The sequence below is a fragment of the Rahnella sp. PD12R genome (assembly GCF_019200965.1).
Taxonomy (GTDB): domain Bacteria; phylum Pseudomonadota; class Gammaproteobacteria; order Enterobacterales; family Enterobacteriaceae; genus Rahnella; species Rahnella laticis.
In genome coordinates this window covers 230,687-288,357 of sequence record NZ_JAHTMS010000006.1, presented here as the reverse complement: position 1 = coordinate 288,357, position 57,671 = coordinate 230,687, and the positions used below count along the sequence as shown (strand labels likewise).

The 57,671-nt window shown below is 52.5% G+C and carries 48 protein-coding genes and 1 other annotated feature (2 of these 49 running past the window's edge); of the genes, 14 read left to right on the top strand and 34 right to left on the bottom strand.

Annotated features, from left to right (window positions below; all coding sequences use genetic code 11):
* From carB to dapB, 3 genes are all read right to left on the bottom strand, one after another.
* Nucleotides 1–1,106, bottom strand: partial view of a carbamoyl-phosphate synthase large subunit gene (gene carB, locus KWG64_RS14220; RefSeq protein WP_195813698.1) — the beginning only. 2,119 nt of this gene lie to the left of the window's left edge; the window shows 1,106 of its 3,225 coding nt (coding positions 1–1,106); it begins with the start codon at nucleotides 1,104–1,106; its stop codon lies beyond the left edge, outside the window.
* Nucleotides 1,107–1,124: 18 nt separating this feature from the next.
* Nucleotides 1,125–2,297 carry a glutamine-hydrolyzing carbamoyl-phosphate synthase small subunit gene (carA, locus tag KWG64_RS14215; RefSeq protein ID WP_101075126.1) on the bottom strand — a complete coding sequence of 391 codons (1,173 nt, stop codon included), beginning with the start codon at nucleotides 2,295–2,297 and terminating at the stop codon, nucleotides 1,125–1,127.
* A 476-nt stretch (nucleotides 2,298–2,773) separates the two neighbouring features.
* Nucleotides 2,774–3,595 (bottom strand): 4-hydroxy-tetrahydrodipicolinate reductase, encoded by an 822-nt coding sequence (gene dapB, locus KWG64_RS14210; RefSeq protein WP_218522240.1) that lies wholly within the window; start codon nucleotides 3,593–3,595, stop codon nucleotides 2,774–2,776.
* A 689-nt stretch (nucleotides 3,596–4,284) separates the two neighbouring features.
* Here dapB and KWG64_RS14205 point away from each other — a divergent pair.
* A complete protein-coding gene (locus tag KWG64_RS14205; protein WP_218522239.1) occupies nucleotides 4,285–5,430 on the top strand; it encodes a porin in 1,146 nt (381 codons plus the stop codon).
* 159 nt (nucleotides 5,431–5,589) lie between these two features.
* A complete protein-coding gene (locus KWG64_RS14200) occupies nucleotides 5,590–6,465 on the top strand; it encodes an SMP-30/gluconolactonase/LRE family protein (RefSeq protein WP_218522238.1) in 876 nt (291 codons plus the stop codon).
* A 65-nt stretch (nucleotides 6,466–6,530) separates the two neighbouring features.
* Here KWG64_RS14200 and ispH read toward each other — a convergent pair whose 3' ends face one another.
* The 5 genes from ispH to ribF all read right to left on the bottom strand — a co-directional run bounded on the left by ispH (nucleotide 6,531) and on the right by ribF (nucleotide 12,279).
* Nucleotides 6,531–7,484, bottom strand: a complete 954-nt coding sequence (gene ispH / locus KWG64_RS14195) for a 4-hydroxy-3-methylbut-2-enyl diphosphate reductase (protein ID WP_152325174.1) — start codon at nucleotides 7,482–7,484, stop codon at nucleotides 6,531–6,533.
* Nucleotides 7,465–7,935, bottom strand: coding sequence for an FKBP-type peptidyl-prolyl cis-trans isomerase (gene fkpB / locus KWG64_RS14190; RefSeq protein WP_165059691.1), 471 nt, complete (start codon nucleotides 7,933–7,935; stop codon nucleotides 7,465–7,467). Before fkpB ends, ispH begins: the two co-directional genes overlap by 20 nt.
* Nucleotides 7,936–7,940: 5 nt before the next feature.
* Nucleotides 7,941–8,447, bottom strand: a complete 507-nt coding sequence (gene lspA, locus KWG64_RS14185; RefSeq protein WP_101075118.1) for a signal peptidase II — start codon at nucleotides 8,445–8,447, stop codon at nucleotides 7,941–7,943.
* On the bottom strand, nucleotides 8,447–11,278 hold the full coding sequence (gene ileS, locus KWG64_RS14180) for an isoleucine--tRNA ligase (RefSeq protein WP_218522237.1): 2,832 nt from the start codon (nucleotides 11,276–11,278) through the stop codon (nucleotides 8,447–8,449). Before ileS ends, lspA begins: the two co-directional genes overlap by 1 nt.
* Nucleotides 11,279–11,340: 62 nt before the next feature.
* The gene (gene ribF, locus KWG64_RS14175) at nucleotides 11,341–12,279 is read right to left on the bottom strand and encodes a bifunctional riboflavin kinase/FAD synthetase (RefSeq protein WP_165058962.1); all 939 of its coding nucleotides are present in this window, start codon (nucleotides 12,277–12,279) and stop codon (nucleotides 11,341–11,343) included.
* A gap of 439 nt (nucleotides 12,280–12,718) precedes the next feature.
* On the opposite strand from ribF, the gene rpsT reads away from it, so the two are divergent.
* Nucleotides 12,719–12,982, top strand: coding sequence for a 30S ribosomal protein S20 (gene rpsT / locus KWG64_RS14170; RefSeq protein WP_104923385.1), 264 nt, complete (start codon nucleotides 12,719–12,721; stop codon nucleotides 12,980–12,982).
* Nucleotides 12,983–13,063: 81 nt separating this feature from the next.
* Here rpsT and nhaR read toward each other — a convergent pair whose 3' ends face one another.
* From nhaR to dnaK, 4 genes are all read right to left on the bottom strand, one after another.
* A complete protein-coding gene (gene nhaR / locus KWG64_RS14165) occupies nucleotides 13,064–13,951 on the bottom strand; it encodes a transcriptional activator NhaR (protein WP_195813694.1) in 888 nt (295 codons plus the stop codon).
* Nucleotides 13,952–14,017: 66 nt separating this feature from the next.
* A complete protein-coding gene (gene nhaA, locus KWG64_RS14160) occupies nucleotides 14,018–15,196 on the bottom strand; it encodes a Na+/H+ antiporter NhaA (RefSeq protein ID WP_218522236.1) in 1,179 nt (392 codons plus the stop codon).
* Nucleotides 15,197–15,433: 237 nt separating this feature from the next.
* A complete protein-coding gene (gene dnaJ / locus KWG64_RS14155) occupies nucleotides 15,434–16,567 on the bottom strand; it encodes a molecular chaperone DnaJ (protein WP_165058956.1) in 1,134 nt (377 codons plus the stop codon).
* 100 nt (nucleotides 16,568–16,667) lie between these two features.
* Nucleotides 16,668–18,569 carry a molecular chaperone DnaK gene (gene dnaK, locus KWG64_RS14150; RefSeq protein WP_195813692.1) on the bottom strand — a complete coding sequence of 634 codons (1,902 nt, stop codon included), beginning with the start codon at nucleotides 18,567–18,569 and terminating at the stop codon, nucleotides 16,668–16,670.
* Between the two features lie 319 nt (nucleotides 18,570–18,888).
* On the opposite strand from dnaK, the gene satP reads away from it, so the two are divergent.
* A complete protein-coding gene (gene satP / locus KWG64_RS14145; RefSeq protein ID WP_104923390.1) occupies nucleotides 18,889–19,488 on the top strand; it encodes an acetate uptake transporter in 600 nt (199 codons plus the stop codon).
* A 73-nt stretch (nucleotides 19,489–19,561) separates the two neighbouring features.
* On the opposite strand, the gene KWG64_RS14140 is transcribed toward satP, so the two are convergent.
* From KWG64_RS14140 to tal, 3 genes are all read right to left on the bottom strand, one after another.
* Nucleotides 19,562–20,884 (bottom strand): MFS transporter, encoded by a 1,323-nt coding sequence (locus KWG64_RS14140; RefSeq protein WP_218522235.1) that lies wholly within the window; start codon nucleotides 20,882–20,884, stop codon nucleotides 19,562–19,564.
* Nucleotides 20,885–21,013: 129 nt separating this feature from the next.
* Nucleotides 21,014–21,601, bottom strand: coding sequence for a molybdopterin adenylyltransferase (mog, locus tag KWG64_RS14135; RefSeq protein ID WP_218522234.1), 588 nt, complete (start codon nucleotides 21,599–21,601; stop codon nucleotides 21,014–21,016).
* Nucleotides 21,602–21,725: 124 nt separating this feature from the next.
* A complete protein-coding gene (gene tal, locus KWG64_RS14130; protein ID WP_152325183.1) occupies nucleotides 21,726–22,679 on the bottom strand; it encodes a transaldolase in 954 nt (317 codons plus the stop codon).
* Between the two features lie 275 nt (nucleotides 22,680–22,954).
* Between tal and KWG64_RS14125 the strand changes: the two genes are divergently transcribed.
* Both KWG64_RS14125 and yaaA read left to right on the top strand, forming a co-directional pair.
* Nucleotides 22,955–24,382, top strand: a complete 1,428-nt coding sequence (locus KWG64_RS14125; RefSeq protein ID WP_218522233.1) for a sodium:alanine symporter family protein — start codon at nucleotides 22,955–22,957, stop codon at nucleotides 24,380–24,382.
* 111 nt (nucleotides 24,383–24,493) lie between these two features.
* Nucleotides 24,494–25,267: a peroxide stress protein YaaA gene (gene yaaA, locus KWG64_RS14120; protein WP_218522232.1), complete on the top strand. Its 774-nt coding sequence runs from the start codon at nucleotides 24,494–24,496 to the stop codon at nucleotides 25,265–25,267.
* Nucleotides 25,268–25,336: 69 nt separating this feature from the next.
* Here the strand turns inward: yaaA and thrC are convergent, their stop codons facing one another.
* The 5 genes from thrC to KWG64_RS14095 all read right to left on the bottom strand — a co-directional run bounded on the left by thrC (nucleotide 25,337) and on the right by KWG64_RS14095 (nucleotide 31,102).
* The gene (gene thrC, locus KWG64_RS14115; RefSeq protein ID WP_195813688.1) at nucleotides 25,337–26,626 is read right to left on the bottom strand and encodes a threonine synthase; all 1,290 of its coding nucleotides are present in this window, start codon (nucleotides 26,624–26,626) and stop codon (nucleotides 25,337–25,339) included.
* Between the two features lie 24 nt (nucleotides 26,627–26,650).
* Nucleotides 26,651–27,580 carry a homoserine kinase gene (gene thrB, locus KWG64_RS14110; RefSeq protein ID WP_218522231.1) on the bottom strand — a complete coding sequence of 310 codons (930 nt, stop codon included), beginning with the start codon at nucleotides 27,578–27,580 and terminating at the stop codon, nucleotides 26,651–26,653.
* Nucleotide 27,581: 1 nt separating this feature from the next.
* Nucleotides 27,582–30,041 (bottom strand): bifunctional aspartate kinase/homoserine dehydrogenase I, encoded by a 2,460-nt coding sequence (thrA, locus tag KWG64_RS14105; protein ID WP_218522230.1) that lies wholly within the window; start codon nucleotides 30,039–30,041, stop codon nucleotides 27,582–27,584.
* A gap of 34 nt (nucleotides 30,042–30,075) precedes the next feature.
* Nucleotides 30,076–30,192: a sequence feature (Thr leader region), on the bottom strand.
* Complete coding sequence (gene thrL, locus KWG64_RS14100) at nucleotides 30,131–30,199, bottom strand: thr operon leader peptide (protein WP_071823645.1); 69 nt, start codon at nucleotides 30,197–30,199, stop codon at nucleotides 30,131–30,133. Its footprint overlaps the feature before it by 62 nt.
* A 216-nt stretch (nucleotides 30,200–30,415) precedes the next feature.
* Entirely contained in the window at nucleotides 30,416–31,102 is a 687-nt protein-coding gene (locus tag KWG64_RS14095; protein ID WP_195823869.1) for a tRNA/rRNA methyltransferase, read from the bottom strand.
* Between the two features lie 665 nt (nucleotides 31,103–31,767).
* Here KWG64_RS14095 and arcA point away from each other — a divergent pair.
* A complete protein-coding gene (arcA, locus tag KWG64_RS14090; RefSeq protein ID WP_013577079.1) occupies nucleotides 31,768–32,484 on the top strand; it encodes a two-component system response regulator ArcA in 717 nt (238 codons plus the stop codon).
* 102 nt (nucleotides 32,485–32,586) lie between these two features.
* Here the strand turns inward: arcA and creA are convergent, their stop codons facing one another.
* Nucleotides 32,587–33,069, bottom strand: coding sequence for a protein CreA (creA, locus tag KWG64_RS14085; protein WP_195813972.1), 483 nt, complete (start codon nucleotides 33,067–33,069; stop codon nucleotides 32,587–32,589).
* A gap of 206 nt (nucleotides 33,070–33,275) precedes the next feature.
* Between creA and robA the strand changes: the two genes are divergently transcribed.
* Complete coding sequence (gene robA / locus KWG64_RS14080) at nucleotides 33,276–34,139, top strand: MDR efflux pump AcrAB transcriptional activator RobA (RefSeq protein WP_195813685.1); 864 nt, start codon at nucleotides 33,276–33,278, stop codon at nucleotides 34,137–34,139.
* 12 nt (nucleotides 34,140–34,151) lie between these two features.
* Here robA and gpmB read toward each other — a convergent pair whose 3' ends face one another.
* Entirely contained in the window at nucleotides 34,152–34,799 is a 648-nt protein-coding gene (gene gpmB / locus KWG64_RS14075) for a 2,3-diphosphoglycerate-dependent phosphoglycerate mutase GpmB (RefSeq protein WP_218522229.1), read from the bottom strand.
* Between the two features lie 51 nt (nucleotides 34,800–34,850).
* Here gpmB and yjjX point away from each other — a divergent pair, with 51 nt between their 5' ends.
* Nucleotides 34,851–35,384, top strand: coding sequence for an inosine/xanthosine triphosphatase (gene yjjX / locus KWG64_RS14070; protein WP_195813683.1), 534 nt, complete (start codon nucleotides 34,851–34,853; stop codon nucleotides 35,382–35,384).
* Nucleotides 35,385–35,420: 36 nt separating this feature from the next.
* Here yjjX and trpR read toward each other — a convergent pair whose 3' ends face one another.
* Together trpR and sltY are read right to left on the bottom strand one after the other, a co-directional pair.
* Nucleotides 35,421–35,756, bottom strand: a complete 336-nt coding sequence (gene trpR, locus KWG64_RS14065; protein WP_104923402.1) for a trp operon repressor — start codon at nucleotides 35,754–35,756, stop codon at nucleotides 35,421–35,423.
* Between the two features lie 56 nt (nucleotides 35,757–35,812).
* Nucleotides 35,813–37,732: a murein transglycosylase gene (gene sltY / locus KWG64_RS14060; protein WP_195824004.1), complete on the bottom strand. Its 1,920-nt coding sequence runs from the start codon at nucleotides 37,730–37,732 to the stop codon at nucleotides 35,813–35,815.
* Between the two features lie 648 nt (nucleotides 37,733–38,380).
* Here sltY and KWG64_RS14055 point away from each other — a divergent pair.
* From KWG64_RS14055 to ettA, 3 genes are all read left to right on the top strand, one after another.
* A complete protein-coding gene (locus KWG64_RS14055) occupies nucleotides 38,381–41,119 on the top strand; it encodes a cation-transporting P-type ATPase (protein WP_218522228.1) in 2,739 nt (912 codons plus the stop codon).
* 340 nt (nucleotides 41,120–41,459) lie between these two features.
* Entirely contained in the window at nucleotides 41,460–42,158 is a 699-nt protein-coding gene (gene rcsA / locus KWG64_RS14050; RefSeq protein ID WP_218522227.1) for a transcriptional regulator RcsA, read from the top strand.
* A gap of 218 nt (nucleotides 42,159–42,376) precedes the next feature.
* Nucleotides 42,377–44,044, top strand: coding sequence for an energy-dependent translational throttle protein EttA (ettA, locus tag KWG64_RS14045; protein WP_152325195.1), 1,668 nt, complete (start codon nucleotides 42,377–42,379; stop codon nucleotides 44,042–44,044).
* Nucleotides 44,045–44,104: 60 nt separating this feature from the next.
* Here ettA and KWG64_RS14040 read toward each other — a convergent pair whose 3' ends face one another.
* Nucleotides 44,105–45,016, bottom strand: a complete 912-nt coding sequence (locus tag KWG64_RS14040) for a LysR family transcriptional regulator (protein WP_218522226.1) — start codon at nucleotides 45,014–45,016, stop codon at nucleotides 44,105–44,107.
* A gap of 99 nt (nucleotides 45,017–45,115) precedes the next feature.
* Between KWG64_RS14040 and KWG64_RS14035 the strand changes: the two genes are divergently transcribed.
* Nucleotides 45,116–46,117, top strand: a complete 1,002-nt coding sequence (locus tag KWG64_RS14035; RefSeq protein WP_218522225.1) for a zinc-binding alcohol dehydrogenase family protein — start codon at nucleotides 45,116–45,118, stop codon at nucleotides 46,115–46,117.
* Between the two features lie 64 nt (nucleotides 46,118–46,181).
* Here the strand turns inward: KWG64_RS14035 and KWG64_RS14030 are convergent, their stop codons facing one another.
* From KWG64_RS14030 to serB, 5 genes are all read right to left on the bottom strand, one after another.
* A complete protein-coding gene (locus KWG64_RS14030; protein ID WP_218522224.1) occupies nucleotides 46,182–47,039 on the bottom strand; it encodes a DUF2950 domain-containing protein in 858 nt (285 codons plus the stop codon).
* A 17-nt stretch (nucleotides 47,040–47,056) separates the two neighbouring features.
* Nucleotides 47,057–48,661, bottom strand: a complete 1,605-nt coding sequence (locus tag KWG64_RS14025; RefSeq protein ID WP_218522223.1) for a DUF3300 domain-containing protein — start codon at nucleotides 48,659–48,661, stop codon at nucleotides 47,057–47,059.
* A 388-nt stretch (nucleotides 48,662–49,049) separates the two neighbouring features.
* Nucleotides 49,050–50,309 (bottom strand): multifunctional transcriptional regulator/nicotinamide-nucleotide adenylyltransferase/ribosylnicotinamide kinase NadR, encoded by a 1,260-nt coding sequence (gene nadR, locus KWG64_RS14020; protein WP_218522222.1) that lies wholly within the window; start codon nucleotides 50,307–50,309, stop codon nucleotides 49,050–49,052.
* An 85-nt stretch (nucleotides 50,310–50,394) separates the two neighbouring features.
* Complete coding sequence (gene radA / locus KWG64_RS14015) at nucleotides 50,395–51,777, bottom strand: DNA repair protein RadA (protein ID WP_152325201.1); 1,383 nt, start codon at nucleotides 51,775–51,777, stop codon at nucleotides 50,395–50,397.
* Between the two features lie 20 nt (nucleotides 51,778–51,797).
* Nucleotides 51,798–52,763, bottom strand: coding sequence for a phosphoserine phosphatase (gene serB, locus KWG64_RS14010; RefSeq protein ID WP_195813675.1), 966 nt, complete (start codon nucleotides 52,761–52,763; stop codon nucleotides 51,798–51,800).
* Between the two features lie 248 nt (nucleotides 52,764–53,011).
* Here serB and KWG64_RS14005 point away from each other — a divergent pair, with 248 nt between their 5' ends.
* Complete coding sequence (locus KWG64_RS14005) at nucleotides 53,012–53,800, top strand: YtjB family periplasmic protein (protein WP_218522221.1); 789 nt, start codon at nucleotides 53,012–53,014, stop codon at nucleotides 53,798–53,800.
* 1 nt (nucleotide 53,801) lies between these two features.
* Here the strand turns inward: KWG64_RS14005 and yjjJ are convergent, their stop codons facing one another.
* The 4 genes from yjjJ to deoA all read right to left on the bottom strand — a co-directional run.
* On the bottom strand, nucleotides 53,802–55,148 hold the full coding sequence (gene yjjJ, locus KWG64_RS14000) for a type II toxin-antitoxin system HipA family toxin YjjJ (protein ID WP_218522220.1): 1,347 nt from the start codon (nucleotides 55,146–55,148) through the stop codon (nucleotides 53,802–53,804).
* A gap of 174 nt (nucleotides 55,149–55,322) precedes the next feature.
* A complete protein-coding gene (gene deoD / locus KWG64_RS13995) occupies nucleotides 55,323–56,042 on the bottom strand; it encodes a purine-nucleoside phosphorylase (RefSeq protein ID WP_101075083.1) in 720 nt (239 codons plus the stop codon).
* 164 nt (nucleotides 56,043–56,206) lie between these two features.
* Nucleotides 56,207–57,430 (bottom strand): phosphopentomutase, encoded by a 1,224-nt coding sequence (deoB, locus tag KWG64_RS13990; RefSeq protein ID WP_218522219.1) that lies wholly within the window; start codon nucleotides 57,428–57,430, stop codon nucleotides 56,207–56,209.
* Nucleotides 57,431–57,518: 88 nt separating this feature from the next.
* A protein-coding gene (gene deoA, locus KWG64_RS13985; protein ID WP_195813671.1) for a thymidine phosphorylase crosses the window boundary here: on the bottom strand, nucleotides 57,519–57,671 show its final stretch. 1,176 nt of this gene lie beyond the right edge of the window; the window shows 153 of its 1,329 coding nt (coding positions 1,177–1,329); the start codon falls outside the window, past its right edge; its stop codon occupies nucleotides 57,519–57,521.

The window sequence follows — 57,671 nt, the reverse complement described above, 5'->3', positions numbered from 1 at the left end:
CCGGCAAATTTCTCGAAGTTAAAACGTGGGATTTTCGTCACAACGTAGTCGATGGACGGTTCGAACGACGCAGGCGTTTTGCCGCCGGTGATGTCGTTCATCAGTTCATCGAGGGTGTAACCCACCGCCAGTTTCGCGGCGACTTTTGCAATCGGGAAGCCGGTCGCTTTAGACGCCAGTGCTGATGAACGGGAAACGCGCGGGTTCATTTCGATGACAATCAGACGACCATTTTTCGGGTTCACCGAGAACTGGACGTTTGAACCACCGGTTTCTACGCCGATTTCACGCAGTACCGCCATCGAGGCGTTACGCATGATTTGGTATTCTTTGTCGGTTAGGGTCTGCGCAGGCGCAACGGTTATGGAGTCACCGGTGTGGATGCCCATCGCATCGAAGTTTTCGATTGAGCAGACGATGATGCAGTTGTCGTTTTTATCACGTACCACTTCCATCTCGTACTCTTTCCAGCCAATCAGCGACTCATCAATCAGCAGCTCTTTGGTTGGGGAAAGATCCAGACCGCGTTCGCAAATCTCTTCAAACTCTTCACGGTTGTACGCGATACCGCCACCGGTGCCGCCCATGGTGAATGAAGGACGAATGATGCACGGGAAACCGACGTCAGCCGCGATCACCAGCGCTTCTTCCATGGTATGCGCAATGCCTGAACGTGCGGTATCAAGGCCGATTTTCTTCATCGCGATATCGAAACGGCGACGGTCTTCGGCTTTATCAATGGCGTCTGCGGTCGCGCCAATCATGGTCACGCCGAATTCTGCCAGCACGCCCTGACGTTCCAGTTCCAGTGCACAGTTCAGTGCAGTCTGACCACCCATGGTAGGCAGCACAGCGTCCGGACGTTCTTTCTCAATAATCTTGCGCACAACTTCCCAGTGAATCGGCTCGATGTAAGTCGCATCGGCCATTTCCGGGTCAGTCATAATCGTTGCCGGGTTGGAGTTCACCAGAATGACGCGGTAACCCTCTTCACGCAGCGCTTTACACGCCTGTGCGCCGGAGTAGTCAAACTCACACGCCTGGCCGATGACAATCGGGCCTGCGCCCAGAATCAGGATGCTTTTTATGTCTGTACGTTTTGGCATTTTTTATTCGCTCCTGATTTATTTGCTTATAAGAGTGGCGTTGTTGTTATGAGAAGCGCGGTAAGCGTTAATCAGTTCGATGAAATGGTCGAACAATGGCGCCGCATCGTGCGGCCCCGGGCTGGCTTCAGGGTGTCCCTGGAAGCTGAACGCCGCTTTATCGGTGCGGTGAATGCCCTGAACGGTGTGGTCAAACAGCGATTTGTGCGTCACGCGCAGGTTCGCTGGCAGATTATTTTCATCTACCGCAAAGCCGTGGTTCTGCGCCGTAATCATCACGACGTTGTTATCGATATCTTTAACCGGGTGGTTACCGCCGTGGTGGCCGAGTTTCATCTTCAGCGTTTTCGCGCCGCTGGCCAGCGCCAGCAACTGATGGCCGAGGCAGATGCCGAACACCGGAATATCGGTTTCGAGGAAAGTTTTAATCGCGGCGATGGCGTAATCGCAAGGTTCCGGGTCACCCGGGCCGTTGGACAGGAAGATGCCGTCCGGATTGAGTTTCAGCACGTCGGCCGCCGGAGTTTGCGCCGGAACCACCGTCAGGCGGCAACCGCGATCCACCAGCATGCGCAGGATGTTGCGTTTCGCGCCGTAGTCATAGGCCACAACGTGGAACGGTAATTCTTCATTTTTCTTAGCTTCAGGCAACTCACCTTCGAGCGTCCAGCTGCCTTGCTGCCAGCTGTAGGATTCCGCTGTGGTGACTTCTTTTGCCAGATCCATCCCTTTCAGTCCCGGGAATGCTTTGGCTTTTTGCAGCGCCAGCTGAGCATCCGGTGAATCGCCCGCGATGATGCAGCCATTTTGCGCACCTTTTTCGCGAAGCAGGCGAGTCAGTTTACGGGTATCAATATCGGCGATGGCCACGATGTTATGGCGCTTAAGGTAATCAGAGAGGTTTTCTTCACTGCGGTAGTTGCTGGCAATCAGAGGTAAATCGCGAATGACCAGACCTTGAGCGTGTACTGCGGAGGATTCTTCATCAGCGGCATTGGTGCCGACATTACCGATATGGGGATAAGTGAGAGTGACAATTTGGCGGGAATAGGAAGGATCAGTGAGGATTTCTTGATAACCGGTCATCGACGTATTGAAGACCACTTCCCCCACTGCCGACCCTTCTGCCCCGATGGCCCGACCGTGGAATTGGGTTCCGTCTTCCAGAACCAATAGCGCTGACTTTATCAAAGCATCCTCCAAGAATAATAAATCACAATATTTGCATATTAATTCAGATAACGAGATCTAAATCAATGCAAAAATCGCTCCCAAAGCCAATTTTTGGCAAACGGCGGCATTTTAGAGAGGGCGATGGGGTTTGTCTACTAAAAGCACCAATATTTCTTTGTTTTTCGCACAACTCAGCGAAAAGCCCATGCTACCGCCATAAAAACCCAGCTCAAGTCAGTATAGTAACCGTTTGCGGAAGGGGATGTCTGAAAAAGGGGGATGTAAACGAGATTATTACAAAACGGAGGAGTCGTGCTGTTTAAAATGCATACAGAAGGAGGTGCATTAAGCAGGAAAATTTATAGAAATGGCAATCAGGAAGAAAATCACAGTCAAAATAGATATTTGTAATAAAAAAGAGAAGGGCAATCAAGGAACTGCCCTTTTATCAAAACATTATGACCAAAACAACCACATCACATCTAAATCAAATTCTATAAATCATCCAATCCAAGCACATCCCGCATGTCGTAAAGGCCATTTTTATGCGAGGAAAGCCACTTTCCTGCACGAACTGCGCCATTTGCGAATGTCATGCGGCTGGAAGCCTTGTGCGTAATCTCTACGCGCTCACCGATATCTGCAAACATCGCAGTGTGTTCACCGACAATATCCCCGGCGCGGATGGTCGCAAAACCAATGCTTTTCGGATCACGTTCCCCGGTATGTCCTTCGCGGGCATACACTGCGCAGTCTTTCAGATCACGGCCCAGCGCATCAGCAATCGCCTCGCCCATCGCCAGCGCGGTGCCGGAAGGTGCATCCACTTTGTGGCGGTGATGCGCTTCCACAATTTCGATATCCGTATAATCGCCCATAACCTTCGCGGCTTTTTCCAGTAACTTGAGCACGACGTTGACGCCCACGCTAAAGTTAGCGGCAAAAACCACAGGGATGCTCTCTGAAGCCTGTTTAATTGCGGCCTTACCGGCGTCATCGAAGCCCGTAGTGCCAATAATCATACCTTTATGGTGTTTCTGGCAAAAAGCCAGGTGCGCCAGCGTGCCTTCCGGGCGGGTGAAGTCGATCAGAATATCGAAGTCATTCGTCACCGCATCGAGGTCATCATTCACCCGGATACCGGATGTACCGGTTCCCGCCAGTTCGCCCGCATCGGCTCCGACCAGGGAAGAACCCGGACGTTCCAGCGCCGCGCCCAATACCACGCCATCAGTATCAGAGACGGCCTGAATCAGCTGCCGGCCCATACGACCGCCTGCACCAACGATAGCCATGCGAATATCAGCGTTACTCATAATTACTACTCTCTTCTTATAGTCGTTCTGCCGTGAAACAGAATCAGGTTATCGACCCTGCGATCCAGGAGCCAGAGAAATTGCCTCATAATTAGAAAATTATGATATAGGTCCGTTAACATCAGTAAAAGCCATCTGTTTTCAGGTTACGCAATCTAAGATTTTGTGTTAAACGGTTCGTAAAAGCGGAACTGATTGAGAAAATACACCTTAAAATCCTTCATCCGGGCACTTCGCATAATCATTCACTTTAGTGCATAAACGTCTGACATCAGTTCTGTACCTAATGCCGCACCCTATCCGGCTTTCCTGAGAGCTCAATGAACTCCCCTCTTTATTGCAGCATTCCTGCGCCGCGGGAATAGTTCAAGTTAGTAATAATCACCACTGTATCTCCCCGCCACGTAAGACAAATAAAAGAACAAACACACTATTTCTTAGATCTGAAACATTAAATTTTTATTATATGTGATGAAATAATATTGATAAAATCAATGATTGTGATAATAAATAGCCACCTAATTTTAACCTCCTAAATTTGATTTTAGGATGGCTAAAATAAGTAGCCTGGATCCATGAGGCGCGTCTTCACCCTGACCAGACAGTTACCGGTAAGGGGAAATAATAAAAAACATCGCCAGTTCACATACCGGTTCTTCCGGGTAAGTATATTGGCGCAGGGACTTAACATGAAATTCAAACTAAACAAAGTCACGCAAGTGGCGACCGCTGGCCTGTTGCTCGGTCTGGCTTCCTTTGCTTCACACGCAGAAATCACCCTGATTAAACAAGACCCACAGCCTAACGATCCGCTGAGCCGTCTGCAATTCCAGGTTGGCGGGAGTATTCGTCCGCAGTTCCAGTTCCAGAACGGCGTTAAAAACTACAAAACCAACGGTTTTGACGGCGGTACTCGCTTCCGTTTCTCCACTGACTACTATCTGTTTGATGACATCAGCTGGATTAACTATTACGAGCTGGGTGTGAATATTCCTGCGCTGACTGGCTGGGATAATCACTACGCTGCCGGCGCACATAACACCACCCGCCGCATGCTGTACACCGGTCTGAAAAGCAAAACCTACGGTCAGCTTACTTTCGGCCAGCAAAACAGCGTTTATTATGATGTTGTGGGTGCGAAAACCGATATCTGGGACTACGACATGCTCGCTCAGGCACCAGGCAACGGTGTTAACGGCGACTACGACGGTTCTTACCGTTCACGTAAGATGCTGAAATACAAAAATACCTTCGGCGATGCTGATGTGTATGCTTCTTACCTGTTCTCAGATAACGATCTGCTGACCGGTAAAAACAGCCTGCGTTATAAACGTAATGGCGGCGGTTCTGTGGGTGTGGATTACCACATCACCAAAGAACTGACATGGGGTACTGCGTACAACTACACCGACGCAGAAATGAAAAACCCTAATAACAACACCTCCAAAGACTACAATCAGAGCATCGTTGGTACCGCTCTGAGCTGGAAACCAGGCAACTGGACAGCGTCCTTCGGTGGCGGTTATTACCATGACTTCCTGACCACTGGCCTGAAAACTGAAGATCACTTCTTCGCAGGTGATGCGTACGGTCTGGAATACTTCCTGGGTTACGCTTTCCCAATCAACCAGTTCGCTGTGAAAACCATTCAGCCATACTTCATGGGTGACCGTCTGACCTATGTGACTGGCCGTAACTATCAGCGCATTGATAACGGTCTGGGTGTGTCCTTCCAGCTCGATTACGGCTTCCGTGTTGATTACGAACATGTGTTCACGTCTTCTACCGATAACCTCGGCGACATGAACCTGATCCGTCTGAGATACGACTTCTAAGCCTTAACGATTGAACTTCAGGGGCCAGCTTCACGTCTTATTGACGGGCTGGCCCTTTCTTTTTACACCATTCTTAATCCCTGCGGGCAAAGCCAGACTAGACTGAATACAGACAGTTTTTCGCTATATCCACTTTGCAGCCAGCAGGAGAGCTTTGCGATGTCAGCATTTTTCCGGTCCGACATAACAGCCATTGGCGACTATCGAGCCGAATTGGGTGAAACTCCCGTCTGGTGCCAGCGCACCCAGTCATTATTGTGGGTCGATATCCTGGCTCAGCGCGTATTACGTTACTGGCCAGCCTCCGGCCAGACTGAAATTCACGAACTCCCTTCCCTGACCAGCGGCGTATTGTTAACGCAAAAGCGTAACGTCTTTTTGCTGGTTTCTCAGGACGGTGTTCATCTTTACGATTACGAATCTCAAACCCGGCAAAAACTCTGCGATTATCCCGGTGCGGAAGGAACGCGCCCCAACGAAGCCGCTGTCGCACCTGATGGCTCACTTTGGTTTGGCACGATGGATATTGAGGAAGAAAAGATGACCGGCGCGTGGTTCCGCTTTGAGGCCGGGGCTGAAAAGCCTGAAATCATGCTCGATAACGTGGGGACAACCAATACGCTGGTCTGGTATGAAGGCAAAGTCTGGTTTGCAGACAGCCGGAAAAACCGCTTTTATTCCGCTAACGCCCGCCGCATTAATCCTCTGAAAATTTCCTGTTTCTCCTCCGGCGACAAAATCCCCGACGGTTCGGCGCTGACGCAAAACGGCTGGCTCATCACCGCCTGCTGGGGCTCAAAATGCCTGCTGCGCCAGCAGATCAATCAGGGCGAACTGCTGACGCTGGACACCCTGCCGGTGCCCGTCACGCAGCCAAGTTGCTGCACTTTTGGTGGCCCGGATATGACCGAGATATTTATTACCTCGGCGCGTAAAAACCTTGATGCCCCGCACGCGCTGGAGGGAGCGTTGCTTCACGCTAAAACGGCGACGGTCGGCGCACCGCAGAATCTTTTCAGACTCGAAAACCCGTAACGGGTGTCAAAAAAGACGTAAAAAAACCGGCCACGTGAGCCGGTTTTTTTATTTTATGCGTTTCGTCAGTCGATCTGACGCACATCAACGCGCAGTTCTTTCGGCACTTCGAAGACAATATTCTCTTCGCGCCCTTCGATATTAATCACATCAAGGCCACCAAACGCTTTCAGCTTGCTGATCACGTCCTGCACCAAAATATCCGGTGCCGAAGCGCCAGCTGTCACGCCAATGCTTTTCGCATTTTTGAGCCAGCTTTCCTGAATATCTGCCGCAGAGTCGATCAGATAGGAAGGCACACCGACGCGCTGTGCCAGTTCCGCCAGACGGTTGGAGTTGGAAGAGTTCTTCGACCCGACCACCAGCACGACATCCGCGCCATCAGCCAGCGTACGCACGGCTTCCTGACGGTTGGTCGTCGCATAGCAAATATCGTCTTTACGCGGCCCGATAATCTTCGGGAAACGCTCGCGCAGCGCATCAATCACCGCAGACGTATCATCAACAGAAAGCGTGGTTTGTGTCATAAAGCACAGGTTATTTTCATCTTTCACTTGCAATTTATAGACATCCTCCGGCGCCTCAACCAGATACATTCCCCCGTTCGGGTTGCTGTACTGGCCCATTGTGCCTTCCACTTCCGGATGACCGGCATGCCCAATCAGAATCGCTTCGGTGCCCTTACGGCTGGCACGCGCAACTTCCATATGGACTTTAGTCACGAGCGGACAAGTGGCGTCAAACAACATGGTCAGATCACGCGCTTTCGCTTCAGCACGGACAGCCTGAGACACACCGTGAGCGGAGAAAATCAGAATCGAGCCATCAGGCACTTCACTGATTTGCTCAATAAAAATCGCCCCACGCTGACGAAGACTGTCAACCACATAGCGGTTGTGTACGACTTCATGACGAACGTAAATCGGCGCGCCGTAAATTTCCAGCGCGCGTTCTACGATGCTGATTGCACGGTCAACGCCCGCACAAAATCCTCGCGGATTAGCCAGCAATATCTGCATGCTTCTCCTCCAGTTGCGGATCGATTTCCAGCACTTCAATATCGAAATCGATATGCTGGCCCGCCAGCGGATGGTTGAAATCTACAGTGATAGAATCTTCCGTCACCTCACGCACCACGCCCGGCATTTCGCTGCCGTCACGCCCGGAAAACAGCATAATCGTGCCGACATCCGGCACGCCTGTTTCCTGGAAATCACGGCGCGAAAAGAACTGAACCAGATCGGGGCTTTTGCCGCCAAACGCCGATTCAGGTGCAAGGGTAAAGGCGCGCTTGTCGCCCACCGTCAGGCCTAACAGCTGATTCTCCAGCGCGTCAGACAAGCTGCCATCGCCAAGGCGAAACAGCGCGGGTTTACCATTCGCGCGGGTTGATTCTGCCGTCGAACCGTCTTCCAGTTTCAACGTAAAATGCACCAGCACGGCGCTGTCATGTTTCACCTGTTGAGACATCATACTTATCCTTTGCTCTTTTCCGCTTCTTTAGGTTTTGCCAGAAAACCCTCCAGCACGACCAGCGCTGCACCGACGCAAATAAAGCTGTCAGCCAGATTGAACGTCGCGAAATGCCAGTTGCCGACATAGAAGTCGATAAAGTCGACCACGAAACCGTGATACAGGCGGTCGAACAAATTACCTAACGCCCCGCCGATAATCATCGCAAACGCGATGTTATTGAGTTTTTGCTTCGCGGTACCGCGGTACATCAGTACCACCAGCGCCACGACGATTGCCAGTGCAATCACAGCAAAGAACCAGCGCTGCCAGCCGCCTTTATCCGCCAGGAAGCTAAACGCTGCCCCGTGGTTTTGCGCATAGAACAGGTTCAAATACGGGATCAGCGGCATGGATTCGCCAAGCTGGAAGTTCCCCATGATGAGGAACTTACTGCCCAAATCCACGATGATGACCACGACCGCCAGCCAGAGCCAGCGGAGTCCGGTGGAACAGATCGATTTACTCATTATGCAAACTTACGCTCTTCGCCGTCGCCGGCAATGTTGGTCACACAGCGGCCACAGAGTTCGCTGTGTTCCGCGTTCTGGCCGACGTCAGTGGTGTAATGCCAGCAGCGCGGGCACTTGTCGCCTTCTGCTTTTGTAACAATTGGATCAACAGCAGTACCACCGCCAATGTAATTCATATTAGCGAGGCTCTTGATCTCTAAAGGCTTAGGTGCAATTTCAAACTGAGACGTGATAAAGATAAAGCGAACTTCTTTACCAAGCTTCCTCAATTTTGAAATTGTATTGAAATTATCTTCTGAATAATTAAGAACAACTTTTGCCTCAAGATTGGAACGAATCCCATTATCTTTTTCAGCTTCAAGGGCCTTATTCACTTGGTTTTTGATTCGAATGACATCACCCCAGAAAATATCCCCAAACTCTTCACCTTCCTCGAGGCCAAACAGACCGTCAAACCATTCTTCGGTGAAGACGAATTTCTCACGCTGGCCCGGCAATTCAGCCCAGATTTCATCCGCTGTGAAGGACATGATCGGCGCCATCCAGCGAACCAGTGCTTCGCTGATGTAATACAGCGCGGTCTGGCAGCTGCGACGTGCAACGCTGTCGCTTTTTGCGGTGTACTGGCGATCTTTGATGATATCCAGATAGAAAGAACCCATCTCGATGGAACAGAACTGCATCAGACGCTGAACCACACCGTGGAAATCATAGGCTTCATACGCGGCAATGATCTCTTCTTGTGCAGCTTTCGCGCGGCCAACGGCCCAGCGATCCAGAACGACCATATCTTCCGGAGCCACGCTGTGCAGCGCCGGATCGAAACCGTTAAGGTTCGCCAGCAGGAAGCGCGCGGTGTTACGGATACGGCGGTAAGAATCCGCAGCACGCTTAAGAATTTCGTCGGACACGGCGATTTCACCGGTGTAATCCGTTGACGCGACCCACAGACGCAGGATGTCGCCACCCAGCTTGTTCATCACGTCCTGAGGCGCGATGGTGTTACCGATGGATTTGGACATTTTGCGGCCCTGACCATCCACGGTAAAACCGTGCGTCAGAACTTGTTTGTAAGGTGCTTTGCCTTTCATGGCTGTCGAAATCATCAGTGAAGACATGAACCAGCCGCGATGCTGGTCGGAGCCTTCCAGATACAGATCCGGGGAATGGCCGTTGAACTCAGGGCGCACATCCACAACAGAAGAATGCGTAGAACCGGAGTCGAACCACACATCCAGCGTATCCGGCACTTTGACGTAATCCGCGGCGTCCGCACCCAAAATATCTTCTGGGTTCAGATCCCACCACGCCTGAATGCCGTCAACTTCAACGCGTTTTGCGACTTCTTCCATCAGCTCAAGGCTGCGCGGATGCAGTTGCTCAGTGTCTTTGTGGACAAACAGAGACATCGGTACGCCCCAGGTACGCTGACGGGAGATACACCAGTCAGGACGGTTAGCGACCATGTTTTCAATACGCGCCTGACCCCAGTCAGGGATCCACTGAACGCCTTTGATCTCTTCCAGTGACTGCTTACGCAGGCCTTTCTGATCCATGCTGATGAACCATTGCGGCGTGGCGCGGAAGATGATTGGCGTTTTGTGACGCCAGCAGCAAGGGTAGCTGTGCGTGATTTTCTCAACGTGCAGCAATGCGCCTTTTTCACGCAGCAATTCGACGATCAAATCATTGGCTTTAAAGACAAACTTGCCGTCCAGCGTCGGGTAAGTGCCCGGCAGATAACAACCGTTCGGGCCAACCGGGTTAGCCACTTCCAGACCGTATTTCTGGCCGATAACAAAGTCATCAGGACCGTGGCCCGGTGCGGTATGTACAGCACCCGTACCGGCGTCGAGCGTAACGTGATCGCCCAAAATAGCCGGAACATCGAAGCCCAGGAACGGGTGTTTGAAGCGCAGTAATTCAAGATCTGCACCTTTGCATTCGCCCAGCACAGTCCATTCTGCGATACCGGCGCGTTTCATGACGCTTTCAACCAGATCGGTTGCCAGAATCAGACACTGACCTTCCACCTGAACCAGCTGATAAGAGAATTCAGGATTCAGGGAAATTGCGCGGTTTGCAGGCATGGTCCACGGCGTGGTGGTCCAGATGACCAGAGAAATCGGGCCATTAAAGGAAGCCGCACCGAATTTCGCTGCCACAGCCGCTGCGTCAGTAGCGTTAAACGTCACATCGATAGACGGGGACGTTTTGTCGTAATACTCAACTTCCGCTTCAGCCAGTGAAGAGCCGCAATCGGTACACCAGTGAACAGGTTTCGCCCCTTTATGCAGGTGACCGTTACCGATGATTTTGCCCAGCGCACGGATGATGTTGGCTTCAGTTTTGAAGTCCATGGTCAGGTACGGGTGATCCCAGTCGCCCAACACGCCCAGACGGATGAAGTCTTTCTTCTGGCCTTCAACCTGCTCTGCGGCATATTTACGGCACGCTTCACGGAACTCAGCCGCCGTCACTTTTTCACCCGGCTTGCCGATCAGTTGCTCAACTTTCAGCTCAATCGGCAGACCATGGCAATCCCAGCCCGGAACATACGGCGCGTCGAAGCCCGCAAGCCCTTTGGACTTGATAATCATGTCTTTAAGAATTTTGTTTACTGAGTGACCAATATGAATGCTGCCATTCGCATACGGAGGGCCGTCATGCAAAATAAAGGTTTTTTTGCCTTTCTTGGCAGCACGAATAATCCCGTACAGATCCTGGTCATACCAATTTTTCAGCATGTCAGGTTCACGCTTGGCCAGATCGCCACGCATCGGGAACCCTGTTTCCGGCAAATTCAGGGTGTTCTTGTAGTCACTCATAGATTCTCGGTTCCGTTTTTCGGCTGGATTCCAGGCTTTGTTACACGCCTGTCAGTACATGTTTAGCGTGGTGTCTTTAACCCAAAGAATTCCCGGGCCGTCACCTCATCGTTCGCAATTTGTTGCTTCAAAGCATCAAGCGAGGAAAAACGCTGTTCGTTGCGCAATTTCGCGCGAAGCACCACGTCAATGTGGCGCCCGTATAGATCTAATGTGGTGTCGAGAAGGTGCACTTCCAACTGCTTGCGCACACCGCCGACCGTCGGGCGTATACCAATATTGGCCACGCCCGGCAAAGGCTCAGGCCCGAGGCCTAAAACGTCCACGGCGTAAACACCGCGCACGGGTGAAACCACGCGTTTCAGCGGCACGTTGGCCGTTGGGAAACCGATGGTACGCCCCAGTTTATCGCCGTGAACAACGCGGCCGGAGATACTGAACGGATGGCCCAGTAAATTTTCGGCCAGCGCCAGATCGTCATCGCGCAGCGCATCGCGAATTGCGGTGCTGCTGATACGATTGCCGCCTTCGCGGAAGGTTTGTGTGCTGATCACTTCGAAGCCATATTCTTCACCGGCTTTCTGTAACAGCTCAAAATCTCCCAGACGGCGCGCGCCGAAGCGGAAATCATCCCCGACAGTCAGGAATCTGACGCCCAGTTTCTCCACCAGCAATTTAGAGATAAATTCCTGAGCAATATGCGCTGCGAACCGGGGTTCGAAGCGTACGCATAACAGATAATCTACTCCGCACTCGGCCAGATACTTGGCTTTGTCACGCAAACTGGTCAGGCGCGCAGGTGCTTTATCACCGGCGAACAGTTCCAGCGGCTGTGGCTCAAAAATCATTACCATCACCGGCAGCCCCAGACGTTGACCTTCCAGCTTTAGCTGTTTGATCAGGGCCTGATGACCACGGTGTACACCATCAAAATTGCCAATAGTCAGCACACATCCATGATGACGTGCTCGAATATTGTGTATTCCGCGAATTAGCTCCATAGCTGGCTCAAATCCAATGCTGACTCATAAAGATGGAAATCGGCGGATTATACCTTGTACAGCCTCCAAGGTTAACCAGCGATTCACAGGATCACACCATTCTCCCTTGCATACGGCAGATATTGCGGTTCAAATGGACGAGTGGCGATGAAAATCTTTCGTTGCATACAGGGAATGCGTGACTTTTCGCATAAACAAGGCGTTAATGGCCGCAGTGGGCAGTTTGTACACTCTCCTGTCGATTTTTCTCGCGAAAGACTGTATTCCGATGCCGGAAGCTGTTAAAATCCTGCGCCATCACAACGTAACAAGCGACGATTAAAGTTTACGCTTAAAAGCGCCGCTTATTTGCACAAATCCGTTGACAAAAGAAGACCGAAAAGGCATATTCCTCGGCCTTTGAATTGTTCATCAATAGAAAAATATTTGGGAGTTGGCCTTGGCTAATATCAAATCAGCTAAGAAACGCGCCGTACAGTCAGAAAAACGCCGTAAGCACAACGCGAGCCGTCGTTCAATGATGCGTACCTTTATCAAAAAGGTACACGCGGCTATCGCAGCAGGCGACAAAACTGCTGCACAAAATGCATTTAACGAAATGCAACCAATTGTGGACCGTCAGTCTTGCAAAGGCCTGATCCACAAAAACAAAGCAGCGCGTCATAAGTCAAACCTGACTGCGCAAATCAACGCAATGCAATAATCGCATTACGCTGAAATGCTTTGATAAAAAAACCGGCCTTGGCCGGTTTTTTTATATCTGAAATTTGAGTCGTTTCAGGTTTCAGGTAAACAGCGCCGAAAAGTCGGTGTGACAAATCCGCTGTACCGAAGGATGCTGAATCATCCTTTCCGCAAAAATCACGTAATACTCTTCCATGATCCCTTCTACCCGCCCGACCTCTTCAATTTTCTCGTCCTGAAACTCCGTCGAAGAGTAGATAGCCGGTGCGACAAAAATGGCATCGTTGTTCATTCCGAATGCTTTCATCAGTGCCGCGTCATCGAATTCCCCGAGGATATTGACGTTAAGTCCCTGCGTCGTAAACCAGTTCAGCAATTTACGTCCTAACATCGAACGGCGGCCGGGAATAAGCAGCGGACGTTGCTCAAGGCAGGCCGGAAAATCCGCGCCATCCAGCGGTTTGCAACAAAAGAAGCTGATCGGGCTTTCACCCAGCTTGACTGAAAATAGCCCTTCCTGCTGGGTAGAATCCACCGGGCAATCGGACAAAATCATATCCAGCTTATGCAAACTTAGCTGTTCGAGTAGCATTTCGTGCGTCGATTCAAAACAGCGTAAATGAATTTGCGCATTTTCAGGTACGGCGGCTTCCAGCACACGGCTGACCAGACGTTTAGACAACGCATCCGCAACGCCTACATCAAACAGCAGGCTCGACTCTTTGCGGTAATTCACGATATCCAGCATTTCCTGGCTCAGGGTGAACATTTTATCCGCATAGCGATAGACCAGCTGACCCAGCTCTGAAGGTATCAGCCCGCGCCCTTGCCGCTTAAAAAGTTTTCCGCCAAGCCTTTCTTCCAGTGATTTGATCTGGCCGGTGATTGTCTGCGGGGTCAGATACAACGCCTCGGCGGCTCCCACAACAGAACCTGATTTACACACGTGCCAAAAATAATACAAATGGTTGTAATTAATATGAGGCATGTTTTCATCCTTTTCTGAAGCACGAGATTGCTATCAGGTTGCGCGACTCAGCGCACAACCTGCCGGTCAATGTTTAACAACTTTCTTTGGTAAAGCACGGCTCAACAGCACATATCCCAACAGCGCCGAAGCCACTGACCCCATCAGGATGCCCATTTTCGCGTAAGTCAGCAGTGCCGGATCCCTCAGGGCGAAGGCCAGTGAACCAATGAAAATCGACATGGTGAAGCCAATGCCGCACAGCACGGAAACGGCTGAAATCTGGCCGAATGAAATCCCTGACGGTAAACGGGTGATGCCCAATTTGAGCGCCACACTGCTGAACAACATGATGCCCAGCGGTTTACCCAGCAGCAGGCCCGCCGCAATCCCCATCGGCAGCAGGGAAAATGCCCCGGAAGCCGTCACGCCCTGTAAAGAAATCCCCGCATTCGCAAAAGCAAAAATTGGCAAAATAAACCAGGCAACGTACGGATGAATACCGTGCTCCAGGCGGCGTGCCGGAGAAGCCTTGTTTTCTTTGGTATTCAGCGGGATCAGGAAGCCAAGGATCACGCCCGCTAATGTCGCATGAATACCTGATTTCAGAACGCATACCCAGAAAATTGCGCCAATCAGCAGGTATGGCGTCAGTTTATTGACCCCGCGCCAGTTAAGGCAGGCCAGCGCGGCGATGCAAACTGCCGACAACCCCAGCGCCATCATCGAAATATCATGGCTGTAGAACAGCGCGATAATCACGATGGCACCCAGATCATCAATGATGGCCAGTGCCAGCAGGAAAACTTTCAGCCCGGTCGGTACACGTGATCCCAACAGCGCCATAACACCCAGTGCAAAAGCGATATCCGTTGCAGCCGGGATTGCCCAGCCCTGACGCGCAATTTCGTCATTGCCGTTGAACAGCAAATAAATCAGCGCCGGAACGATCATACCGCCCAGCGCGGCGATAGCCGGGAACAGCGCCTGCTCGCGATTGGCCAGTGCGCCTTCACACATCTCCCGCTTAACTTCCAGACCAATCATCAGGAAAAACACTGCCATCAGGCCGTCGTTAATCCACAGCAAAAGCGGTTTGTCGATCAGCAACTCAGAAAAGCGCAGCGTGACCGGAATATCTAAAAACGCCTGATAAGCGCCCTGCAACGGGCTGTTTGCCATAGCCAGTGCCACGACGGCGGCAATGATGAGCACAATTCCGCCCGCAGCTTCCATACGCAAAAAACGACGAATTAAATTCGACATTCTGACTCTCCTGTTAATTAAGCGTGGCTGAAAACGGGACGCCACAATCGGATGCGCGAATTGTACGCAGTGATTCACTTCGTAAAAACTCGTTTATTTCTGGAGTATACCTCGGTTTTTACGAATTATTTATTCGACGCTTTCACCGTTTTTTTAAAAAAATCCCATAAAAAAATCCCCGGCGCGAATTGCTGCCGGGGATTTGTCTGGACTACCGTTCCTGTTTTCAGGAGCCGGTTAACGTGTCAGATCATCGAAAAACTTTTTCACGCCGTCCAGAAAGCTTTTAGAGCGTGGGCTATTTTTTTCGCCCGATACGCCACCAAAGCTTTCTTCCAGATCACGCAGCAATTGTTTTTGCTTTTCGCTCAGGCTGACCGGTGTTTCGACTACAACACGGCACATTAAGTCGCCCTGCGCGCCGCCACGTACGGATTTCACACCGCGTCCGCGCATACGGAACATCTTGCCGGTTTGCGTTTCGGCTGGGATCTTCAGGCTCACGCGACCATCAAGCGTAGGAACCTCAATTTCGCCACCCAGTGCAGCCATCGCAAAGTTGATTGGCACTTCGCAGTAAAGGTTGTTGCCTTCACGCTCGAAGATTTTGTGCGCTTTGACCTGAACCTGAACGTACAGATCGCCTGACGGTGCGCCATGCTCACCCGCTTCGCCTTCACCTTCCAGACGAATACGGTCGCCGGTGTCTACACCCGCAGGAATTTTCACGGACAGCGTTTTCGAACGTTCTACGCGGCCATGACCGTGACATTTGTTGCACGGATCTTTGATAACTTTACCGCGCCCCTGACAGGTCGGACACGCCTGTTGCACAGTAAAGAAGCCCTGACGCATCTGCACCTGGCCCGCACCGTGACAGGTTGGACAGGTCGTTGGTGAGCTACCCGCTTTCGCGCCGCTGCCGTGGCAAACGTCACATTCATCCAGTGTCGGGATGCGGATTTCTTTGGTGACACCACGAACGGCCTCTTCCAGAGTCAGATCCATGTTGTAACGCAGATCTGAACCCCGGCTGGCACGCTGACGGCGACCGCCGCCAAAGATGTCGCCAAAGACGTCACCAAAGATGTCGCTGAAATCTGCACCGCCGCCGCCGTAACCACCGCCACCGCCCATGCCGCCTTGTTCAAAGGCTGCATGACCGTACTGGTCATAGGCCGCGCGCTTTTGCGCATCGGTCAGAATTTCGTAAGCTTCTTTAATTTCTTTAAATTTGCTTTCAGACTCTTTATCGCCCTGATTACGGTCAGGGTGATGCTTCATTGCCAGGCGCTTGTAGGCCTTTTTGATTTCGCGCTCATCGGCCGTTTTGGAAACGCCCAACAGCTCGTAATAATCTTGCTTCGCCATGCTTTTTCCTGCCCTCAACATGCGTGCACGGGCGTAGAGTTTCCTCGACGCCCGTGCTGGTTTTCAGTAATGAACTCTTACTGTGCCCGCTAAAGGGCGATTATTTCTTGTCTTTAACTTCTTCGAATTCAGCATCAACAACGTCGTCATCTTTCTTCGCGCTGTCATCGCTGCCTTCGGTCTGGCCTTGCTGCTGAGCCATTTCCATCAGTTTGCCGGAAACCTGAACCAGCGCCTGGATTTTCGCTTCGATATCAGCCTTGTCTTCACCTTTAGCAGAAACTTCCAGTGCTTTCAGGGCTTCTTCAACCGCAGTTTTGTCTTCAGCTGGCAGTTTGTCGCCGGCTTCTTCCAGTTGCTTACGGGTTCCGTGGATCAGATGATCCGCCTGGTTGCGGGTCTGAACCAGTTCTTCAAACTTACGGTCAGCTTCAGCATTCGCTTCGGCATCGTTGACCATTTGCTGGATCTCTTCTTCCGTCAGACCAGAAGATGCCTTGATGGTGATCTTCTGCTCACGGCCGGTATTTTTGTCTTTCGCAGACACATGCAGGATACCGTCGGCGTCAAGGTCGAAGGTCACTTCGATCTGTGCCTGACCGCGTGGCGCTGCCTGAATACCGTCCAGGTTGAACTGACCCAGAGATTTGTTATCACTTGAACGTTTACGCTCACCCTGCAACACATGGATGGTTACTGCAGACTGGTTGTCTTCCGCAGTAGAGAACACCTGGCTGTGTTTCGTCGGGATAGTGGTGTTTTTGGTGATGAGCGGAGTCATCACGCTGCCCATGGTTTCGATACCCAGAGACAACGGAGTCACGTCCAGCAACAGAACGTCTTTAACATCACCAGCCAACACACCACCCTGAACTGCTGCACCGATTGCCACAGCTTCGTCCGGGTTCACGTCTTTACGTGGTTCTTTACCAAAGAATTCAGCCACTTTCTTCTGAACCATTGGCATACGCGTCTGACCACCGACCAGGATCACGTCCTGAACGTCAGAGACAGACAGACCTGCGTCTTTCAGAGCCACTTTCAGTGGTTCAATACAACGGTTAACCAGGTCTTCCACCAAAGATTCCAGTTTTGCACGGGTCACTTTGATGTTCATGTGTTTTGGACCGGTTGCATCCGCAGTGATATACGGCAGGTTAACGTCGGTCTGCTGAGCAGAAGACAATTCAATCTTCGCTTTTTCAGCCGCTTCTTTCAGACGTTGCATTGCCAGCGGATCATTACGCAGATCCATACCTTGTTCTTTCTTAAACTCTTCAACCAGATAGTTGATCAGACGGCTGTCGAAGTCTTCACCACCGAGGTGAGTATCACCGTTGGTTGCCAGAACTTCGAAGGTTTTTTCACCGTCAACTTCGTCGATTTCGATAATAGAGATATCGAAAGTACCACCACCGAGGTCGTATACCGCGATAGTGCGGTTACCGATTTCGCGATCCAGGCCGTAAGCCAGTGCCGCAGCAGTTGGTTCGTTGATGATACGTTTGACTTCCAGACCTGCGATACGGCCGGCGTCTTTCGTTGCCTGACGCTGTGCATCGTTGAAGTATGCAGGTACGGTGATAACAGCTTCAGTTACTGGTTCGCCCAGATAATCTTCAGCAGTTTTCTTCATTTTCTTCAACACTTCAGCAGAGATCTGCGGAGGTGCAATTTTCTGACCTTTAATGTCGATCCAGGCGTCGCCGTTGTCGGAGCCTACGATCTGGTAAGGCATAATGCCTTTATCGCGTTGTACTTCTTCATCCTGAAAGCGACGGCCAATCAGGCGTTTGATCGCAAACAAGGTGTTCTGCGGGTTGGTCACTGCCTGACGTTTAGCCGGAGAACCTACCAGAGTCTCGCCATCTGCCGCATAAGCGATGATGGAAGGAGTGGTGCGGTCGCCTTCGGCATTCTCCAGTACACGAGCAGTCGTGCCATCCATGATAGCTACACAAGAGTTGGTGGTGCCCAGGTCGATCCCAATAATTTTACCCATCTAAAACGTCTCCACTTAAATTCATATTCGTTCAGGTTGCTACTGTATATGAGGACGATCTTTTCGATTTCAACAGCCCCATATTACGGTTTTACCGACGGTAACAACTGCGGTTGAGGATAAGATGGGGCCATGACGCTCAGCATCAAGGGGCAAAGTGAAAAAAAATCTTCAATTGCTGTTACGCCAGATCAATGTTTACTGACGCATCCCTCCTTATGATGCCGCGCGCTTCCAAAGATATGCGGCTTTTTTACCCATTTCCCAAGCGTTTCTTCCCCCGATTATCAATTAATAATAATTCTGATACAGAGGATCTATGCAGACCAAAACGTTGGCAAATCCAGGCCCGCTCGGGTTAATGGGATTTGGTATGACTACTATCTTGTTGAATTTACACAACGCAGGCTTTTTCCCGCTGACCGCTGTTATTGTCAGCATGGGCATTTTTTATGGTGGTTTGATTCAAATCCTTGCAGGGATGATGGAATTTAAAAAAGGGAATACCTTCGGCACCACCGCGTTCACCTCCTACGGTGCGTTCTGGCTGAGCCTGGTCGGTATTCTGATGCTGCCACGCATGGGCATGGCCGATGCCAGCAGCGAAAGTTTCCTGGGCGCTTATCTGGGCATCTGGGGCGTTTTCACTCTCTTCATGTTTTTTGGCACGTTGAAAGCAAACCGTGGTTTACAGGTCGTTTTCGGCAGCCTGACCATTTTGTTTGCCCTGCTGTGTTTCGGCAACATGACCGGCAATACAGCAGTTCTGCATTTTGCCGGTTTTGAAGGTATCTTCTGTGGCGCCAGCGCGATTTATCTGGCGATGGCCGAAGTGCTCAACGAGCAGTATGGCCGCACCGTTTTGCCGATTGGCGAACCGAAAAGCCACGCTCGCGATGTGAATGCGGTTACGGCATAACGCGCGACGTCTGAGACGAAAAAGCCCCGAATGAACGGGGCTTTTTTTTACGCCAAAAATGAGTTTAAGAAGCTTACTGGCCTGAAGCGGCGCGCTCTGCAAATTTAGCTTCGCGGGCGGTTTCACTGTTTAGATCACGGCTGAGATAAATGCCGGTCAGTAAACCAATCACGGACAATGCCAGCACGTAATAAGCCGGTGCCATTGGTGTCAGACGCATGATAAGCGTCACGAACACCGGCGTCAGGCCACCAAAAATGGCGTAAGCCACATTGTAAGAGAAAGAAATCCCGGTAAACCGCACTTCCGCCGGGAAAGCCCGCACCATCACATACGGCACCGCGCCAACCACGCCCACGCTTAAACCGGCCAGCGCGTACATCCCCATCAGCACAGACGGATCAGCCGCAACCATGTTATAGAAACTCCAGCTGCAAATTCCGAGGAACAGGCTGCCGATAATAAACGTCTTACTGGCACCCAGACGATCCACAACACTGCCCGAAATAATGCAGCCGAACATCAGCGCAACGGTGGCGAGGCAGTTTGCCTGCAACGCCGCTGCCGCCGGAATGCCAAACTGTTTTTGCAGCCACGTCGGCGTCATCAGAATGACGACTACGATCCCCGCAGACAACAGCCAGGTCATCAGCATCGACACCACGATTTCTTTTTTATGATTCGCGACAACGGCCTTCAGCGGCAATTCTTCTGCCAGCGCTTTGTGGGCTTTCATCTCGATAAAGACCGGCGTTTCCTGCAACCAGCGGCGCAGATACAGGGCGATTAACCCGAAAACCCCGCCGATAAAGAACGGAATGCGCCAGCCATATTGGCTGATCGTAGCAGGCGTCATGCTGGTGTTCAGTAAAGTTGCCACAAGGGAACCCAGCAGGATACCCATTGTCAGGCCGGCAGTCAGCGTTCCGCAGGCAAAACCAATACGGTTACGCGGAACGTGTTCCGCTACAAAAACCCAGGCTCCCGGCACTTCGCCGCCGATCGCTGCGCCCTGCAAAATACGCATCAGTAAAAGCAATAACGGTGCGGCAATGCCGATAGAAGCGTACGTCGGCAGGAGCCCCATCGCCAGCGTCGGTAACGCCATCAGCAGAATACTCAGGCTGAACATCCGTTTGCGGCCAACCAGATCCCCAAAGTGCGCCATGATAATGCCGCCCAGCGGGCGCGCCAGATAACCGGCGGCAAAAATGCCAAACGTCTGCACCTGACGCAGCCAGTCGGGCATATCAGCCGGGAAGAAAAGGTCGCCAATAACCGCAGCGAAGAAGACGAAAATGATGAAATCGTAGAATTCGAGGGCGCCGCCCAGCGCAGCTAGGGAAAGCGTTTTGAAGTCCTGCCGGTCCAGCCGGCGCGATTGTGCGTGTTGCATAAGAGTCCGTGTGACGCCAGAGTGAAAATGGAAACGGTTTTTGCCGCTTTCTGTAAAGTAATTATTACTATAGCGGCAAATATTTTTCACACCAGAGCGCCTGAATCTTATTTCAAAAACAAAGCGTATTCAGTTTTTTGTGTCGCGACGGGCACTTTTTGGACGAAATGCTGCTACCACATGGTCGTGCGTTTCAATATACGGCCCGTCGAGCAACTGGATGCAGTAGGGCACGCTGGCGAAAATACCGGAAACGATCACTTTGCCTTCCGCGTCTTTCAGACCTCCCAGCGTTTCCTGAATGGATTTGGGTTGTCCCGGTAAGTTGAGGATCAGCGCCTGTTTGCGGATCACGCCGACCTGACGCGATAAAATTGCCGTCGGGACAAAGTGCAGGCTGATCTGACGCATCTGTTCACCAAAGCCCGGCATCTCACGATCGGCGATGGCCAGCGTGGCGTCCGGTGTCACATCACGGCGCGCCGGGCCGGTTCCGCCGGTGGTCAGCACCAGATGACAACCGCTTTCATCGACCAGTTCGCTGATCGCCTGTTCAATCAGAGGTTGTTCATCCGGAATAAGCCGGGTTTCCAGCTTGAAGGGCGTGATGAGCGCTTTTTCCAGCCATTCTTCCAGCGCCGGAATACCTTTGTCCTGATACACCCCACCCGACGCACGGTCTGACACCGATACCAGACCAATTCGCAATTTATCCATGCTATTTCTCCGTGACAAAATCTGCTTTCAATAAGCCTCATTATATCGATAACGGCGCGGGGTTTTATCGCAGACAAAAAAAAAGCGGCTGATTAGCCGCTTTTTGTCGAAAACTGAGTGCTGATTACAGCAGGTCAGAAATCATTTTTTCCAGTTTGCCCTGATCGATTGCAAACTTACGGATGCCATCTGCCAGTTTGTCGATCGCCATTGGATCCTGGTTGTGGTCCCAGTAGAACTGAGCTTCAGTCAGTGGCGCAGGGCGTGGCTTGGTTTCGCCGGAGAAGGACAGTTTGCGTTCCAGTGGGCCTTCGCTTTCTGCCAGCTCTTTCAGCAGTGCAGGTGCGATGGTCAGACGGTCACAGCCAGCCAGTTCGATGATTTCGCCGATGTTACGGAAGCTTGCACCCATCACGACAGTTTCATAGCCATGTTGTTTGTAGTATTCGTAGATTTCGGTCACGGACACAACGCCCGGATCTTCATTCGGTGCGAACTCTTTTTTGTCGCCATTGGCTTTGTACCAGTCGAGGATACGGCCAACGAATGGAGAAATCAGGAACACACCGGCTTCAGCACATGCACGCGCCTGAGCGAAGGAGAAGAGCAGCGTCAGGTTACAGTTGATGCCTTCTTTTTCCAGTTTTTCCGCTGCGCGGATACCCTGCCAGGTAGAAGCCAGTTTGATCAGGATACGGTCGTTGCTGATGCCCGCATCGTTGTACAGTTTGATCAGGCGTTTCGCTTTTGCCACGCTCGCGTCAGTGTCGTAAGACAGACGAGCGTCAACTTCAGTCGAAATACGGCCCGGGACAAGTTTCAGGATTTCCAGACCGATGTTCACTGCCAGTTTGTCAGCTGCATCAGTAATCTGCTGATCGTGATCGCTGCTCTGGTCACGTGCCCAGGCGATTGCTTCGTCGATCAGTTTACGGTATTCAGGAATTTGCGCAGCGCTGAGGATCAGTGACGGGTTAGTGGTCGCATCCTGCGGCTGGTACAACTTCATTGCCGCGATATCTCCGGTGTCAGCAACAACCTGAGTCATTTGGCGTAGGGAAGTCAGTTTATCGGTCATTTTGGCATATCTCATCGTTTGGACGTTTTCGTATAGGCATTTTCATGCCTTGCCTTTGGCTGATGATAACATGCAAAAAGCCACGCGCAAGGCGCTTATCGCGGCATGCTCGGCTACGAACATCTATGGATTTCTCACCTTCCAAAACACACAAAATCAGCCAATTTGCATATGTCCCCGTTTCAATAAAAAAGGTATGTTAGCCAACCAAAGTGGTCATAGCCCTCTGAGCGAACAACTAAAAAAATGAAGGGTTTATCAACCAAGGATAATTCATGAATGATCTGCTGGATTTTTTTGACACTATTCTCTGGAGTTCCATCCTGATTTACCTGCTGTTTGGCACCGGCATTTACCTCACCATTCGCCTGAGTTTCATCCAGTTCCGCCGTTTCAGACATCTGTTTTCCCCTGCCCTTTTTAAGCCTGGCCGCGATCCACGGGGAATGTCGGCCTGGGGCACGCTTTGCCTGAGTTTATCCTCACGTATTGGTACCGGTAACCTGACCGGCGTGGCGATAGCCATTACCCTCGGCGGGCCAGGCGCGATTTTCTGGATGTGGGTCATCGCCGTTTTCAGCATGGCGACGGCGCTGATTGAAAACACGCTGGCGCAGATATACAAAGGCGTTGGCGAGCGCGGTAAATTTCGCGGCGGCCCGGCAGATTACATGGAGAAAGGACTGGGTATGCGCTGGATGGGCATTCTTTTTTCCTTCCTGATGGTTGTCTCCTGCGGCTTTGTTTTCAGTGCGTTACAGGCTAATTCCATTGCTCAGGCCTCCTTTCATTTGCTGCACGTTCCCCATCTGACCACCGCCGCTATTCTGGCTACGATGACCGCCCTGCTGATTTTTGGCGGTATACGTTCTGTTATCTGGCTTTCCAAATGGATGGTTCCGCTGATGGCCTGTGCGTATCTGCTGCTGGCGGTCTGGGTCATCGGTCATAACATCGAAAAATTGCCACAGGTGATTGCGCTGGTCTTCAGAAGCGCTTTCGGCTTGCAGGAAGCTGCATCGGGCGCGCTGGCCTACGGCGTCACGCAGGCCATCACTCAGGGAATGCAGCGCGGCGTTTTTGCCAGCGAAGCGGGCGTCGGCTCTTCGCCAAACGCGGCGGCGATGGCGTCGGTCAGCCACCCCGCCACCATGGGTTTCAACCAGATGTTTGCCGTCTTTATCGATACCGTGGTGATTTGCACCGCCACGGCGCTGATTGTACTGACGTCCGGCGTACTTGATCATCCGGACGCGCCTTTTGGTATCCGCTTATTGCAGCAGGCCATCACGCCTGCGACGGGCGGATGGAGCCACATCGCGCTGGCCGTACTGGTGTTTTCCTTCGCCTTTACTTCTATCTCAGGCAACTACGCGTATGCGGAAAACAACCTGAGTTTTGTTCACCGCGCCGCGCCGTATAAATTGCTGATTTTCCGCCTGATGGTCATCGGGATGGTGTTCTGCGGCTGCCTGATGGAACTGCATATCGTCTGGAAACTGGCGGATATCTTCATGGCGCTGATGGCAATACTGAACCTGACCGCGCTGCTGCTGCTTTCGGGCGTGGCGGTCAAAGTGGTGAAAGACTACGAACGCCAGCAACGCATGGGGAAAATACCGGTGTTTAATCCCGACCATTTCCCGGAATTGCGCGACCAGCTGGAGCCGGGCATTTGGGATAAAAAACCATCCCGGCACTAACAGTTAAACTTTTACCTATCGATATCATGGCTCCCCCGCAGCGGCTTTTTTGCTACAGTAATGCAACGAAAAATCCCAAATTTGAAGCGTCACTGACCAACGGACGAGACTATGCTGACCATTATTTCACCTGCCAAAACGCTCGATTACGAAAGCCCGCTTGCGACAACGCGCTATACCCAACCTGAGTTGCTGGATAAATCAGCTCAGCTGATCACGGTAGCGCGTAAAATGTCGCCTGCGCAGATCTCTTCACTGATGGGGATCAGCGATAAACTGGCTCATCTGAACGCAGAGCGCTTCAATGACTGGCAGCCGGATTTCACGCCGGAAAATGCACGTCAGGCGTTACTGGCGTTCAAAGGTGACGTTTATACCGGCTTACAAGCCGAAGACTTCAGCGAAAAAGATTTCGATTTTGCCCAGAAACATCTGCGGATGTTATCGGGTTTGTACGGACTTCTTCGTCCGCTGGATCTGATGATGCCGTATCGCCTGGAAATGGGTATCCGCCTGGAAAATCCTCAGGGTGCCAATCTTTATGCCTTCTGGGGCGAGTTGCTGACCGAAAAACTCAATCAGCTGCTGAGCGAACAGAAAAGCAAAGTGCTGGTGAATCTGGCGTCCGACGAATATTTCAAAGCGGTAAAACCTAAACTGCTGGATGGCGAAATCATCAAACCTGTTTTCCTTGATGAGAAAAATGGCAAATACAAAGTCATCAGCTTCTACGCGAAGAAAGCGCGCGGGCTGATGAGCCGCTTTATCATCAAAGAGCGTCTGGATAAGGCGAAACAAATGCAGGATTTCAATCTGGAAGGTTATTCCTTTGACGAGTCACGATCGCAGGGCAACGAGCTGGTCTTTACCCGCCCTGAACGCTGATTCACCTTTCTGCGCCCGTAAAAAAGCCCTCACGAAGAGGGCTTTTTGCATTTCAGAATGCCACGTACTTTATTCAGGCAGTGCCATCAGGAATGCGCGCATTTCACTGAAGTCTGCCGGCAGATTGTGCGACAGCAGTGGCAGATCAGCGCGATCCGCCAGTTCTTTCGGCAAGCCGATATCCTGATCCAAAATCGCTTCCACGCTTTCTTTGAACTTCGCCGGATGCGCCGTGCCGATGAACAGGCCGAATTCGCCCGGTTGCAACTGGTCACGCAGAACGCGGTAAGCAATGGCGGCATGCGGTTCAGAGATGTAACCGATATTCGCCAGCTCGCGCATCGCGTCTTCCGTGGTGTCATCGCTAACCGCACCAAAACCGAGATCTTTCAGTTGCCAGATTTTACGGCGATACAATTCTTCCACGCGCGGCCAGTTGTTAGGCTGGCTGACGTCCATGGCGTTCGACAATGTTGCAACGGTTTTCTTCGGTTCCCATTCGCCATTGCTCAGGAAACGCGGCACGGTGTCATTGGCGTTGGTGGCAGCGATGAAACGCTTCACTGGCAGACCGAGGGATTTCGCCAGCAAACCGGCGGTCAGGTCACCAAAGTTACCGCTTGGCACAGAAACGACCAGCTGATTGCGGGCTTCCTGCGGCAGTTGCGCCACGGCTTCGAAGTAATAGCAAATCTGCGCCAGCAGACGGCTGATGTTGATGGAGTTTGCGGAGTTCAGCTTCAGCGCATGTTTCAGTTCTTCATCATCAAACGCCTGTTTGACCAGCGCCTGACAGGCGTCGAAATCGCCATCGATAGCCACGGTGTGAATATTGCCACCGAGAGTACAGAACAGTTTTTCCTGAAGCGGGCTGATTTTGCCGCGCGGATACAGGATCACCACACGAACGTTTTTCAGACCGTGGAAAGCGTGCGCCACAGCAGCACCGGTATCACCGGATGTTGCGGTCAGGATCGTGACCGGCTGATCGCCAGAAACCTGCGTCAGGATCTGCGCCATGAAGCGGCCACCGAAATCTTTAAATGCCAGGGTCGGGCCGTGGAACAGCTCCAGACAGGCAATATCGTCTTCCACTTTTGCGACAGGCGCAGGGAAGGCAAACGCGTTTTTCACGCGCTGATGCAATTCATCTTCAGGAATTTCATCGCCGATAAAAGCAGAAAGAATGCGCGTGCTGCGGGTGACGAAATCCAGATCCAGCAGGCGGTCAATTTCAGTCAGCTCAAATTCCGGCAGGTCGAGCGGGAAGAATAATCCCTGTTGTTTGCCCAGACCTTGTTTGACGGCCTGCGCAAAACTCACTTGCTCGTTGTGATCCTTCAGGTTGTACAGTTTCATTAGTTATCCCAGTCGATTATCGAGTTATCCCAATACCCGCGCGCCAGCGGTATCCAGACGACAAATATGAACAAAGCCTTCGTCATTTTGCAGATAGTGCGTCTGCAACCAGTCGGCCATACGTTTCGCGGTTGCGCTGTCATTGCAGACGGCAAACAGCGTTGGGCCGGAACCGGAAATCCCGCAAGCCAGCGCACCGATTTCTTCGGCCGCGCTGCGTGCTTCGGCAAAACCCGGCAGAAGACGTGTGCGGTAAGGTTCGGCGATCACATCTTTCATCAGCTTCGCGGCCAGCGCCAGTTGCTGTGTATGGCACGCATGAATAAAGCCCGCCAGATAACGCCCGTGGCTGATGCAATCCTGGCGGCGATACTGTGCCGGTAAAATCGCGCGCGCTTCCGCCGTCGAGACTTTGATGCCCGGATACGCCATCACCCACAGCCAGTCGTCAAAACTTGGCACATTCTGGCTGATGATATCCAGCTCTTCGAGCATCAGCTGGATGCCGCCCAGATAGCACGGCGCGACGTTATCAAAATGCACACTCCCGGAAATCCGTCCTTCCAGCTCACCCATCAGCTCCAGCATTTTGTTGTCGCTGAGCGGCTTGCCGCAGAATTCGTTCATCGCCATCAGACCGGCAACCACCGAACAGGCGCTGGAACCCAGCCCGGAACCGATCGGCATATTCTTTTCAAGCGTCATGGCCACCGGCACATCTTTGCCGATTTCCTGACAGAAACGCTGCCAGCACTGATAAACGATGTTGTCTTCCATCCGGTCAGGCAGCTTGGAAACAAACTTGCCTTCGTTTTTCAGGCTGAATGTTGTGGCGGCTTCTACCGATACGCAATCACCCAGAAGCGTGCCATCCACCGGAGACACTGCTGCGCCCAGAACGTCGAAACCTACGCTGACGTTCCCAATTGAAGCCGGGGCATACACCTTAACCATATTAAACTCCTAACTTCCATGACAGCGTTCTCAAAAGATCGGCAAACACACCCGCCGCCGTCACATCATTACCGGCACCATAACCGCGCAACACCAGCGGTAACGGCTGATAATAGCGGCTGTAAAACGCCAGCGCATTCTCACCATTTTTTACTTTATAAAGCGGGTCATTACCATCGACGGCGTCGATTTTTACCTTGCAACGCCCTTCTTCGATAGCGCCGACGTAGCGCAATACTTTACCCGCTGCTGTCGCATCTGCAACGCGCTGAGCAAATTCGGCGTCCAGTTCCGGCAGGCGGGCCACAAACTCATTTACGTTGCCTGAGGAATCAAAAGACGCAGGCAAAACAGATTCCACATCGATATCCGTTAATTCCAGCTTATAACCGGCTTCACGCGCCAGAATAAGCAACTTACGGGCGACGTCCATACCCGACAAATCGTCACGCGGATCCGGCTCGGTGTAGCCCATATCGCGCGCCTGCAAGGTGGCGGCAGACAGTGACATACCTTCGTCCAGCTTACCGAAAATGAAGGACAGCGATCCGGAGAGGATCCCCGAGAAACGCAGCAGTTCATCGCCTGCATTTAACAGGTTTTGCAGGTTCTCGATAACCGGCAAACCGGCGCCGACGTTGGTGTCGTACAGGAATTTTCGACGCGAACCATCTGCCGCTTTACGCAGCTGATGGTAATAATTCATCGATGAGGTATTGGCTTTTTTATTCGGCGTGACGACGTGGAAACCATCGGCCAGGAAATCGGCATATTGGTCCGCCACTTCCTGGCTGGACGTACAGTCAACAATCACCGGGTTCAGCAGATGGTATTCCTTCACCAGGCGGATCAGACGGCCCAGATTCAGAGGCTCTTTCGCCGCGCCCAGTTCGTCCTGCCAGGTATCGAGCGGAATGCCGTGGACGTTGGTAAGCAACGCGCGGGAATTGGCGATGCCGCAAACGCGCAGATCGATATGCTTGGTTTTCAGCCAAGCCTGCTGACGGCGAATCTGTTCGATCAACGCCCCGCCGACACCGCCGACGCCAATCAGAAAGACTTCGATAACCTGATCGGTGTTGAACAACATCTGGTGGCTGACGCGGACACCGGTAGTGGCATCTTCGTTATTCACCACAACGGAAATGGAACGCTCAGAAGAACCCTGCGCGATGGCGACGATATTGATATTGGCACGCGCCAGTGCGGAGAAGAATTTCGCCGAAATACCGCGCAGCGTACGCATGCCGTCGCCGACCACAGAAATCACGGCCAGTTTTTCCATGACATCCAGCGGCTCAAGCAGGCCATCTTTCAGCTCAAGGTAGAATTCATCTTCCAGCGCCTTGCGTGCGCGAACCAGCTCACTTTGCGGCACGCAGAAGCTGATGCTGTATTCAGACGAAGACTGGGTGATCAGCACAACGGAAATCCCGGAACGCGACATCACTGCAAAAACGCGCGCCGCCATGCCGATCATCCCTTTCATCCCCGGACCGGAGACGTTGATCATTGCCATATTATTCAGGTTGGTGATGCCTTTGACCGGCGTATTGTCGCCGAGGCTTTCGCTGCCAATCAGGGTGCCCGGCGCCTGCGGGTTCGTGGTGTTTTTAATCAGGCAAGGGATCTGGAACTGAGCAATCGGCAGGATGGTGCGCGGGTGAAGCACTTTTGCGCCGAAGTACGACAGCTCCATCGCTTCCTGATACGACATGGATTTCAGCAAACGGGCATCAGGCACAGTGCGCGGGTCACAGGTATAGACGCCGTCGACGTCAGTCCAGATCTCGCAGCAATCAGCGCGTAAACACGCCGCCAGCACGGCCGCAGAATAGTCGGAGCCGTTACGCCCCAGCACAACCAGTTCACCCTTCTCGTTGCCCGCGGTGAAACCGGCCATCAGCACAATGTGATCGGCAGGAATGGCGCTGGCGGCAATACGGCGGGTGGATTCGTTGATATCGACAGTGGATTCGAGATAGTGGCCCTGAGCCAGCAGCTTTTCGACCGGGTTAATGACGGTGACGCCAAACCCTTTCGCAAGGAAAACGGCTTCCATAATGGCGATAGAGAGCTTTTCGCCACGACAGATGATTGAAGCGTTCACGCTGTCCGGGCATTGGCCCAGCAGCGCGATGCCGTGCAGTAACTGTTTAAGCTGAGCGAATTCCTGATCAACAAACGCTTTCACTTTCGGTAAATCAAAGCCCGGCTGCTGTGCCGCCAGACCGGTAATCAGCTGACCAAAAATGTTTTCTGCGTCGCTCATGATGGTCTTGATGTCCTGTCCGGCGACAGTCCGTTCAATCATGGCAACCAGATAGTTGGTAATTTTGGCAGGCGCGGATAATACCGTCGCGACCTGTCCCTGACGCGCATTGCTTTCCATAATGTCCGCAACCCGCAAGAAGCGTTCTGCGTTTGCTACCGAGGTCCCGCCAAATTTCAACACTCGCATTTCTGGTTCTCTCCTGAAGCTCTCGTTTAAATGTAAAAAAAAAGCCCGCACTGTTTAGGTGCGGGCTTTTTTTCTTTTTCCTGTACGCGTCAGCCCGCCCCGTTACCTGTGGTATCGGTGGTGGTAATAATTGTTGTGTTCAGGCTGATGATTCGCATTTTATTTTTCTGTCTGTCTTTAGGTTTGTACTCTGTCTGCCTCTATTAGCTAAAGCATAAGGCACAATAAGTCAATTTTTTTCTGTTTTTGCCCGGTTAATCACGGACAGAATTAAATGGATAATGAGCTGCCTTTAAAAACATTTCCAGTGTTATCCGCAGGTCTGCTTCCTTCACACCGAAGATCACACCAGTGAAGCGGTTATTCCCGTCAGATCATTGGGTCAGCTTTTTTTCGATGTCATGCAGCAAAGTGTGCAGCATTGCGGCGTCACGCTGCTGCAAAAGACCGAGCCTCTGATGCAGCCAGTCGGACAGTTTCTGGTCGTCTCCGGCACCGACATTTTCCAGTAAACGATCCACTCTGCCACGCAGTGCAGACAACTGCCCTTCCTGCGCATTTTCTGCTTTCGCCGACGTCACCTGATTCAGCGCCGACAACTGATAGCAGAAAACCATCACCGCCTGGCCCAGATTCAGCGACGGGTAATCCGCCACCATCGGGACGCCGGTCAGAACATCGGCAAGTTCCAGCTCTTCATTCGTCAGCCCGGAATCTTCGCGCCCGAACACCAGCGCCGCGTGGTTTACCCAGTCGCTCTTCTCTTCGAGCTGAACCTGCAATTCCTGCGGCGTGCAGTAATAGTGAAAACGCGCGCGGCTGCGTGCAGTTGTGGCGACGGTAAAATCAATGTCGGCCAGCGCTTCGGCGAGCGTATTGAAATGCAGCGCATTTTGCAGGATCTCCTGCGAACCGTGCGCAACCCAGCCAGCTTCCGGCTTAAGGTGCGCTTCGCTGTCGACAATGCGCAATGACGCGAAGCCCATCGTTTTCATTGCCCGGGCTGCCGCGCCGACATTTTCCGGGCGGGCCGGAGAAACTAAAATAATATGAAGTTGCATGTCGCGCCCCTGCAAAGAGTGAATGAAATTGCCGCCCGTTTTTCAGCGATGAAATTTTATCCGATTCCAAAACTATTCATCGCTTATATTCTTCACAAGAACTTAACAGTCGGCTCAATATATTCTTTTATTTTATCGGAAAAGCTTACCCGATAGGAAAAAAAGGTGCTGGCGCGGTTAAGCCAACTTTAAAGAAAAATTTATCATTATTTTTCATATGGATATATAATAACGACACATACAGATTTTGCATTTATCTTTCGTTGCCTGATGAATTGCTGAATCGTGTACAATAAAGGCCGAAATGTGACTCAAGCGTGCATTCTTGTAAGTGTTTTTCACTGTTCTGTTACCGTGCTACAATTGAACTTGATATATGTCAACAAACCGTAATTTTGTTGGGTGGTAATTTCGGCACTCGCTGTTATATTGCTGTTAATAGGGTTAGGATGTTCGCCGCTTTAGGACCCCGTGGAACTGCAGAAAGTGGAATCCCTGACCGAGCTTGCGATGTTGTTGCCGTTGATGGAAATTGCATCGAGAACGCGTTTACGTACTTTAGTCATGTAACGAGTGAGATGGCCAATAAGGCATCAAAATTCATTGGGATAACAAGGACTTCTGTACTCCTATTTTCTATTTGTTGGCAATCTTAGGTAGCAATCATGCAGACCCCTCACATTCTGATCGTCGAAGACGAGTTAGTGACACGTAATACGTTAAAGAGCATTTTTGAAGCAGAAGGCTACATGGTACATGAAGCCAATGATGGCGCTGAAATGCACCACATTCTGTCCGAAAATGACATCAATCTGGTTATCATGGATATCAACCTGCCAGGCAAAAATGGCCTGCTGCTGGCACGCGAATTACGCGAACAAGCCAGCGTTGCACTGATGTTCCTGACGGGCCGCGACAACGAAGTCGACAAAATTCTGGGTCTGGAAATCGGCGCTGATGATTACATCACTAAGCCATTCAACCCGCGCGAACTGACTATCCGCGCACGCAATCTGTTGTCCCGCACGATGAACCTGGGCACGACCGGTGAAGAACGTCGTCTGGTCGAAAGCTACAAATTCAATGGTTGGGAACTGGACATCAACAGCCGTTCACTGATCAGCCCGCAGGGCGAACAATACAAGTTACCGCGCAGCGAATTCCGCGCGATGCTGCACTTCTGCGAAAACCCGGGCAAAATTCAAACCCGTGGCGACCTGCTGAAGAAAATGACCGGCCGCGAGCTCAAGCCGCATGACCGTACTGTTGACGTCACCATTCGCCGCATTCGTAAACACTTCGAAGCGACGCCAGATACTCCGGAAATTATCGCGACTATTCATGGCGAAGGTTACCGTTTCTGTGGTGATCTGGAAGACTAATACAGAAGGTTGCCAACCGCTCTGTAGACGACGCAATAAAACGTCAAAGGCCAGCGAAAGCTGGCCTTTTGTTTGAGTTCTGCTTTGAACATCCTCAAAAACTTACGGCGTCGTATGCGCCCACGGAATGATCGGAACAGCGCTCAGCGCATTTTTAGGTGAGCCATCGACGACTTTGTCTGAATAACTCATATAGATAAGTGCATTGCGCTTTTCATCGTAAAAGCGAACGACCTGAAGCTTTTTAAACACCAGGGAAGTCCGTTTCTGAAACACAACCGTTCCCTTGTCTTTGCCTTGTTTAATCTTATCGCTCAGTTCGATCGGGCCAACCTGCTGGCAGGAAATCGCCGCATCGGATGTGTCTTCTGCCAGCCCTAATCCGCCTTTAATCCCGCCGGTTTTCGCGCGACTGATATAACACGTTACATTTTTAATATCAGGATCATCAAAGGCCTCGACGACGATTTTATGGTCCGGTCCGAACAATTTGAAGACCGTATCGACCGACCCGACTTCCTCGGCATGCGCCGCCCCGGAACAAAAAACAAACATCCCAAACACAAAAATCCAACACTTTTTCATTAAGTTACTCCACGTCATGAGCATGACGTTGTTTTCTAAAGAAACCCCATTCGGAAAGCGTGCATTCACAGTTTCTGAATGAAATACTCTGTAACACCTGCAAATAGCACAGATAGCCAAAAAATTCTTAGGAAGTCTTATCAGTAAAAAGTTGCTATTATGCGCGCAACATTCTGTGAATTATCTTAGCTCAACGAGGACGATCTATGGATCAAGCAGGAATCATTCGTGACCTTCTTAGCTGGTTAGAAACCCATTTAGACCAGCCCTTGTCACTCGACAATGTCGCAGCCAAGGCCGGCTATTCCAAGTGGCACCTGCAGCGAATGTTTAAAGATGTCACAAACAATGCAATCGGTGCTTATATTCGCGCGCGTCGTCTTTCTAAAGCCGCCGTCGCCTTGCGCCTCACCAGTCGCCCCATTTTAGATATCGCCCTTCAGTACCGTTTTGACTCTCAACAAACGTTTACACGGGCATTCAAAAAGCAATTTGCTCAAACTCCGGCACTGTATCGTCGTGCTGAAGACTGGCATTCCTTCGGGATCTGCCCGCCAATTCGTCTGGGTGCGTTTATTCTGCCTCAGCCGGAATATATCGCGCTGCCTGAGCAGCATCTGATCGGTATGACGCAAAGTTACGCCTGTACGCTGGAGCAAATCACCACGTACCGTAACGAAATGCGCCGCCATTTCTGGCGTCAATATATTGGTGAAGCGAAAACGCTGCCACCGATACTCTATGGCCTGCACCATTCGCGTCCAAGCCAGGAAAAAGATGACGAACAGGAAGTCCTTTACACGACCGCGCTTGAGCCTGCGCATCTGCCTGAAAATGTTGAAGGTCAGCCGATTGTGTTGCAGGAAGGCGAGTACGCCATGTTCCACTACAATGGCACGCCTGAGCATTTGCAGGAGTTTATTCTGACGTTGTACAGCACCTGTCTGCCAACGCTGAAACTGACCCGCAGAAAAGGACAGGATATCGAACGCTTCTACACTAATGGCCGTGCTCCCGGCACTGCACCATTAGAAATACAGTGTGATTACCTGATCCCAATCCGCCGCTAACGCCTCAAGGCGTTAGCGTTGTATCTCGTCTAACGCGGGCAGATCCAGATGTGATACATCGCCCGCCGTTTCCACAATCCAGCCATTCGCCAGCCACGCACTTTGCTGATGATCCACGCGCGACAATGAACAGTTACGCAGGCGAAGACGACGTTCCGCATACGCAGGCAGTCCCAGAATCGTACTGATCAGACACCCCAGCGCAATGCCGTGGCTGACCAGCAGAGGTTTGCTGCCCGGCGGCAGTTGCAGGCAATTATCGAGCGCAGCACGCATACGCGCCGCCAGCTCCGTCATGGTTTCGCCTTCCGGAATTCGCCCTTGCGGTGAGCCATCCACCATCTGCTTACGCCAGATTTCTTCCTGCTCAGTCAGGCCATCCAGAACACGTTCTTCCAGCACGCCCATATGCAACTCGCGCAGACGCGGCTCATTGATCACTTCACAGCCGCAGGCATCAGCGATAATCTGCGCGGTGTGACGGGTACGCCCTAAATCACTGGTGATAACGTGAGTGATCCCTTCGTTGCGCACGCGCTCAGCAACCTGACGGGCCTGATAAAGACCTTTAGCCGTCAGAGGGCTGTCTGACTGCCCCTGAATACGACGCGCTGCGTTCCATTCTGTTTCGCCGTGACGGACGAGATATACCTGTAACATGTGTGTTTTCCGTTATACTGCGTGAAATTTGCTAAAGGATGCCAGAACTCTATGTACCATGTTGTCGCTGCAACCACTAACCCGGCAAAGATCAAAGCTATCGCCATGGCTTTTGAAGACATTTTCGGCGCTGAGGCGTTTCGCATTGAAGGCGTTGACGTCGATAGTGGTGTTCCAAATCAGCCCATCGGCAGTAATGAAACCCGTACCGGTGCGCGTCATCGCGTCATTGGTGCGCGTCAGGTTCGCCCGGAAGCGGACTTCTGGGTCGGCGTGGAAGCCGGTATCGAAGACAATATGACGTTCGCCTGGATGGTGATTGAGAATATGCACCAGCGCGGCGAATCCCGTTCTGCGAGCCTGATGTTACCTGAAATTATTTTACAGGGAATCAATCAGGGCAGCGAATTGGGAGATGAGATGGAGAAGCTGACCGGTATTGCAGAAGTTAAACGTAAAGGCGGCGCGATTGGCATTTTTACGGCGGGTAAACTGACGCGCACCAGCGTTTATCATCAGGCGCTGGTTCTGGCTTTAGCGCCGTTCCATAATCCGGTGTATCAGGCTCGCGCGCAGACGCACTGAGTTTTGAAACCTGAAATTAAAACGAAAACGGACGCATCAGTCGTCCGTTTTTTCTGACAGTAACTGCTCACCCAACCATTCCTTCAGTTCCGCCGGTGCCGTTTTCAGGCCATTGGAACCCCGGGTTATCGTCGCGATACCGGCACCCAGCTGGCTTTTCAGCTCCCGCTGGCTCATTTCTCCCCGCATCAGTTCCTGAATAATGCGCACCCGCGTTCCCAGCGCCGCACGTTCGTCGGGCGTCAGAAGCAGTTGCAACAAATCCTGATGCAGATTTTCAGCAAAAGATTGCTGTAGCAGTGCCAGAAAGCACTGCCAGTCCTCATTGCCTTGTTGGGAAAGAGCAGGGTCAGTGAGTGTTCGTTGCGTCATGTGAGGGCTGCCATACTATTGAACTAGTACAGCAGCTTAACATAAACGCCCGAAAATCAGTAACGCCTCTGCCATTCGGCATCCGTCAAAATTTTGGCCGGTTGATGTAAAAAATAGCGATAAAACGCATCATAAGCCAACACATTTTTAACATATCGGCGCGTTTCAGAGAAAGGGATACTTTCGATAAATGCGACGGAGTCCACCCTGCCCGCGCTGGTTCCCAGCCAGGTATTCACCCGTGACGGACCGGCGTTATAGGCGGCGCTGGATAAAATACGGTTGCGGCCAAACATCTGGTAGACGTATTCAAGATAGCTGGTGCCGATGGTGATATTCATCTGCGGATCCAGCAACTGCGCCGGATTGCTGTAACCCTGCAAACCGAACATATCCACCGTATGCTGCGCCGTCGCAGGCATAACCTGCATCAGGCCCGCCGCGCCCACCGGAGAACGCGCTTTCGGATTCCATGCGCTTTCCTGACGGGCAATCGCCATCGCGTAACTTTGGGTGATGCCTTTATCGTTGGTCGCACGGCGGAATTCATCCGGCCATGCCAGCGGGAAACGTTCTTCGAGATAATCCCACAGCTTGCCGGTTATCGTGGCCTGTACGCTCAGATCCGGCCATTTTTGCTCGAAGGCATAACGCGCCAGCGCGGATTGCTGCGCCGTACTGCGGCTGCTCACCAGATAGCTCCATTCGGTGCGCGCCAGATTGTCCATCTGCCAGTACATCAGTTCACGTACGCGGGCTACTTCCGGTAATGCCGCTATGCTGGCGTCCGGTTTCGTCGCCACAGAAATCTGCATCGGATACGCGACATTCAGCTTTTGCGCCGCCGCCATCGGATAAAAACCGCGCCCCTGCATTAATGTACGCAGCATCGCTTCACCCTGCGAACGCTGCCCTTTGTCGATCATGACCGACGCACGCCAGTATTGCCATTCGTCCTGCTGCAAAGCGTCCGAAGGCAAACGCTCCAGCCACTGACTCAGGCCCTGACGGTCACCGGCAGCCAGCGCCATGCGGATCCGACGTTCAACCAGCGTGGTGGAATGGCTGCGCAAGATCACGTTATCACGCCATGCGGCCTGCTCCGGCGTGGCATCGCTGCCCATATAACGCCAGGCAACGGCTTCTTCCAGTTCCAGACGATCGCTGTCACTCATCTTCTGCAAACGCGCCAGAACCGGGATCATCGAACGCGCGTTTTCCGAATCATCGCGGGCAATGCGGGCGAACGTAATGCTGGTGGCGTTACGGGTGAAATCGGTCGGCCCGACGTTGCGCGCAAAGCTTTCAATCGTATTCGGGTTGTTTTGCAGATCAACCAGTGCGTCGCGCATCGTCTGATAATCCGGCGGCAGCTGCTTCGCCAGATAACTCACCAGACTGGTATTCCCGGCTTTCATCGCCAGACCAATACGTTGCAGCGTCGTCAGTGCCGTCTGATTGCCTGCGCCCTGCCAAACGGTGAATAATTTGTCACAGGTATTCGGCAGCGACGTGCCGGTTAACCAGATATCTTTCGCGCCATCAAACGCGGTTTTCTGATCGCCGGTGGCCCATTTGGCATAGTAATAATTACAGCGGGCGGCGACCGGCTTCGGCGGCTGCGGGCTGAAAGACAGCAAACTGTTCCAGTCCTGACGACGCGCCAGTTCATTCACAAAGCGTGCAGGCAGGGAACGCGCCGGCGGCAAGGTCGGATTCGCTTTCACAAAAGCATTCACCTGAGCCGGTGTCGCCTCGCCCAGATCCTGCGTCAGCTGGCGGTATTCGAGATAAGGATAAAGAGGATAATCTTCGAGCGTCGGCATCAGCTGGCCAACGACGTCCATCTGATTGTTATCCCACGCCTGTTTAATCTGCATATAGTGCTGACGTTGCGAATCCAGCGAATCCGCTTTCGCCACGCCTGATGCTGTCACCAGCACTACGCTCATTGCCAGAGCGTGCCATTTGTCCACCTTGACCATACTTGCCTTTATCCTCACGGGTTGTCTTTCCTGCTGTGCCAGCTGCACAGATATTGCCCTACAGACCTGCTGTTTTTGATGTAAGAACTGTTCTTCGTTCTGCAGACAGTCACTACGCTAATCGATTCATTTTTAAAATTGAAGTCATGCGGGAACAGCATCACAAACTTTACACAGTGTGAGGCATGCGCAAAGCCGTTACCAGAGAACCACACGCTTATTTTACGTAACACTACGTAGCAGAAGAATAAGCGCAAATAGCAATATTATGACCGCGATAAAAGCCGGATATTTGAGAGAACCCAAATAGATAGCACCCTTACAATGAGAATCTGAATAAATACACTGACAAAACTTATCTTTATTTACGCTAATTTACCGTGATATTTAAACCCTAAACAAAACCTAAATGAAGAGTAAATAATACCGATATTCCTAATTTAATTAACACAATGTTTTCATTGAATAATTTTATTATTGATATCGTTATAAAAGTCTTTATTGGTTCAGATCAATTTTATTTTGGCGTAATTACTTATTATCACGCCATATTCTCAAATCGATTTGAATACCCGTAGTAATTACACGCTTAATTTAATCACGTGCAAGCATTCTTATTCATCGCTTATGGAAAAGTATATGACTCACTCATCATCATCTGTCAAAACCAATGCCAGCCCTTCTTCTTCAGCGGCGGCAGAAAACAAAAACTGGTATCAGATTAGTGGTAACGACGCCATGTCGCGTCTGGAAACCAGCGAAGCCGGTCTGAATCCCCAGATTGCCGCTGAGCGCCTGAAAGAATTTGGTCCGAATGCCTTACCGGAAAAACAAACCAAAAGCGCCCTGATGCGCTTCCTCGCGCATTTCAATGACGTCCTGATTTACATCCTGCTGGCGGCAGCGGTCGTCACCGGTGCGATGGGCCACTGGGTGGACACGCTGGTGATCCTCGGCGTTGCCGTCATTAACGCCATGATCGGTTTTCTGCAAGAAAACAGCGCCGAGAAATCGCTGAAAAGCATTCAGAATATGCTGTCCAGCCAGGCGGTTGTGATCCGCGACGGACAGATTCAGACCATCAATGCCGATCAACTGGTACCCGGCGATATCGTTCAGCTGCGCCCTGGCGATAAGATCCCGGCAGACCTGCGTATCGTCAGCGCACACAACCTGCAGGTTGAAGAAGCCATCCTGACCGGCGAATCTACCGTCGTCACCAAAACAGCCCGTACTATCGACGATGAAGTCATGATTGGCGACCGTCACAACCTGCTGTTCTCGGGCACGATGATCAGCGGCGGTACGGCTACCGGCGTGGTGTATGCCACCGGTAAAGACACCGAGCTGGGTCATATCAACCAGATGATGTCGTCGATTGAACCACAGCGTACGCCGCTGTTGCAGCAAATCGACAAGCTGGGTAAAGGCATTTTCGCCCTGATTCTGCTGATGATGGCGTTCCTGTTTGTCTTCGCCTTTATCCTGCGCGACATGCCGCTCGGCGAGCTGTTGCTGTCGCTGATAAGCCTCGCCGTGGCCTCCGTGCCGGAAGGTTTACCGGCCATCATCTCGATTATTCTGTCCCTCGGCGTTCAGTCGATGGCGCGTAATAACGCGATTATCCGTAAGCTGCCGACCGTCGAAACGCTGGGTTCAATGACCGTCATTTGCTCGGATAAAACCGGCACGCTGACCATGAATGAAATGACCGTTAAGGCGGTGATTCTGGCAGACCGCGCTTATAACGTGGAAGGTGAAAGCTACCAGCCGAGAGGCCGGATTGTGGACGCCACGACGCAGCAGCAAATTGATGTCATCAATACGCCGGTGCTGAACACCTTCATCACGGCGGTCGATTTGTGTAATGACAGCCAGCTGATTCAGGACGACAAAGGCCACTGGGGCATTACCGGCGGGCCGACCTCCGGCGCGCTGAAAGTGCTGGCGGCCAAATGTACGCTCAACACCGGTAAAGTCGAAGCTCTGGATAAAATCCCGTTCGATTCCAAGCACAAATACATGTCGACGTTGCAGCGCATTAACGGCAAAACGCAGCTCTTTGTGACCGGTGCGCCCGACGTTCTGTTCTCGCTGGCGACATTTGAGCTGACCGAAAACGGTGTGCAGCCTTTCCGCCGCGAATACTGGGAAGAAGAGATGGCGCGCTACGCCCGTCAGGGCCTGCGTATGGTTGCCGCCGCGTTCAGGGATGAGCCGGAAATCAACGGTGATCTGAGCCACGACGATTTGCAGCAAGGCCTGGTCTTCGCCGGTATCGCCGGAATGATGGATCCACCACGTCCGGAAGCCATTGATGCAATTGCGCAGTGTCAGCAGGCCGGGATCCGCGTGAAGATGATCACCGGTGACCATCAGGAAACCGCAATGGCCATCGGCAAAATGTTAGGTATTGGCAACAGCGGGGATTCCATCACCGGCAACGAGCTTGAGCACATGGACGACGCCGAACTGGCGGTCGCTGCCAGCCAGTACGATATTTTCGCCCGCACCAGCCCGGAGCATAAGCTGCGTCTGGTGAAAGCGTTGCAGGAAAACGGTGAAGTGGTCGGTATGACCGGCGACGGCGTGAACGATGCGCCTGCGCTGAAACAGGCTGATGTCGGCATCGCGATGGGCATCAAGGGCACCGAAGTTACCAAAGAAGCTGCCGATATGGTGCTGACGGATGACAACTTCGCGACCATCGCCAGTGCGGTGAAAGAAGGCCGTCGTGTTTACGACAACCTGAAGAAAACCATTCTGTTTATTCTGCCGACTAACCTCGCGCAGGGGCTGCTGATTATCCTGGCGATTCTGGCCGGTGCAGTGATCCCGCTGACGCCGGTGCAGATCTTGTGGATGAACATGGCGACGTCGACCACGCTGTCATTCGGTCTGGCCTTTGAGCCTGCCGAGAAAGGTATGATGCGCCGCCGTCCGCGTGAGCCGGGTCAGCATGTGTTAGACCTGCACGCCGTCTGGCGTATCGCGTTCGTCGGTATTCTGATTGCCTGTAGCGCCTTCATTCTTGAAGCCTGGATGCAACCGCTCGGCTACAGCAGCGATTTGATTCGTACGGTCTTGCTGCAAACGCTGGTCACCGCGCAGTGGGTTTACATGTTTAACTGCCGCGTGATGGATCGCTTCCCTCTGAGCCGCGAAGTGTTCGTCAACAAAGGTCTGTGGATTGTCTCCGGCGTGCTGCTGGTGCTGCAACTGGCGCTGATTTATCTGCCAGTGATGAACCACCTGTTTGGCACCGTACCGCTGCCGCTGAAATTCTGGGGCATTACCCTGCTGGTCGGTGCGATGATCTTCGTGATTGTCGAAATCGAGAAATGGCTGGTTAACCGCTTCATTCGTAAAAAAGCGTAGTGAGTTTCCCGCTTACCGGGCTACTTCTGTAGCCCGGTTTTTTTTCAATATAAACATCACAATTCTAAAACTTTAACGCGCATCGCCCTCATTTCGTCTCAAAGATCTCACAAAACGTCCCAAAGCCGGTTCTGCTGATTTACATCAATCCTTCCCCGCTTTATTACTCTGCCTAAGGGTTCTCCCGTCACACAGCAAAGTCATATTTTGCCGCCAAACGGCAATTTCCAGGGATACGCCCCCATCGCAGTACGGCTGCGTTGATCAAACCGGTCGATTTATAAAAACGAGCTCTCTGCGCCTGCAGAAAAACATAGAGCCAAAAAATAGGTAACTTACGATGTCATCGCTCATTGTAGATAAGTGCTTTTACACGCAGCTGGCATTGCATTCACTCTTGCAACTTAACGGACAACACCAGAAAGATATTCTTTCGCTTAAGGACATCAACGCACTGCAAGCCGCATGCAATTCCCTGAGGCCTGAAATCATCTTTGTAAACGAAGACTGCTTCGTCACTGATGCACAGTCCGGTCACGCGTTAAGGGAAGTGATCAACGCGCATCCCGGTACGCTGTTCTTTGTGTTTATTTCCAAAGAAAACCTGAATTATCAGAACTATGTGCCGATCCGGAAAAACATCATCATCATTTCAAAGTCGATTCGCACCACTACGATTTACCAGCTGATCGCGCATAATCTGCAACTGTCACGTTTCACAGAAGCCGAGCCTGAAGCTGAAACGGAGCAACCACTGGATCTCACGCCGGTCAGTCTGAGCCGTACCGAGTCAAGCATTCTGAAAATGTGGATGTCCGGGCTGAACACGCAAAACATTTCCCAGCACCTGAACATCAAGCAGAAAACGGTGGCGTCTCACAAAGGCAACATTAAGCGCAAAGTCAAAACCCAAAATAAACAGGCTATTTATCATGTCGTTAAGCTCACAGATATTTTGACCACCGGAATGTTTGTCGGCAGAACCCAGCCTATCCGGCTCACCGGTGAACCGGATGAATTCACCGTTCCTTTCGGCTAACCGTTAACGCCCCTGCACCCGGCCAGCAACATTCTTCCCTTACTGTGAAGCTGATGGTTGGGAACACGACTGAAACACGCTAAACTTCCCGGTCGGAACCCTTATCAGTCATGCCGCAGTCAGGCGGGGCTGGCTTTAATTCGCCGCTGCGCCCGCCGGATCAGTCTCAATGATTCGGCTCATGCGCGCGGCCCGCAGAGAAAGAGGCTCAAAACAACGTGGCTCAATACGTATATTCCATGCACCGCCTCGGCAAAGTTGTTCCGCCGAAGCGTCATATTCTTAAGAACATCTCCCTGAGTTTCTTCCCCGGCGCCAAAATTGGCGTTCTGGGTCTGAACGGTTCAGGTAAATCTACCCTTCTACGCATCATGGCCGGTATCGATACCGATATCGAAGGCGAAGCGCGCCCGCAGCCTGATCTGAAAATTGGTTATCTGCCGCAGGAACCGCAACTGAACATGGAACACACCGTGCGTGAGTCCGTGGAAGAAGCCGTTTCTGAAGTGGTGGGCGCACTCAAACGCCTTGATGAAGTTTATGCGCTGTACGCTGAGCCGGAAGCCGATTTCGACAAACTGGCCGCAGAGCAGGGCAAGCTGGAAGAAATCATTCAGGCACACGACGGCCATAACCTGAACAGCCAACTGGAACGTGCTGCCGATGCGCTGCGCCTGCCAGACTGGGATGCGAAAGTCGCGACCCTGTCCGGGGGTGAACGCCGCCGCGTGGCGCTGTGCCGCCTGCTGCTCGAAAAACCAGACATGTTGCTGCTCGACGAACCGACCAACCACCTGGATGCAGAATCCGTGGCATGGCTGGAACGCTTCCTGCACGATTTCGAAGGGACCGTTGTGGCGATTACCCACGACCGTTACTTCCTCGATAACGTGGCGGGCTGGATCCTTGAGCTTGACCGCGGTGAAGGTATTCCGTGGGAAGGTAACTATTCCACCTGGCTGGAACAAAAAGATGAACGTCTGGCGCAGGAAGCTTCCTCCGAAGCGGCCCGTCGTAAATCTATTGAGAAAGAGCTGGAATGGGTTCGTCAGGGCGCGAAAGGCCGTCAGTCTAAAGGCAAGGCCCGTCTGGCTCGCTTCGAAGAGCTGAACAACACCGAATACCAGAAACGTAACGAAACCAACGAACTGTTCATTCCACCGGGCCCACGCCTGGGCGACAAAGTCGTTGAAGTGAAGAACCTGAGCAAATCTTATGGTGATCGCGTTCTGATTGACGACCTGTCCTTCTCCGTACCGAAAGGCGCTATCGTCGGCATTATCGGCCCGAACGGTGCCGGTAAATCCACACTGTTCCGCATGATGTCCGGTCAGGAAGAAGCAAACAGCGGCACGATTGAGCTGGGCGACACGGTGAAACTGGCATCCGTTGATCAGTTCCGTGACTCAATGGATAACAGCAAAACCGTGTGGGAAGAAGTGTCCGGTGGTCAGGACATCATGCGTATCGGCACGACCGAAATGCCAAGCCGCGCGTACGTGGGCCGTTTCAACTTCAAAGGGGTTGATCAGGGCAAACGCGTCGGTGAGTTGTCCGGCGGTGAGCGCGGTCGTCTGCATCTGGCAAAACTGCTGCAGGTTGGCGGTAACATGCTGCTGCTCGATGAACCGACCAACGACCTCGACATCGAAACCCTGCGCGCACTGGAAAACGCCTTGCTGGAATTCCCGGGCTGCGCCATGGTCATTTCCCATGACCGCTGGTTCCTCGACCGTATCGCGACCCACATCCTCGATTATCAGGATGAAGGTAAAGTTGAATTCTTCGAAGGTAACTTCACCGAATACGAAGAATACAAAAAACGTACTTTAGGTGCCGAAGCGTTAGAGCCGAAGCGCATCAAGTACAAAAAGATGATCAAGTAATCGTCTTTATGAACGAACGAAGGCCCGGCGACGGGCCTTTTTTTATGAGCCGGATCCCCTTTATTCCCCCGCCAGCGCTTCGCTGTAACTCTTCGCAAAGCCGTATTCTTCCAGCATAAAATCAATAAAACACGCCAGCGCCGGAGAATTCAGCTTCCGCCCCGGATACACCAGAAACAGATCGTTGCCCTCCGCTTCCCACTCCGGCAACACCCGCACCAGCGTGCCGGCGGCCACTTCGTCATGGCACAAAAATGCCGGTAACAATGTGATGCCCGCACCCGCCAGCGCACATTCCCGCGCATACAGCAGATTGTCGGTGGTATGCGCCGAAGGCAGCAGCCAGCGATGATAAGTTTCGCCGCGATGCAGCACCCATTCCGACCATGCGCGGTGCGCAATGCAGTGATGCGAGGCTAACTGCTGGGGTGATTCAATCAGCGAATGCTGCGCCAGATAATCAGGCGAAGCCAGAAGATAGCGCGGGCTGTGGCCCAGTTCACGGCCAATCAGCGAGGAATCCTGCGGCTTGCCGGTGCGCAGCGCGATATCAAATCCTTCCTGCACCAGATCCACCAGCGCGTCAGACACCGAGACTTCCAGCGAAACATCCGGGTAACGCTTTTGGAATTCGACGTTCATGCGCGCCAGCAGCGTGGCACCCAGCCCTGCCGGGCTGGTGATACGCAAGCGCCCGCTGGGGTTATCGCGCAAGCGGCGGATCGCCAGTTCCGCCCTCTCGCTGGCCTGCATCATTTCCTGACAGTGGATCAGATAGCGTTCACCGGCAAACGTCAGATTGAGCTGGCGCGTGGTGCGGTTCAGTAGCCGCAGGCCAACGGATTTTTCCAGCTGGCTTATCCGCTGGCTGACGCTGGATTTCGGTAAACCAGCACGGCTGGCCGCCTGTGTAAAACTGCCGCATTCCGCGACCAGAGCAAACAGCGCCATATCCTGCAATTGTTTAAACACGATTGTTCACCTCAGCCGAACACTTTGTTAGTTATTGTCCATCTTATCAGGCTGCCGCCAGAGGACTAGACTGTCTGAATACCCAATGGAGGAATTTTTATGTCTGTTAAAGCGATTGCCGTAAATCCAAAAGAACCATCCCGTTTTATCGCCATCGAACTGCCACAACCTGTGCCGGGCGAAAATGACCTGTTGGTGGAAGTGAAAGCCGTTTCGATTAACCCGGTCGACACCAAAGTGCATAAAGGCGTGCAGAAAAGCGGCCTGGATGCGCCAAAAATTCTGGGCTGGGATGCCAGCGGGATTGTGAAAGCCGTGGGCAGCGCGGTGAAAAATTTCAAAGCAGGCGATGAAGTCTGGTACGCCGGTGACATCACTCGTTCCGGCAGCAACGCTTCCGAACAGCTTATTGACTCGCGTATCGTTTCCGTGAAACCGAAATCCCTGAACTGGGCGCAGGCCGCCGCAATGCCGCTGACCACGCTGACGGCCTGGGAAGCGCTGTTCGAACACCTGAAAATTCAGGAGGCTTCGGGCGACAAAACGCTGCTGATTATCGGCGGTGCCGGTGGCGTCGGTTCGCTGGCGATCCCGTTTGCTTCACTGCAAAGCAAAGTGAAAGTCATTGCGACCGCTTCGCGCCCGGAATCTGCGCAATGGTGTCTGGATCGCGGTGCCGATCTGACCGTGAGCTACAAAGATCTGAAAGGTGAGCTGGAGAAACACGACATCAAACAGGTGGATTTCATTCTGTGCCTGAATGACACCGACGGTCACTGGGACGCGATTACCGATCTGATTGCGCCAATGGGCCACATCTGTACGATCGTTGAGAACGAACATCCGCTGGATATGAACAAGCTGAAGCTGAAAAGCGCCGCGCTGCATTGGGAACTGATGTATACCCGCAGCATGTTCAATACGCCGGATATCGCGCAGCAGGGCGAGATCCTCAAGCAAGTCGCCGCGCTGGTGGATGAAGGCAAAGTCACCACCACGCTGAGCGAAACCCTGCACGGCCTGACCGTGGAAAGCATCGAAGCGGCTCACGCGAAAGTGCTCGATGGCCACATGCAGGGTAAAGTCGTCGTCGCCTTCTGACCTCTTCTGTAAAAGCAAAACCCCGCTATTTTAATGGCGGGGTTCTTTTTGTCCTGCATTGTGGCTATTCGCCGTCATCAACCTTCTGCCATTTAGCATCCGGATCAAACGCCGTCAGCGCCCGCGCCACAGCATCAGTGTTCGCGCCTAAATCCTGCTGATACACATCACCCTGCTGATTAATCATAAAACTGGTGATACCGGTATGACCGTAAACCACCGGCCACGCGATGAGCGCAAATCCCTGAGTCATTTTTCCGTTTTCGATGTAACTGTGCGCCCCGCCGCTGGCGTTTCCGCCCTGCGCGGTGAGAATGCGGTAATAGTAGCCGTGATAATCGGTGCCCGGCTGATCCTGACCGAAAGCAGGCCCGAGCGGGCTTGGTGCGTCGCCTTCTTTGACCGGCCAGTACAATCCGTCGTGCTGCCCGTCAGTGCTGATAATCTTCTGAGCAAACTGCCCGGCACCCAGCTGATATTCATGCTGCGCGTCGGCGTAAGCCGAAACTGCCTGCATGGCCGACAGTTCGTTACGCCCAATGGTGCGGGTTTCAATTTCCGCCGCGCCCGCCACCATATCGAACTCCCAGCCCTGCGCCGTGCGTTTCATCGGGATCGGGAGTTGCCAGTTTTCTTCTCCGACGTTCAGATGCGCAATATCACCCTGCTCAACAATTTTGTGGCTGACATTCCAGTCACGCAGAAAGCGCGCCACTTCATCAGGGTCGACATCTTTTTTCGGCAGATAAACCTGCCAGTCGCTGCCGAGAATTTTCCCCAGCGCCTTATCGTCATGCGCCTGTGTTGCGTTTACCAGCGCCTGCGCGGCCAGCTCCGGGCGGGAAAATGCCTGCTGCGCAAACCCCGTCAGAGGCAGGGCAAACAGGCTGGTGCAAATCACAATGTTACGTAATGTCTTCATGACTTTTCCTCGTAAACCTAGCGGCGGTGAAAATGAACCGGTTCCGCGTTCGCCGGGCGTGCGTGCTGGAAGTTTTGCATCTGCTGGCGGCTCTGATTACCGCGCGCCTGCTGCTGTTGCCATGACGGCGCGCGGCTCGAATTTCCGCTGAATGCCGTGCTGCGCGGCATGTTGCCGGCCTGATGGAAATTCTGCCTTTGCTGCTGGTTTCCGCCACGCAGGGCGTTCTGGTTGCCGTTTTGCTGACGGTTTAACGCCTGATGCTGCTGGAGGTTTTGCGCCTGATGTTGCTGCGACAATGGACGACCGGACGCCTGATGATTATTCAAATTCGCAGCGGCCCGGCTGGCAGAAGCCGCACTCGTCGCGGAATGCGTCGCACCCGACAGATTTCCCTCATGGCGATTCATCACCGATGCAGCCTGCTGACGTCGCTGATCCATCGTCTGCCCGCTCAGGTTATTTTGTGCGCCAGGGTTGCCGTCAAAACCCCGATAATTATTACGCTGCGCCACATTGTTCAGCGCCTGATTTTGCGTCGCTCCGTTCAGGTTCGCCCGGTTATTCGGGACACCCGCGTTGAAAGCCGGATTATGCTGCCAGCCCTGTGTCGCCGCTGAACCTGAATGGTTAACCGCGTTGTTATTACCTGATATGCGGTTGTAATTATTGACGTTTACGTTGACGTAATTGTTGGACGAACCGCCGTGATGGCCGTCATCGTGATGATCGTCATGGTGATCGTAATCGTCGTGATGATGATCATCATCCCAGTCGATATTGCCGAAAATCGCGTAGGTTGCCGCGACGCCAACGCCAAAACCGATGCCTGACGCCACGCCGTTTACAAACTGCTGACCCGGAGGCGGTGGCAGATAAACCGGCGGATAAGCCGGTGTCGGCCATGCGCCATAAACCACATTAGGGTTATAGCTCGGCACGTAAACCACCTGCGGATCGGCAGATTCAATAATAATCGTCTGCTGCGCGGGCTGAGCATTGACCACGGTTGTGCTGCTTTGCGCCGCCGGTTTTACCGTGACTTTCTGCTGCGGCGTACTTTTCAGCGCCCCGCTCTTTTGCGCGACCTGGCGGAATTTCTGCACGGTGTCCATCACGTCACCGGGTTGTGCCAGAAATGCGTCCCCCAGATTTTGTACCCATGCCGGATCTTCGCCCATCAGCGCCAGCAACTGCGGAAACGCTACCAGAGATTTCACGCTCGGATCCCAGGGCTCATTCGCCACGGCTTTCACTGCGGGATCCCCCTGACTTTGCGGATGATCACGCGACCATTGCACAGCCTGAATGACGTTGGTCGGATACGTAGATGCCATCAGAACCTGAGAAAGCAGGCTGTCAGGATAAAGCGCCACGGGCGCAACCCACTGATCGAGCTGAGCTTGCGTAAAAGCCGGAGGTGTAACGGGAGTGGCAGGCGGAGGAACGGCTACAACAGGTGCCGCAACGGACGCGGGGGGTGCAGGTGGTACGGTCTGAACGGTGGTTTCGGCCTGACTGCGCACCGGAAACCAGCCTTGCATAAACATCACGCTGGCAAGAGCAAAAGCCCCTGCGCTGCACACGACTGCGATACCCCAGGGTTTGAATGACAAATTCATTCGGATCACCTTAAAAAGCCTCAGCCGGAATGAGAGGCACAATGAATGAGTATAATCGGACAAATAAAACTCAACGGACGCCACTCTATTTTTATTTCGCAAATGAGATTTACGCATAAAATGCGCAATAAAAACCCGGCCAAAACTGAGCATGCCAATGCATTGATACAAAAACGTTTTTTAATTCACGCTGTTACAAGCTGAATTAATTAAAAAGCGAACCCCCTGCAATCAGATGAATTCATTAATAATTATATTAAATACAAAAATGAAAACCATTCATGCCGTGAATAATTAAAAGGAACTGGTCGTTGAAGGGTAAAAATAGCAGGCATAAAAAAAGCGCCTGTTGCGTAAAACAGGCGCCTGAGTTTTTCGGGAAAACAGGTCAGTTCACGTTGGGATCGTTCAACCGGCTGGTATCGGCAGCCAGCATGTTTTTCACCAAATCCACGCACTCGAGAAAACGCTGATCGTAATCTGAAGATTTAACGTGAACGTAATCCACATTGTTCTGTTTCAGCATATCGATAAGCAGGTTCTGGAATGACATGCGGTCGGTTGTACTTCCCAGACTGCGCAGGCCATCAGCCACCCACGGCGTGTTATTTTCCAGCAAGATCACCAGATCGAATTTGTATTCGTCCATCAGAGCCTGAACAAACGGATGCTCACGCCCTTCGTACTTTTTACAAAACGCCTGTGTCGTCAGAAAATCGGTATCAATAAACGCCACTTTATTGGCATATTTCACCGCAAAATCAATATATTGCGCCTGACCGAGCGCGATTTTATCGTAGTCGGAATATTGCAGCGCCATTTCATCGCCACCGAGGTGCGAGAAGACGTAATCGCGGCCATATTCCCAGGCGCTGGTGGTGTTGAAAATGTTGGCTAATTTATTGACCAGCGTCGATTTCCCGCTGGATTCGCCGCCCAGAATCGCCACGGTGCGCACGAAGAACGGCTTCACCTCCGTCGGAATATAATCCCAGTAACGGAAAGGATCCTGACGTATCTGACGGCCGCTGATATTCATAAAGGAGCGTTTCGGGTCGATCAGCACCGTTTCAATCCCGAGATGTTCGCGGTACTGAGGCGCGTCGCCTTCTTCGCTGGAATAAATCGTATTCGGCTCGATGCCTTTCTGGCTCATGAATTCTTTGATGCCGCGTCCCCAGACATCCCAGCCGTGCGGATACGGCTCCATCCCTTCTTCATTGAAGGCATGGATACGGATGTTTTTCTGGTATTTGAACGTCTGCAATAACCAGCGCAGACGGTCACTGACCGTCGGCTGCTGGGACATCGAGCTGTTTTCGAATAACTCGCGGTCACGGGGCTCGTCATAGCCCATGATGATATGGAGTTCATCGACCTGACTACAGGCGCGCTGAATCAGATAAATATGGCCGGTGTGCAGCGGATAAAACTTACCAAACACCACGCCGATATTCTTTTCGCGGCGGGGAAACTCAAGATCAAGGAAGCGATGCAGCGCCTCCAGCTTTTGAGCGCTGGGGCTTTTTATCTTTGCATTCAACAACTGGCTGAGATAACCCTTGGTCATCCCGCTGGCCTCGGCCACCTGTTGCAGCGTGCGTCCCTGTTGTTTTATCGCGGTTTTTAGATAGTCGAACTGTGACATGCCTTGTCCCCAGGTTTGCTGTACTAAACAAAATAGCTAAACCCAAAATAGCACAAAGGCAGGCTTAATTGACACCAGACAACCGTTACAAATCGTCGAGGATCGCCAGTGCATCTGCCAGTTTTTTGACACCAAACACCTGCATTCCGGCAGGGACTTTTTTCGGCACATTCGCGTGCGGCACGATGGCGCGTTTAAAGCCGTGCTTAGCCGCTTCGGTGATACGTTCCTGGCCGCTGGGTACCGGGCGGATTTCCCCTGCTAATCCCACTTCGCCAAACACAACCAAATCTTGTGGCAGAGGACGGTCGCGCAGGCTGGACACCAGCGACAGCAGCAGCGCGAGATCCGCACTGGTTTCCGTAACTTTCACGCCACCCACGACGTTAACGAATACGTCCTGATCCGCCATCTGCAAACCGCCATGACGGTGCAGAACCGCCAGCAGGATCGCCAGCCGGTTTTGCTCAAGCCCGACGGCCACACGACGCGGATTTCCCATCATTGAGTGATCAACCAGCGCCTGTACTTCAACCAGCAATGGCCGCGTCCCTTCCCATAGCACCATCACCGAACTGCCAGACGTAATTTCATCGCCGCGGCTCAGGAAAATGGCAGAGGGATTACTGACTTCGCGCAGCCCCTGCTCGGTCATGGCGAATACGCCCAGTTCATTCACTGCGCCGAAGCGGTTTTTATGGCTGCGTAAGGTACGGAAACGGGAGTCGGCATCGCCGTCGAGCAGAACGGAACAGTCGATGCAGTGTTCGAGCACTTTCGGCCCGGCCAGCGATCCGTCTTTGGTAACGTGGCCGACCATCACAATCGCCACACCGCGCGTTTTCGCAAAACGGGTGAGATAGGCGGCGGTTTCGCGCACCTGTGCGACCGTGCCCGGCGATGACTGAATGTCCGCCATGTGCATCACCTGAATGGAGTCGATCACCATCAGTTTCGGCTGTTCTTTGTCGGCAATTTCGCAAATCTGCTCAATGCTGGTTTCCGACAACATGTTCATGTTCGACGTCGGTAAACCCAGACGGTGCGCGCGCATCGCCACCTGTTGCAGTGATTCTTCTCCGGTGACGTACAGGGTTTTCATGTTTTCGCTGAGGTGACACAAAATTTGCAGCAACAGCGTACTTTTGCCCGCGCCCGGATTACCGCCGATAAGAATCGCACTGCCGGGCACCACGCCGCCGCCCAGCACGCGGTCAAATTCCTTGAAACCGGTGCTGAAACGCGGAAGTTCATCGAGGCTGATATCAGAGAGTTTTTGTACACGGCTGACGCCAGCATCACCCGCGTAACCGGTCAGGCGCTCGTTACGCGCCACAGTCGGGGAAGCCGCTAAACGGATTTCAGTAATGCTGTTCCAGGCCTGACACGCACTGCACTGCCCCTGCCAGCGCGGATAATCTGCGCCACATTCATTACACACAAATGCACGTTTTGCTGCTTTCGCCACAACTTACCTCTTTATATTTATTAAGACTGACTACCGCTCAGGATGCATAAAACACCGAGTAAATCGGCATGACGGATGCAAACGGCAGCCTGTTCATACACTTTCGGTTTCGCGTGATAAGCAATGCCCATCCCGGCAACGGCCATCATTTTGAGATCATTGGCGCCATCGCCGATTGCGATAGTTTGCTCTTGAGAAATGCCCAGTTTTTCCGCCAGTTTTAGCAGCGTATCGGCTTTGTATTGGGCATCAACAATCGGCCCGATCACGCGTCCGGTCAGCTTACCGTCGCGGACTTCCAGCTCATTCGCCGCCACATCGACCAGATTCAGCTGATCACGCAGATATTCGGCGTAATACGTGAAACCCCCGGATGCAATCGCCACATGCCAGCCCGCTTCCTGCAAGCGCTGAACCATCACGGTCAGGCCCGGCATCAGTGGTAATGTCTGACGCACCTGCTCAAGGATCCCGGCATCGGCATCTTTGAGCGTCGCAACGCGCTGACGCAGGCTGGCGGAGAAATCCAGCTCACCGCGCATCGCACGTTCGGTGACTTCGGCCACCTGCACACCCACGCCCGCCAGTTTGGCAATTTCGTCGATGCATTCAATCTCAATCGCGGTAGAATCCATGTCCATAACCAGCAGGCCAGGCGTTCGCAGGTAAGGCACTTTACCCAACTGGGCGACATCGAATTCAAAAGATTCGGCCAGAACTTGTGCGTCGGAGGTCAGTGAACCCGCCAGACGAACAACCTGATAACCTTCTACTGCCCATGCACTGACAATCACCAGAGCACGGCCTAAGCGGCGCTGGAAAAGCGTAATGCTTGTTTTATCCAGTTTTCTACCATAGAGCAGCCATCCGGTGTGTCCCGCCCGGTAATCGAGTGGCATGACTTCATCACCGCTCAGTGAAAGGGGAAGTCCCGGCCATTGATGGATCTCCGCAGGAAGATCGCAATAGGTCAGACTGTTTGGCATGATGGCTCCTGTAGGGCTTTATGGCAGTAGGAAAATATTAATGACACGATATACCCAAAATCATTCGAGTTGCATCAAGGCGGCAACTGAATGAACCCCTGGAGCTGACACAAGTCAGTGACCGGGGTGAATGAAGGCAGCCAACGCAGAGGCAGCTTGAAGGATGCCGGGTAAAACGAGGCATCAAGCTACCCTATCGCAGCAGCTTCTGGCAACATTAAAGTCATCGAAAATCGCAAGGAAACAGAATGGCCAAGGCCAAACTTAAATTTCGCCTGCACCGCGCTGCTATCGTACTGATAAGCCTGGCGTTATTAGTCATTCTGATGCAAGGCGCATCCTATTTCAGCCTGGGACATCAACTGGCGCGTTCCACGCAGGTGGAGCAACTTGCCCAGACACTCGCGAAGCAGGTGGCATTTTCACTCGCGCCACTGATGGACAGCGACAATGATGGCGCTGATATCGCGCAAATTTCCACTATTTTGAGTCAGCTTACCGATAGCAGTCGCATTCTTGATGCCAGCGTTTATGAATCCGACGGCTCTCTGGTGGCCCATGCGGGCGAGCAGGTGCCGGTTCGCGACCGGTTATCGCTGGACGGCAAACGCGCGGGCAGCTACTTCAATCATCAGATTGTGGTGCCGATAGAAGATAAAAATGGTCCGAGCGGATTTTTGCGCATCACGCTCGATACGCATGTTCTGGCAACGGAATCCAAGCAGGTCGATAACACCACCAATCTGCTGCGTCTGATGATGCTTGCGGCATTGGGTGTCGGTATCATTCTGGCACGTACGTTGTTGCAGGGCCGCCGTTCGCGCTGGCAGCAATCGCCGTTCCTGCTGACCGCCAGTAAACCGGTGAAAGAAGACGACGAGCAGGAAGAAGAAACGGACGAATTCGGCCCGCCGCCGGTGCTGAATATTCCTGAACCGGAAGCCGAAGTTGCCGAGGCAAAACCGGCAACGGAAGCACAAACCAAAGAAGCGGCTCAGGCCGCCTACCGCAGCCTGAAACGCAGCCGGCCTAAATGATTCAGGCCAGCCGCTGAATCTGCGCCGTTAACGCCGCCACCTGAGCCCGCATTCCGCTGGCCAGCTGGCGGAATTGAGTACTTATCGCGGTATCGTCTGCCACGTTTTCCCAGAATGTCAGCGCCCAGGCTTGCGCATCCAGCCATTTCTCTTTAGACACCAGCGGATCGAGATTCAGCGTCATGGTTTCGCGCCGCATCACGCCCGCATTGGTCGGTGCAAAGGCCATCGGTAACATGTCATAAACCGGCGATATCGAAAGCGCCTGTTTTAAGGGATCAATGGCCGGATCGATGAACGACAGATTTCCCTGGTGCATATCACTGTTGGCAATCAGTTTGCCGAAGGCATAAATATGCTCGATTTTATCCAGCGTCTGCGCCGTAATAATCTTATTCCGGCGTAACTGCTGGGCGGTCAAAAACCAGTTTCCATTTCCCCCGCCAAATTCAGCAGCAACGGCTTCCAGTGAAACCAAACCGCGACGACCGCGCTCCCCCACCCGGTCAAAACGCCCGACCTGAAGGAAAACCTCCTGACTGCCGCCTGTAAAAATTTCAGCAACCGCCGCCTCAATGCCCGCATCATTCAATACCCGCAATGCGTGAGCTTCTGCGCGCAACAGATCTCCCCAGCGTTGGGCGTTTTCATTCTCAGCCGGAGGCGAAAATTTCACTAAAACCTGAGAGGCACTGCGATCTACCTGTTCTGCGTAACAGCTGAACTTTGGCTGCTCACCGCCCGCCGATGAACCGATTTCTTCTCCGGCCAGGCTTCTCCGTGCCAGCCGCTCATAGATCTGGATTTTATCTATTTCAGGCACCGGGATTTCTTCCGGTTTCTGGAACCATTTCTGGTAAGCCATATCGCCAATAATGAAATTACCCACCGTTTCATCACCCGCTCTCGCCAGAGCGACCAGCGTCTGCGATTCCGTCCACTTTTTGATGTCATCAGGGAAATGCAGCGCGGCATTAATATCACGCCCCCAGGCACGCCCCAAAAAACCTTGCGGGCGCATATCCGTAAGAAACCACGGCAGACCATCGTAAATCAGGCTTTGGCCGCTGGCCGTTTCTACCGCACAGCTTTCACCTGGCCAGATGGAATAAAGTGTGCCCGCCTTTTCTGCATTTCCGGCTTCATTAATCTGATATAGCGGGAAGCTCCACTGGTTATCCCGCGGGCGCGGCAATATGTAACGGGTCGAGCGGCTTCGCCCGATTTTCACGATCTCAGGGATTTTAGTCAGTCGCCTTGAAAGCGTTGACTGATTGATTTGAAGCTGTTCCGTGATCTCTTTCGCCGTCAGGCTGCCCTGACGCAGTAAATCCACAAGATCTGGCATGATTGACTCAGCTATGAATAGGTAAATGCATAGATAATAGCATAGATAATAAATGAATATAAATCGATATATCCTGAGGATATAAATTTTAAAAACCAAAATATGCCACAAAAACGCATAGCAAAACGGGCACCTTTCGGCGCCCGTTTTCGTGTCTGCAATAATCAGCAGAATTTATTCTTTGTCGCCCAGCAGAACGGATTCCAGAGCGATTTCGATCATATCGTTGAAGGTCGTCTGACGTTCAGCGGCAGTGGTTTGTTCATGCGTACGGATATGGTCGGAAACGGTACAGATGGTCAGCGCTTTTGCGCCGAATTCAGCTGCCACGCCGTAGATACCGGCGGCTTCCATTTCCACGCCCAGAATGCCGTATTTTTCCATCACGTCGAACATTTGTGGGTCTGGCGTGTAGAACAGGTCAGCGGAGAAGATGTTACCGACGCGCGCGTTGATGCCTTTGGCTTTCGCGGCATCGGCTGCGTTACGCACCATGTCGTAATCTGCGATAGCGGCGTAATCGTGATCTTTAAAACGCATGCGGTTAACTTTGGAATCGGTGCAGGCACCCATACCAATAACGATGTCACGCAGTTTGATGTCTTCACGCACCGCGCCGCAGGAACCCACACGGATGATTTTTTTGACGCCGAATTCAGTGATCAGCTCTTTGGCATAAATTGAGCAGGAAGGAATGCCCATGCCATGGCCCATAACGGAGATTTTGCGGCCTTTGTAGGTGCCGGTGAAGCCCAGCATCCCGCGCACGTCGTTCACCTGCTTAACGTCCTGAAGGAAAGTTTCTGCGATGTGCTTGGCACGCAGCGGGTCGCCCGGCATCAGCACTACGTCAGCGAAGTCGCCCATTTCAGCATTAATGTGTGGAGTTGCCATTGTTCTCTTTCCTTAAATTTTTATAAAAAATCACTGAACTTAAACCCAATGGATTTCAAGTTGTAGCTAGGCGGCAAGCGCGTGAAACCCCAGGAGCTTAGACCGCTAAGTGACTGGGGTGAAGGCGTGAAGCCAACAACGTTACAGCTTGAAAGACGTAGGGTTTAGAGCATGGATTTACCGTAATCCATCGGTGTCAGATCGAAGTATTTCGCAACCGTCTGCCCGATGTCCGCGAAGGTTTCGCGGTGGCCCAGCGAGCCCGGTTTTACTTTCGGGCCATAGATTAACACCGGAATGTGCTCACGGGTATGGTCTGTGCCGCGCCATGTCGGGTCACAGCCGTGGTCAGCGGTGAAGATGATGATGTCGTCTTCTTTGACCAGTTCCAGCAGTTCCGGGAGGCGGCGGTCGAACAGTTCAAGCGCAGCGGCATAGCCCGGAACATCGCGACGGTGGCCGTAAGAAGAGTCGAAATCAACAAAGTTGGTGAAGACAATGGTCTTGTCGCCCGCTTCTTTCATCTCTTTGATGGTCGCGTCAAACAGCGCGTCCAGCCCGGTGGCTTTCACTTTTTTGGTGATACCGACCTGCGCATAGATATCCGCGATTTTACCGACGGAAACCACGTGGCCGTTTTTCTCATCGACCAGTTTTTTCAGGATGGTGGGTGCCGGTGGCTCTACCGCTAAATCATGACGGTTGCCGGTACGTTCAAAATTACCGGCTTTGTCGCCGATAAACGGACGCGCGATAACACGGCCAATGTTGTAGCCGCCTTCGGTCAGTTCTTCACGGGCGATTTCGCACAGTTCGTACAGGCGATCCAGCCCGAAAGTTTCTTCGTGGCAGGCAATCTGGAAAACGGAGTCCGCAGAGGTGTAGAAAATCGGCTTGCCGGTTTTCATATGTTCTTCGCCTAAATCGTCCAGCACGACGGTGCCGGATGAGTGGCAGTTGCCGAGGTATCCCGGCAGATTGGCGCGTTTCACCAGTTTATCCAGCAATTCCTGCGGGAAGCTGTTGGTGGTGTCGCTGAAATAACCCCAGTCGAACAGCACAGGTACACCGGCGATTTCCCAGTGGCCTGACGGTGTGTCTTTACCGGAGGAAAGTTCGCTCGCGTAAGCATAAGCGCCGGTAATTTCAGAATTACCGTCCATGCCTTCCGGGATTTTGCCGGTGGATTCTTCAGCGGCTTTCGCCAGTCCGAGACGGGTCAGGTTCGGCAGATTCAGCGGCCCTTTGCGGCCTTTGTCGGCTTCGCCACGCGCGCAGGCAGCAGCGATATGGCCCAGCGTGTCAGAACCGGCATCGCCAAAGCGCTCGGCATCTTCACTGGCACCGATACCGAATGAGTCTAACACCATGATAAATGTACGTTTCATTTTGCTCTCCTGCGAATGGTTACGCATTGGGTCACGCGGAACTGCCGCGCACCTGATCATTCTTAAATGGGGGCGATTTAGCCTGAAATCAAGCGTTGCCACCGATTCGGCGGTACACCACCGGCGTGCTTTCCGGCGCTTTGTCACTCAGGACAATGGCCGCCCGCACTTCTTCCGCTGCCTGCTGCCAGGCCGCTTCGCTGTTGGCATGGATCATCGCCAGTGGCTGACGGGTATCCAC

Bases quoted from the DNA above. Each gene is read 5' to 3' on its own strand.
- dapB (WP_218522240.1), bottom strand. From the start codon at position 3,595: ATGAGTAACGCTGATATTCGCATGGCTATCGTTGGTGCAGGCGGTCGT.
- KWG64_RS14205 (WP_218522239.1), top strand. From the start codon at position 4,285: ATGAAATTCAAACTAAACAAAGTCACGCAAGTGGCGACCGCTGGCCTG.
- KWG64_RS14200 (WP_218522238.1), top strand. From the start codon at position 5,590: ATGTCAGCATTTTTCCGGTCCGACATAACAGCCATTGGCGACTATCGA.
- ispH (WP_152325174.1), bottom strand. From the start codon at position 7,484: ATGCAGATATTGCTGGCTAATCCGCGAGGATTTTGTGCGGGCGTTGAC.
- fkpB (WP_165059691.1), bottom strand. From the start codon at position 7,935: ATGTCTCAACAGGTGAAACATGACAGCGCCGTGCTGGTGCATTTTACG.
- lspA (WP_101075118.1), bottom strand. From the start codon at position 8,447: ATGAGTAAATCGATCTGTTCCACCGGACTCCGCTGGCTCTGGCTGGCG.
- ileS (WP_218522237.1), bottom strand. From the start codon at position 11,278: ATGAGTGACTACAAGAACACCCTGAATTTGCCGGAAACAGGGTTCCCG.
- ribF (WP_165058962.1), bottom strand. From the start codon at position 12,279: ATGGAGCTAATTCGCGGAATACACAATATTCGAGCACGTCATCATGGA.
- nhaR (WP_195813694.1), bottom strand. From the start codon at position 13,951: ATGCCTCATATTAATTACAACCATTTGTATTATTTTTGGCACGTGTGT.
- nhaA (WP_218522236.1), bottom strand. From the start codon at position 15,196: ATGTCGAATTTAATTCGTCGTTTTTTGCGTATGGAAGCTGCGGGCGGA.
- dnaJ (WP_165058956.1), bottom strand. From the start codon at position 16,567: ATGGCGAAGCAAGATTATTACGAGCTGTTGGGCGTTTCCAAAACGGCC.
- dnaK (WP_195813692.1), bottom strand. From the start codon at position 18,569: ATGGGTAAAATTATTGGGATCGACCTGGGCACCACCAACTCTTGTGTA.
- satP (WP_104923390.1), top strand. From the start codon at position 18,889: ATGCAGACCAAAACGTTGGCAAATCCAGGCCCGCTCGGGTTAATGGGA.
- KWG64_RS14140 (WP_218522235.1), bottom strand. From the start codon at position 20,884: ATGCAACACGCACAATCGCGCCGGCTGGACCGGCAGGACTTCAAAACG.
- mog (WP_218522234.1), bottom strand. From the start codon at position 21,601: ATGGATAAATTGCGAATTGGTCTGGTATCGGTGTCAGACCGTGCGTCG.
- tal (WP_152325183.1), bottom strand. From the start codon at position 22,679: ATGACCGATAAACTGACTTCCCTACGCCAAATGACTCAGGTTGTTGCT.
- KWG64_RS14125 (WP_218522233.1), top strand. From the start codon at position 22,955: ATGAATGATCTGCTGGATTTTTTTGACACTATTCTCTGGAGTTCCATC.
- yaaA (WP_218522232.1), top strand. From the start codon at position 24,494: ATGCTGACCATTATTTCACCTGCCAAAACGCTCGATTACGAAAGCCCG.
- thrC (WP_195813688.1), bottom strand. From the start codon at position 26,626: ATGAAACTGTACAACCTGAAGGATCACAACGAGCAAGTGAGTTTTGCG.
- thrB (WP_218522231.1), bottom strand. From the start codon at position 27,580: ATGGTTAAGGTGTATGCCCCGGCTTCAATTGGGAACGTCAGCGTAGGT.
- thrA (WP_218522230.1), bottom strand. From the start codon at position 30,041: ATGCGAGTGTTGAAATTTGGCGGGACCTCGGTAGCAAACGCAGAACGC.
- KWG64_RS14095 (WP_195823869.1), bottom strand. From the start codon at position 31,102: ATGCAACTTCATATTATTTTAGTTTCTCCGGCCCGCCCGGAAAATGTC.
- arcA (WP_013577079.1), top strand. From the start codon at position 31,768: ATGCAGACCCCTCACATTCTGATCGTCGAAGACGAGTTAGTGACACGT.
- creA (WP_195813972.1), bottom strand. From the start codon at position 33,069: ATGAAAAAGTGTTGGATTTTTGTGTTTGGGATGTTTGTTTTTTGTTCC.
- robA (WP_195813685.1), top strand. From the start codon at position 33,276: ATGGATCAAGCAGGAATCATTCGTGACCTTCTTAGCTGGTTAGAAACC.
- gpmB (WP_218522229.1), bottom strand. From the start codon at position 34,799: ATGTTACAGGTATATCTCGTCCGTCACGGCGAAACAGAATGGAACGCA.
- yjjX (WP_195813683.1), top strand. From the start codon at position 34,851: ATGTACCATGTTGTCGCTGCAACCACTAACCCGGCAAAGATCAAAGCT.
- trpR (WP_104923402.1), bottom strand. From the start codon at position 35,756: ATGACGCAACGAACACTCACTGACCCTGCTCTTTCCCAACAAGGCAAT.
- KWG64_RS14055 (WP_218522228.1), top strand. From the start codon at position 38,381: ATGACTCACTCATCATCATCTGTCAAAACCAATGCCAGCCCTTCTTCT.
- rcsA (WP_218522227.1), top strand. From the start codon at position 41,460: ATGTCATCGCTCATTGTAGATAAGTGCTTTTACACGCAGCTGGCATTG.
- KWG64_RS14035 (WP_218522225.1), top strand. From the start codon at position 45,116: ATGTCTGTTAAAGCGATTGCCGTAAATCCAAAAGAACCATCCCGTTTT.
- KWG64_RS14030 (WP_218522224.1), bottom strand. From the start codon at position 47,039: ATGAAGACATTACGTAACATTGTGATTTGCACCAGCCTGTTTGCCCTG.
- KWG64_RS14025 (WP_218522223.1), bottom strand. From the start codon at position 48,661: ATGAATTTGTCATTCAAACCCTGGGGTATCGCAGTCGTGTGCAGCGCA.
- nadR (WP_218522222.1), bottom strand. From the start codon at position 50,309: ATGTCACAGTTCGACTATCTAAAAACCGCGATAAAACAACAGGGACGC.
- serB (WP_195813675.1), bottom strand. From the start codon at position 52,763: ATGCCAAACAGTCTGACCTATTGCGATCTTCCTGCGGAGATCCATCAA.
- KWG64_RS14005 (WP_218522221.1), top strand. From the start codon at position 53,012: ATGGCCAAGGCCAAACTTAAATTTCGCCTGCACCGCGCTGCTATCGTA.
- yjjJ (WP_218522220.1), bottom strand. From the start codon at position 55,148: ATGCCAGATCTTGTGGATTTACTGCGTCAGGGCAGCCTGACGGCGAAA.
- deoD (WP_101075083.1), bottom strand. From the start codon at position 56,042: ATGGCAACTCCACACATTAATGCTGAAATGGGCGACTTCGCTGACGTA.
- deoB (WP_218522219.1), bottom strand. From the start codon at position 57,430: ATGAAACGTACATTTATCATGGTGTTAGACTCATTCGGTATCGGTGCC.